The organism is Pseudomonas fluorescens (assembly GCF_001307155.1).
In the GTDB taxonomy this organism is placed as follows: Bacteria; Pseudomonadota; Gammaproteobacteria; order Pseudomonadales; family Pseudomonadaceae; genus Aquipseudomonas; species Aquipseudomonas helvetica.
The window spans coordinates 850,768-908,159 of record NZ_CP012830.1 but is presented as its reverse complement, the minus strand read 5'-3'; the positions used below and the strand labels follow the sequence as shown (position 1 = coordinate 908,159).

52 protein-coding genes (2 of these 52 only partly in view) are annotated in these 57,392 nt (G+C 58.8%); 25 read left to right on the top strand and 27 right to left on the bottom strand.

Annotated features, from left to right (window positions below; all coding sequences use genetic code 11):
- From AO353_RS04225 to AO353_RS04195, 7 genes are all read left to right on the top strand, one after another.
- Positions 1-1,165, top strand: partial view of a hybrid sensor histidine kinase/response regulator gene (locus AO353_RS04225; protein WP_054593823.1) — the 3' portion only. The gene continues 1,130 nt to the left of window position 1, outside the view; only the last 1,165 of its 2,295 coding nucleotides appear in the window; its start codon lies off the left edge, out of view; its stop codon occupies positions 1,163-1,165.
- Positions 1,162-2,172, top strand: coding sequence for a chemotaxis response regulator protein-glutamate methylesterase (locus AO353_RS04220; protein WP_054593822.1), 1,011 nt, complete (start codon positions 1,162-1,164; stop codon positions 2,170-2,172). The genes AO353_RS04225 and AO353_RS04220 overlap by 4 nt, the downstream gene beginning before the upstream one ends.
- A 42-nt stretch (positions 2,173-2,214) precedes the next feature.
- Positions 2,215-3,216 carry a response regulator gene (locus tag AO353_RS04215; RefSeq protein WP_054593821.1) on the top strand — a complete coding sequence of 334 codons (1,002 nt, stop codon included), beginning with the start codon at positions 2,215-2,217 and terminating at the stop codon, positions 3,214-3,216.
- Between the two features lie 106 nt (positions 3,217-3,322).
- Positions 3,323-4,418, top strand: a protein-coding gene (gene prfB, locus AO353_RS04210; protein ID WP_102667242.1) for a peptide chain release factor 2 whose coding sequence is annotated in 2 segments (ribosomal slippage) — positions 3,323-3,394 and positions 3,396-4,418 — 1,095 coding nt in all. Because the reading frame shifts where the segments join, the coding sequence is not laid out codon by codon here.
- Between the two features lie 110 nt (positions 4,419-4,528).
- Positions 4,529-6,031 carry a lysine--tRNA ligase gene (lysS, locus tag AO353_RS04205; protein ID WP_054593820.1) on the top strand — a complete coding sequence of 501 codons (1,503 nt, stop codon included), beginning with the start codon at positions 4,529-4,531 and terminating at the stop codon, positions 6,029-6,031.
- Between the two features lie 114 nt (positions 6,032-6,145).
- The gene (locus AO353_RS04200) at positions 6,146-6,850 is read left to right on the top strand and encodes a TetR/AcrR family transcriptional regulator (RefSeq protein ID WP_054598170.1); all 705 of its coding nucleotides are present in this window, start codon (positions 6,146-6,148) and stop codon (positions 6,848-6,850) included.
- Between the two features lie 42 nt (positions 6,851-6,892).
- Positions 6,893-8,170 (top strand): flavohemoglobin expression-modulating QEGLA motif protein, encoded by a 1,278-nt coding sequence (locus tag AO353_RS04195; RefSeq protein WP_054593819.1) that lies wholly within the window; start codon positions 6,893-6,895, stop codon positions 8,168-8,170.
- Positions 8,171-8,245: 75 nt separating this feature from the next.
- Here the strand turns inward: AO353_RS04195 and glpD are convergent, their stop codons facing one another.
- The 4 genes from glpD to AO353_RS04175 all read right to left on the bottom strand — a co-directional run bounded on the left by glpD (position 8,246) and on the right by AO353_RS04175 (position 13,406).
- On the bottom strand, positions 8,246-9,784 hold the full coding sequence (gene glpD / locus AO353_RS04190; RefSeq protein ID WP_054593818.1) for a glycerol-3-phosphate dehydrogenase: 1,539 nt from the start codon (positions 9,782-9,784) through the stop codon (positions 8,246-8,248).
- 336 nt (positions 9,785-10,120) lie between these two features.
- Positions 10,121-10,876 carry a DeoR/GlpR family transcriptional regulator gene (locus AO353_RS04185; RefSeq protein WP_054593817.1) on the bottom strand — a complete coding sequence of 252 codons (756 nt, stop codon included), beginning with the start codon at positions 10,874-10,876 and terminating at the stop codon, positions 10,121-10,123.
- A gap of 95 nt (positions 10,877-10,971) precedes the next feature.
- A complete protein-coding gene (gene glpK / locus AO353_RS04180) occupies positions 10,972-12,477 on the bottom strand; it encodes a glycerol kinase GlpK (RefSeq protein ID WP_054593816.1) in 1,506 nt (501 codons plus the stop codon).
- Positions 12,478-12,554: 77 nt separating this feature from the next.
- Positions 12,555-13,406, bottom strand: coding sequence for an MIP/aquaporin family protein (locus AO353_RS04175; RefSeq protein ID WP_054593815.1), 852 nt, complete (start codon positions 13,404-13,406; stop codon positions 12,555-12,557).
- A 369-nt stretch (positions 13,407-13,775) separates the two neighbouring features.
- Here AO353_RS04175 and ybaK point away from each other — a divergent pair, with 369 nt between their 5' ends.
- Both ybaK and AO353_RS04165 read left to right on the top strand, forming a co-directional pair.
- Complete coding sequence (gene ybaK / locus AO353_RS04170) at positions 13,776-14,246, top strand: Cys-tRNA(Pro) deacylase (RefSeq protein WP_054593814.1); 471 nt, start codon at positions 13,776-13,778, stop codon at positions 14,244-14,246.
- 241 nt (positions 14,247-14,487) lie between these two features.
- Positions 14,488-15,270 (top strand): PhzF family phenazine biosynthesis protein, encoded by a 783-nt coding sequence (locus AO353_RS04165; protein ID WP_054593813.1) that lies wholly within the window; start codon positions 14,488-14,490, stop codon positions 15,268-15,270.
- A gap of 168 nt (positions 15,271-15,438) precedes the next feature.
- On the opposite strand, the gene AO353_RS04160 is transcribed toward AO353_RS04165, so the two are convergent.
- Together AO353_RS04160 and argF are read right to left on the bottom strand one after the other, a co-directional pair.
- Positions 15,439-16,548, bottom strand: coding sequence for an ABC transporter ATP-binding protein (locus AO353_RS04160; protein WP_054593812.1), 1,110 nt, complete (start codon positions 16,546-16,548; stop codon positions 15,439-15,441).
- Positions 16,545-17,465 (bottom strand): ornithine carbamoyltransferase, encoded by a 921-nt coding sequence (argF, locus tag AO353_RS04155; protein WP_054593811.1) that lies wholly within the window; start codon positions 17,463-17,465, stop codon positions 16,545-16,547. Before argF ends, AO353_RS04160 begins: the two co-directional genes overlap by 4 nt.
- 415 nt (positions 17,466-17,880) lie before the next feature.
- On the opposite strand from argF, the gene AO353_RS04150 reads away from it, so the two are divergent.
- The 3 genes from AO353_RS04150 to grxD all read left to right on the top strand — a co-directional run bounded on the left by AO353_RS04150 (position 17,881) and on the right by grxD (position 20,841).
- Positions 17,881-18,171, top strand: coding sequence for a hypothetical protein (locus AO353_RS04150; RefSeq protein ID WP_054593810.1), 291 nt, complete (start codon positions 17,881-17,883; stop codon positions 18,169-18,171).
- A gap of 124 nt (positions 18,172-18,295) precedes the next feature.
- Positions 18,296-20,404, top strand: a complete 2,109-nt coding sequence (locus tag AO353_RS04145; RefSeq protein WP_054593809.1) for a molybdopterin oxidoreductase family protein — start codon at positions 18,296-18,298, stop codon at positions 20,402-20,404.
- A 95-nt stretch (positions 20,405-20,499) separates the two neighbouring features.
- Positions 20,500-20,841, top strand: a complete 342-nt coding sequence (grxD, locus tag AO353_RS04140; protein ID WP_019693361.1) for a Grx4 family monothiol glutaredoxin — start codon at positions 20,500-20,502, stop codon at positions 20,839-20,841.
- Positions 20,842-20,947: 106 nt separating this feature from the next.
- On the opposite strand, the gene bfr is transcribed toward grxD, so the two are convergent.
- A complete protein-coding gene (gene bfr / locus AO353_RS04135) occupies positions 20,948-21,421 on the bottom strand; it encodes a bacterioferritin (protein WP_054593808.1) in 474 nt (157 codons plus the stop codon).
- A gap of 199 nt (positions 21,422-21,620) precedes the next feature.
- A complete protein-coding gene (locus AO353_RS04130; protein WP_019693359.1) occupies positions 21,621-21,839 on the bottom strand; it encodes a bacterioferritin-associated ferredoxin in 219 nt (72 codons plus the stop codon).
- 315 nt (positions 21,840-22,154) lie between these two features.
- Here AO353_RS04130 and AO353_RS04125 point away from each other — a divergent pair, with 315 nt between their 5' ends.
- Positions 22,155-22,757 (top strand): peroxiredoxin, encoded by a 603-nt coding sequence (locus tag AO353_RS04125; RefSeq protein WP_019693358.1) that lies wholly within the window; start codon positions 22,155-22,157, stop codon positions 22,755-22,757.
- A 74-nt stretch (positions 22,758-22,831) separates the two neighbouring features.
- Here AO353_RS04125 and rnt read toward each other — a convergent pair whose 3' ends face one another.
- Both rnt and pyrC read right to left on the bottom strand, forming a co-directional pair.
- Complete coding sequence (gene rnt / locus AO353_RS04120; protein WP_054593807.1) at positions 22,832-23,506, bottom strand: ribonuclease T; 675 nt, start codon at positions 23,504-23,506, stop codon at positions 22,832-22,834.
- A complete protein-coding gene (pyrC, locus tag AO353_RS04115) occupies positions 23,503-24,549 on the bottom strand; it encodes a dihydroorotase (protein ID WP_054593806.1) in 1,047 nt (348 codons plus the stop codon). The genes rnt and pyrC overlap by 4 nt, the downstream gene beginning before the upstream one ends.
- Positions 24,550-24,705: 156 nt before the next feature.
- On the opposite strand from pyrC, the gene AO353_RS04110 reads away from it, so the two are divergent.
- Both AO353_RS04110 and AO353_RS04105 read left to right on the top strand, forming a co-directional pair.
- A complete protein-coding gene (locus AO353_RS04110) occupies positions 24,706-25,614 on the top strand; it encodes a flagellar protein MotY (protein ID WP_054593805.1) in 909 nt (302 codons plus the stop codon).
- Positions 25,615-25,743: 129 nt separating this feature from the next.
- Positions 25,744-26,961 carry an argininosuccinate synthase gene (locus tag AO353_RS04105; protein WP_019693354.1) on the top strand — a complete coding sequence of 406 codons (1,218 nt, stop codon included), beginning with the start codon at positions 25,744-25,746 and terminating at the stop codon, positions 26,959-26,961.
- Positions 26,962-27,121: 160 nt separating this feature from the next.
- Here AO353_RS04105 and AO353_RS04100 read toward each other — a convergent pair whose 3' ends face one another.
- Complete coding sequence (locus AO353_RS04100) at positions 27,122-27,814, bottom strand: hypothetical protein (protein WP_054593804.1); 693 nt, start codon at positions 27,812-27,814, stop codon at positions 27,122-27,124.
- Positions 27,815-28,296: 482 nt separating this feature from the next.
- On the opposite strand from AO353_RS04100, the gene AO353_RS04095 reads away from it, so the two are divergent.
- Complete coding sequence (locus tag AO353_RS04095) at positions 28,297-28,923, top strand: response regulator transcription factor (protein WP_054593803.1); 627 nt, start codon at positions 28,297-28,299, stop codon at positions 28,921-28,923.
- 189 nt (positions 28,924-29,112) lie between these two features.
- Here AO353_RS04095 and AO353_RS04090 read toward each other — a convergent pair whose 3' ends face one another.
- From AO353_RS04090 to metG, 8 genes are all read right to left on the bottom strand, one after another.
- Positions 29,113-29,292 carry a PA3496 family putative envelope integrity protein gene (locus AO353_RS04090; RefSeq protein ID WP_019693351.1) on the bottom strand — a complete coding sequence of 60 codons (180 nt, stop codon included), beginning with the start codon at positions 29,290-29,292 and terminating at the stop codon, positions 29,113-29,115.
- A gap of 107 nt (positions 29,293-29,399) precedes the next feature.
- Positions 29,400-30,038, bottom strand: coding sequence for an endonuclease III (gene nth, locus AO353_RS04085; protein ID WP_054593802.1), 639 nt, complete (start codon positions 30,036-30,038; stop codon positions 29,400-29,402).
- 25 nt (positions 30,039-30,063) lie between these two features.
- Positions 30,064-30,654, bottom strand: coding sequence for an Rnf-Nqr domain containing protein (locus tag AO353_RS04080; RefSeq protein WP_054593801.1), 591 nt, complete (start codon positions 30,652-30,654; stop codon positions 30,064-30,066).
- Complete coding sequence (locus AO353_RS04075; RefSeq protein ID WP_054593800.1) at positions 30,651-31,256, bottom strand: RnfABCDGE type electron transport complex subunit G; 606 nt, start codon at positions 31,254-31,256, stop codon at positions 30,651-30,653. The genes AO353_RS04080 and AO353_RS04075 overlap by 4 nt, the downstream gene beginning before the upstream one ends.
- Entirely contained in the window at positions 31,253-32,251 is a 999-nt protein-coding gene (locus AO353_RS04070; RefSeq protein WP_054593799.1) for an RnfABCDGE type electron transport complex subunit D, read from the bottom strand. The genes AO353_RS04075 and AO353_RS04070 overlap by 4 nt, the downstream gene beginning before the upstream one ends.
- Positions 32,238-33,452, bottom strand: coding sequence for an electron transport complex subunit RsxB (gene rsxB / locus AO353_RS04065; protein ID WP_054593798.1), 1,215 nt, complete (start codon positions 33,450-33,452; stop codon positions 32,238-32,240). The genes AO353_RS04070 and rsxB overlap by 14 nt, the downstream gene beginning before the upstream one ends.
- Complete coding sequence (locus tag AO353_RS04060; RefSeq protein WP_054593797.1) at positions 33,449-34,036, bottom strand: Rnf-Nqr domain containing protein; 588 nt, start codon at positions 34,034-34,036, stop codon at positions 33,449-33,451. Before AO353_RS04060 ends, rsxB begins: the two co-directional genes overlap by 4 nt.
- A 120-nt stretch (positions 34,037-34,156) precedes the next feature.
- Positions 34,157-36,208 (bottom strand): methionine--tRNA ligase, encoded by a 2,052-nt coding sequence (gene metG / locus AO353_RS04055; RefSeq protein ID WP_054593796.1) that lies wholly within the window; start codon positions 36,206-36,208, stop codon positions 34,157-34,159.
- 293 nt (positions 36,209-36,501) lie between these two features.
- On the opposite strand from metG, the gene apbC reads away from it, so the two are divergent.
- Positions 36,502-37,596, top strand: a complete 1,095-nt coding sequence (gene apbC, locus AO353_RS04050; protein ID WP_054593795.1) for an iron-sulfur cluster carrier protein ApbC — start codon at positions 36,502-36,504, stop codon at positions 37,594-37,596.
- A gap of 188 nt (positions 37,597-37,784) precedes the next feature.
- Here apbC and AO353_RS04045 read toward each other — a convergent pair whose 3' ends face one another.
- On the bottom strand, positions 37,785-38,543 hold the full coding sequence (locus AO353_RS04045) for an SDR family oxidoreductase (RefSeq protein ID WP_054593794.1): 759 nt from the start codon (positions 38,541-38,543) through the stop codon (positions 37,785-37,787).
- Positions 38,544-38,709: 166 nt separating this feature from the next.
- Here AO353_RS04045 and AO353_RS04040 point away from each other — a divergent pair, with 166 nt between their 5' ends.
- From AO353_RS04040 to AO353_RS04005, 8 genes are all read left to right on the top strand, one after another.
- Positions 38,710-39,441, top strand: a complete 732-nt coding sequence (locus tag AO353_RS04040; protein ID WP_054593793.1) for a HugZ family protein — start codon at positions 38,710-38,712, stop codon at positions 39,439-39,441.
- Between the two features lie 66 nt (positions 39,442-39,507).
- Positions 39,508-39,984, top strand: coding sequence for an FxsA family protein (locus tag AO353_RS04035; protein WP_054593792.1), 477 nt, complete (start codon positions 39,508-39,510; stop codon positions 39,982-39,984).
- A 246-nt stretch (positions 39,985-40,230) separates the two neighbouring features.
- Positions 40,231-40,524, top strand: a complete 294-nt coding sequence (locus AO353_RS04030; protein WP_008032125.1) for a co-chaperone GroES — start codon at positions 40,231-40,233, stop codon at positions 40,522-40,524.
- 49 nt (positions 40,525-40,573) lie between these two features.
- Positions 40,574-42,217 (top strand): chaperonin GroEL, encoded by a 1,644-nt coding sequence (groL, locus tag AO353_RS04025; protein WP_054593791.1) that lies wholly within the window; start codon positions 40,574-40,576, stop codon positions 42,215-42,217.
- Between the two features lie 217 nt (positions 42,218-42,434).
- Positions 42,435-43,118 (top strand): two-component system response regulator ColR, encoded by a 684-nt coding sequence (colR, locus tag AO353_RS04020; RefSeq protein WP_054593790.1) that lies wholly within the window; start codon positions 42,435-42,437, stop codon positions 43,116-43,118.
- Positions 43,108-44,388, top strand: coding sequence for a sensor histidine kinase (locus tag AO353_RS04015; RefSeq protein WP_054593789.1), 1,281 nt, complete (start codon positions 43,108-43,110; stop codon positions 44,386-44,388). Before colR ends, AO353_RS04015 begins: the two co-directional genes overlap by 11 nt.
- Positions 44,389-44,513: 125 nt before the next feature.
- Positions 44,514-45,227 (top strand): lipopolysaccharide kinase InaA family protein, encoded by a 714-nt coding sequence (locus tag AO353_RS04010; protein ID WP_054593788.1) that lies wholly within the window; start codon positions 44,514-44,516, stop codon positions 45,225-45,227.
- A 2-nt stretch (positions 45,228-45,229) separates the two neighbouring features.
- Positions 45,230-45,460: a hypothetical protein gene (locus AO353_RS04005; RefSeq protein WP_054593787.1), complete on the top strand. Its 231-nt coding sequence runs from the start codon at positions 45,230-45,232 to the stop codon at positions 45,458-45,460.
- A 100-nt stretch (positions 45,461-45,560) separates the two neighbouring features.
- Here the strand turns inward: AO353_RS04005 and AO353_RS04000 are convergent, their stop codons facing one another.
- The 7 genes from AO353_RS04000 to AO353_RS03970 form a co-directional block, all read right to left on the bottom strand.
- Positions 45,561-48,587, bottom strand: a complete 3,027-nt coding sequence (locus AO353_RS04000) for a multidrug efflux RND transporter permease subunit (protein ID WP_054593786.1) — start codon at positions 48,585-48,587, stop codon at positions 45,561-45,563.
- Positions 48,588-48,600: 13 nt separating this feature from the next.
- Positions 48,601-49,752 carry an efflux RND transporter periplasmic adaptor subunit gene (locus AO353_RS03995; protein ID WP_054593785.1) on the bottom strand — a complete coding sequence of 384 codons (1,152 nt, stop codon included), beginning with the start codon at positions 49,750-49,752 and terminating at the stop codon, positions 48,601-48,603.
- A gap of 301 nt (positions 49,753-50,053) precedes the next feature.
- A complete protein-coding gene (locus AO353_RS03990) occupies positions 50,054-51,151 on the bottom strand; it encodes a DUF1513 domain-containing protein (protein ID WP_054593784.1) in 1,098 nt (365 codons plus the stop codon).
- A 14-nt stretch (positions 51,152-51,165) separates the two neighbouring features.
- Positions 51,166-52,230 carry an imelysin family protein gene (locus AO353_RS03985; RefSeq protein WP_054593783.1) on the bottom strand — a complete coding sequence of 355 codons (1,065 nt, stop codon included), beginning with the start codon at positions 52,228-52,230 and terminating at the stop codon, positions 51,166-51,168.
- A 42-nt stretch (positions 52,231-52,272) separates the two neighbouring features.
- Positions 52,273-53,700 (bottom strand): di-heme oxidoredictase family protein, encoded by a 1,428-nt coding sequence (locus AO353_RS03980; RefSeq protein WP_054593782.1) that lies wholly within the window; start codon positions 53,698-53,700, stop codon positions 52,273-52,275.
- Positions 53,701-53,941: 241 nt separating this feature from the next.
- The gene (locus AO353_RS03975) at positions 53,942-55,285 is read right to left on the bottom strand and encodes an imelysin family protein (RefSeq protein WP_054593781.1); all 1,344 of its coding nucleotides are present in this window, start codon (positions 55,283-55,285) and stop codon (positions 53,942-53,944) included.
- 327 nt (positions 55,286-55,612) lie between these two features.
- Positions 55,613-57,392 carry the 3' portion of a putative bifunctional diguanylate cyclase/phosphodiesterase gene (locus AO353_RS03970; protein ID WP_054593780.1) on the bottom strand. Its footprint extends 272 nt past the window's final position, so the window shows 1,780 of its 2,052 coding nt (coding positions 273-2,052); its start codon lies beyond the right edge, outside the window — the gene reads right to left on this strand; its stop codon occupies positions 55,613-55,615.

Sequence of the window (57,392 nt, the reverse complement as noted above, 5' to 3'; positions counted from 1 at the left end):
GTCCAACCAGGCCGGGCTGCTGTTGCTGGAATTGAGCGACGATGGCCATGGCGTGGACCTGGAACAAGTGCGCGCCAGTATCGTCGAACGTCAATTGTCGCCGGCCGAGACCGCGGCGCAGTTGAGCGAAGAAGAGCTGCTGACGTTCCTCTTCCTGCCGGGCTTCAGCCTGCGCGACAAAGTTACCGAGGTGTCCGGGCGTGGCGTAGGCCTGGATGCGGTTCAGCACATGGTCCGCCAGTTACGCGGCGCTGTGGTGCTGGAACAGAAGGCCGGCGAGGGCAGTCGTTTCCAGCTTGAGGTGCCGTTGACGTTGTCGGTGGTGCGCAGTCTGGTGGTGGAAGTGGGCGAGGAGGCGTATGCCTTTCCACTGGCGCACATCGAGCGCATGTGCGATTTGGCGTCGGACGACATCGTCCAGGTGGAAGGTCGTCAGCACTTCTGGCACGAAGGTCGACACGTTGGCCTCGTTGCGGCCAGCCAGTTGCTCAACCGCCCGGCGAGTCAGAACAGCCCGGCGACCCTTAAAGTCGTGGTCATCCGTGACCGCGACACGGTGTACGGTGTGGCCGTCGAGCGTTTTATCGGCGAGCGCACGTTGGTGGTACTGCCGCTGGATGAGCGGCTGGGCAAGGTTCAGGACATTTCTGCCGGGGCCTTGCTCGATGACGGGTCGGTGGTGTTGATCGTCGACGTCGAAGACCTGCTCCGCTCGGTGGACAAACTGCTCAATACCGGTCGCCTGGAACGGATCGCCCGACACAGCCAACAGGCTGCCGTCGCTGCACGCAAACGTATTCTGGTGGTCGATGACTCACTGACGGTGCGTGAGTTGCAACGCAAGCTGTTGCTCAATCGGGGTTATGACGTGGCCGTTGCGGTTGACGGCATGGACGGCTGGAACGCGCTGCGTGCCGAGGATTTCGACCTGCTGATTACCGACATTGATATGCCGCGCATGGACGGGATCGAGCTGGTTTCATTGTTGCGCCGTGACAATCGGCTGCAATCGCTGCCGGTGATGGTGGTGTCCTACAAGGATCGTGAAGAAGACCGTCGTCGTGGGCTGGATGCTGGAGCCGACTACTATCTAGCCAAGGCCAGCTTTCATGACGATGCACTGCTCGATGCAGTGGTTGAGCTCATAGGAGGAGCGCGAGCATGAAGATCGCTATCGTCAACGATATGCCCATGGCCGTGGAGGCCCTGCGTCGAGCCTTGGCCTTCGAGCCGGCGCACGAGGTGGTCTGGGTCGCCCGTAATGGCGCCGAGGCGGTGCAACGTTGCGCCGAGTTCACCCCGGACCTGATCCTGATGGACCTGATCATGCCGGTCATGGATGGCGTCGAAGCAACACGCCGGATCATGGCCGAGACCCCGTGCGCTATTGTTATCGTCACGGTGGACCGACAGCAGAATGTCCATCGGGTGTTCGAGGCCATGGGCCACGGCGCGCTGGATGTGGTCGATACCCCGGCCCTCGGCGCGGGCGATCCGAAAGAAGCCGCAGCGCCGCTGCTGCGCAAGATCATGAATATCGGCTGGCTGATCGGCGAGCGCGGTAACCGTGTGCAATCGGCGCCGGCCCTTCCTCGTGTTCTCGGGCAACGCCAGAGCCTGGTGGCCATCGGTTCTTCTGCTGGCGGGCCGGCGGCGCTGGAAGTCTTGCTCAAGGCCCTGCCGCGCGATTTTGCGCCGGCCATCGTGCTGGTCCAGCACGTTGACCAGGTGTTCGCGGCCGGCATGGCTGAATGGCTCGGCAGCGCCAGCGGTCTGGACGTGCGCCTGGCTCAGGAAGGCGAGCCGCCGCAAAGCGGGACGGTGTTGCTGGCGGGCACCAATCACCACATTCGTTTATTGAAGAACGGTACGCTGGCCTACACCGCCGAGCCGGTCAACGAGATCTATCGACCCTCGATCGACGTTTTTTTTGAAAGCGTGGCCACTTATTGGAACGGAGATGCAGTCGGTGTGCTGCTGACCGGCATGGGGCGCGATGGCGCCCAGGGACTTAAATCGATGCGCCAGCAAGGCTACTTGACCATTGCTCAGGATCAGCGCAGCAGTGCGGTATATGGCATGCCGAAAGCGGCCGCCGCCATCGACGCCGCTGTAGAAATTCACCCGTTGGACAAGATAGCGCCACGATTGCTGGAGATCTTTGCAAAATGACTCATCATTGCAGCTGTACTTGCCTTATTCAGGTGCCCGCACATGGATGATTTACAGCTCGACGCCTTTAAAACCGATGAGAACGCCGCGATGGTGCTGCTGGTCGACGACCAGGCGATGATCGGCGAAGCCGTGCGCCGCGGGCTGGCGAACGAAGAGAACATCGACTTCCATTTCTGCGCCGATCCGCATCAGGCCATCGCCCAGGCGATTCGCATCAAGCCGACGGTGATCCTGCAGGACCTGGTCATGCCCGGTCTGGACGGCCTGTCGCTGGTGCGCGAATACCGCAACCACCCGGCGACCAAGGACATTCCGATCATTGTGCTGTCGACCAAGGAAGACCCGCTGATCAAGAGCGCGGCGTTTGCTGCGGGGGCCAACGATTACCTGGTCAAGCTGCCGGACAACATCGAACTGGTCGCGCGCATTCGTTATCACTCGCGCTCCTACATGACCCTGATCCAGCGCGATGCGGCCTATCGGGCGCTGCGGGTCAGTCAACAACAGTTGCTCGACACCAACCTGGTGCTGCAACGCCTGATGAACTCCGACGGCCTGACCGGGCTGTCTAACCGTCGCCATTTCGACGAATACCTTGAGTTGGAATGGCGTCGGGCCATGCGTGACCAGGCGCAACTGTCGCTGTTGATGATCGATGTCGACTATTTCAAGTTGTACAACGACAGCTTCGGCCATCTGGAAGGCGACGAAGCCCTGCGCAAAGTCGCCACGGCGATCCGCGATGCCAGCAGCCGGCCTTCCGATCTGCCGGCGCGTTATGGCGGTGAAGAGTTCGTCCTGGTATTGCCCAATACCTCGCCGGGCGGGGCACGCCTGGTCGCGGAAAAACTCCGGCAGACCGTGGCCGGAATGAACATCCCGCATGTTGTACCGGCCGAAGGTGCGAGCCTGACCATCAGCATCGGCCTCTCGACCATCACCCCGCAGCCGGGCAGTGATTACCGTCAATTGATCTCGGCGGCGGACAAGGGGTTGTACCTGGCGAAGAACAATGGACGCAATCAGGTCGGCATCGAATGAACCCGCACGTTCATTCGCCGTTAAAGCCGCCAGGCGGGCTGCCGTGACAGCGTGATTACGTTATACTCGCCGGCTTTCAAAAGTTCGCCAACGAGTGCTGCCCGCCATGGAAATCAACCCGATCCTTAACAGTATCAAGGACCTGTCCGAGCGCTCCGAAACTATTCGGGGGTATCTTTGACTACGATCAAAAGCATGAGCGTCTGACCGAAGTCAATCGCGAGCTTGAAGATCCGAATGTCTGGAACAACCCGTCGTACGCTCAGGAACTGGGCCGCGAGCGGTCCCTGCTGGCGCAGATCGTCGAAACCCTCGACCAGATGCACAGCGGCCTTGCCGACGCCAAAGACCTGCTGCTGATGTCCGCAGAGGAAGAAGACCAGGCTGCCGTCGATGACGTCGCTGCCGAAGTCGAGCGTCTGCGCGAGGCCCTGGAAAAACTCGAATTCCGTCGCATGTTCAGCGGTGAGATGGACGCCAACAACGCCTACCTGGATATCCAGGCCGGCTCCGGCGGTACCGAGGCCCAGGACTGGGCCAACATCCTGCTGCGCATGTACCTGCGCTGGGCGGACAAACGCGGTTTCGACGCGACCATCATGGAGCTCTCCGCCGGTGAAGTCGCCGGGATCAAGGGCGCAACCGTGCACATCAAGGGTGAATACGCCTTTGGCTGGCTGCGGACCGAGATCGGCGTACACCGTCTGGTGCGCAAGAGCCCGTACGACTCCGGTAACCGTCGCCATACCTCGTTCTCGGCCGTGTTCGTGTCGCCGGAAATCGATGACAACATCGAAATCGACATCAACCCGTCGGACCTGCGCATCGACACCTACCGTTCCTCGGGCGCCGGTGGTCAGCACGTAAACACCACCGACTCGGCCGTACGTATCACCCACGTACCGACCAACACCGTGGTCAGCTGCCAGAACGAACGTTCCCAGCACGCCAACAAAGACACCGCGATGAAAATGTTGCGGGCGCGCTTGTACGAGCAGGAAGTGCAGAAACGCAACGCTGCTTCCCAAGCCCTGGAAGACACCAAGTCGGACATCGGCTGGGGTCACCAGATTCGCTCGTATGTGCTCGACCAGTCGCGAATCAAGGATTTGCGTACTAACGTCGAACGCAGCGACTGCGACAAGGTGCTCGACGGCGACATCGACGAATATCTGGTGGCGAGCCTGAAACAAGGCTTGTAACGAATGCACTGCAGTGGTCACTGATTCAACGACCCTGTAGGAGCGAGGCTTGCCCGCGATCCCCAGCCGAAGGCTGGGGGCAACGAACCTGTGATGGAATTTTTAAAGACATGAGCGACCTAGAACTCGATCCGCAAGCCCTGCAACAGGAAGAAAACTCCCTGATCGCCCTGCGCAAGGAAAAGCTTGCTGCCGAGCGCGCCAAGGGCCAGGCCTTCCCGAATGACTTCCGCCGCGACGCCTACTGCGAAGACTTGCAGAAGCAGTACGCGGACAAGACTAAGGAAGAGCTGGCAGAGGCTGCGATCCCGGTCAAGGTTGCCGGTCGTCTCATGCTCAACCGTGGCTCGTTCATGGTGATCCAGGACATGTCCGGGCGCATTCAGGTTTACGTCAACCGTAAAACCCTGTCAGAAGAAACCCTGGCCGCCGTTAAAACCTGGGACCTGGGCGACATCATCGCCGCCGAAGGCACCCTGGCCCGTTCCGGCAAGGGCGACCTGTACGTTGAAATGACCAACGTACGTCTGCTGACCAAATCCCTGCGCCCGTTGCCGGACAAGCACCACGGCCTGTCCGACACCGAACAGCGCTATCGCCAGCGTTACGTTGACCTGATCGTCAACGAAGACGTGCGTCAGACCTTCCGCGTGCGTTCGCAAGTGATTGCGCACATTCGCAGCTTCCTGATGAAGCGCGACTTCCTGGAAGTCGAAACGCCGATGCTGCAAACCATCCCTGGCGGTGCGGCGGCCAAGCCGTTCGAGACTCACCACAATGCGCTGGATATGCAGATGTTCTTGCGTATCGCGCCGGAGCTGTACCTCAAGCGTCTGGTGGTAGGTGGTTTCGAGAAAGTGTTCGAGATCAACCGCAACTTCCGTAACGAAGGTGTTTCGACTCGTCACAATCCTGAATTCACCATGTTGGAGTTCTACCAGGCCCACGCCGACTACGAAGACAACATGGACCTGACCGAAGAACTGTTCCGTGAACTGGCGCAGTTGGTTCTGGGCAGCACCGACGTGCCGTACGGCGAGAAGGTGTTCCACTTCGGCGAGCCGTTCGTGCGTCTCTCGGTGTTCGACTCGATCCTCAAGTACAACCCCGAGCTGACCGCTGACGACCTGACTGACATCGACAAGGCTCGCACCATCGCCAAGAAGGCCGGCGCCAAAGTGCTGGGCTTCGAAGGTCTGGGCAAGCTGCAGGTAATGATTTTCGAAGAGCTGGTCGAGCACAAGCTGGAGCAGCCGCACTTCATCACCCAGTACCCGTTCGAAGTGTCGCCGCTGGCCCGCCGCAACGACGAGAACCCGAACGTCACCGACCGTTTCGAGCTGTTCATCGGTGGCCGCGAAATCGCCAACGCCTACTCCGAGTTGAACGACGCGGAAGACCAGGCCGAGCGCTTCATGGCTCAGGTGGCCGACAAGGACGCCGGTGACGACGAAGCCATGCACTACGATGCTGACTTCGTACGCGCGCTGGAGTACGGCATGCCGCCGACCGCCGGTGAAGGTATCGGTATTGACCGACTGGTGATGCTGCTGACCAACTCACCGTCGATTCGCGATGTGATCCTGTTCCCGCACATGCGGCCGCAAGCGTAAATGTTTCAATTAAAAAGCCGCCTATAACAGGCGGCTTTTTATTGCCTGTCTGGTACAAACGTATCAATTGGTTACTTTTGACGTTAGAGAGGAATATCTGTCGTGAATCGTGCATTGGCTCAAGAAGGAGCAGCTGGCATCGCCACTGCGGTTGCTGAAAGCGTTCAGTATCAGGGACGCAAAGCCAGCCGACAGGGAAGCGAGCAGCGTCGACAGGAAATTCTCGATGCAGCGATGCGCATCGTCGTACGCGACGGTGTTCGTGCGGTACGTCACCGTGCCGTGGCCGCCGAAGCGGGTGTGCCGTTGTCGGCGACCACTTACTATTTCAAGGATATCGATGACCTGCTCACCGATACCTTCGCTCAATACGTTGAACGTAGCGCCGCCTACATGGCCAGGTTGTGGGCCAATAACGAAGGCTTGTTGCGCGAGATGGTCATCAGCGGCGACGGCAGCCCCGAGTGCCGCTCACAGTTGGCTGACGATATCGCACGGCTGATGGCGGACTATGTTCACCGGCAATTGATCAACCGCCGCGAGCACCTGATGGCCGAGCAGGCCTTCCGCCAGGAAGCGTTGCTCAACCCGCGCCTGGCGCTGCTGGTGCGCTCGCATCAGCAAATTCTCTTGCAGGGCACTTGCCAGCTTTTCCAGGTATTGGGTTCGCGAGAGCCGCAGCAGGATGCCAAAGTGTTGACGGCGATTATCGGCCGGATGGAATATCAGGGCCTGCTCAATGACGCAGAGCCCGAGGCCGAACAAGAGATGCTCGGCATTCTGACGCGATATATGCACCTGGTGCTGGCGTCGGCCTGATCAAAACACGCAATACGCAACGGTTATCAACAGGAGCACCGGGTGGACGAATACCAGCAGACGATACGCACGTTGTCCGATCGCATAGTGCTGGCGCAGACGCCGATTCGGGTACTCGATGCGGTCAAGTGGGACGACAACATCCGCAAGGGTTTCCTCAAGGCCAAAGGCAAGGAAATGCCGGCGGTGGATCGCGACTACTACCTCAACCGGCCACTGTCCTTTGACTCCAGCAAAGTGAAGCTGGAATTCCAGAACATCGAGCGCGACATCACCCGTCAGCTCGGCCAGTTCAACCCGGTCGGGCAGATCATGCGTCGCATGTGCAAGGAATACCGCATGGTGGTGCGGATGCTCGAAGCGCGTGGCACCGAAGATTTCGGGTTGATCTCCCAGGAGCTTTACGGCGCGGCGTCCGATGCATTCCACGCCGGTGACCCGACCCTGGCCGACCTTGGCCTGATGATGTCCGACTACCTGAACAACATCGATGGCCGGGGCGACCTCAAGGACGAACCGAAGATCCTCACCGCCAAGGAAGCCGTGCACTTGCTGCAAACCCGTTTGAACAAGGTCTTTGGCGAAGCCGAGGAAACCATTCGGGTGTTCGAGTCCGACGGTATTGTCGCGGATGCGGCGGCTGGTGCCGACTACATCAAGATCCGCGCTGACGCGATGTTCAACGAACGTGACGTGCGCGCCCTGGAAGTCCATGAAGGGCTGGTGCATGTCGGCACCACGCTTAACGGTCTGAATCAGCCGATCTGCACTTTCCTTTCCAAAGGTCCACCGTCGTCGACCGTGACCCAGGAGGGGTTGGCGATCCTGATGGAAATCATCACCTTTGCGTCCTATCCGAGTCGCTTGCGCAAACTGACCAACCGTACCCGGGCGATTCACATGGCCGAGGAGGGCGCGGACTTCTTGCAGATCTTCGAGTTCTTCCGCGCTCAAGGCTTCGAGATGGCTGAAAGCTATAGCAATGCCAGCCGGGTTTTCCGTGGTTCGATACCCACTGGTCTGCCATTCACCAAGGACTTGTCCTACCTCAAGGGCTTTATCATGGTTTACAACTACATTCAGTTGGCCGTGCGTAAAGGCAAGCTTGAGCAGATCCCTTTGCTGTTTTGCGGCAAGACCACCCTGGAAGACATGCGCACCCTGCGTCAGTTGGTGGATGAGGGCCTGGTGGAACCACCCAAGTACCTGCCGGACCAGTTCCGTGACATGAACGCCTTGTCGGCCTGGATGTGTTTCTCCAACTTCCTCAATCACCTGAGCCTGGATCGGATCGAAGCGGATTACTCGAACATTTTGTAATGGCGTCGAAAGATCTTCTAAACAAAAGCCCCTGAATCGTGAGATTCAGGGGCTTTGGTTGAGCCGGATTACCGATCAGGCCGCTTCGATCTTGCTGCGGTTCTGCTCGAGCTTGTTCAGGTACAGCTGGACGTTCTCTTGCTCTGCCTGGGTGGTGAACAAACCCAGTTTGCTGCGACGCCAGAGAATGTCGTGAGCGCTGGTGGCCCATTCTTCGCTGCACAGGTAATCGACTTCGCGGGTGTAGAGACCGCCACCGAGGTGTTCGCCCATGTCCTTCAGGCTCTGTACACCTTCAAGCAGGCGCCAGGTACGGCTGCCATAGGTGGTGGCCCAGCGTCGGGCGATTTCCGTCGGCAACCAGTCGAACTTGTCGCGAATCAACGCGCTCAAGGCCTGTGGCGTGGTCATGTCTTCGCCGCCCGGCAGGGTCGCTTGCGCGGTCCAGCTCGGCTTCATGCCCTTGAAGTACGGTGCCAGCTGCGCCATGGCCGACTCGGCCAGTTTGCGGTAGGTGGTCAGTTTGCCACCGAACACCGACAGCAGCGGTGCTTCTTCTGCGCTGCCAGACAGCGCCAGGGTGTAATCGCGGGTCACGGCCGAAGGATTGTCGGATTCGTCGTTGCACAGCGGACGAACGCCGGAATAGGTGTGCAGGATGTCGCTGCGGCTGATTTGTTTCTTGAAGTGCGCGTTGACCACTTTCAGCAGGTAATCGGTCTCGCCTTCGGTGATGGTGACTTTCGCTGGATCGCCGGTGTACTCACGGTCCGTGGTACCAATCAGGGTGAATTGATTGAGGTATGGAATGGTGAACACGATGCGTTGGTCTTCGTTCTGCAGGATATGCGCGTGTTCGCCTTCGTACAGCTTCGGCACGATCAGGTGGCTGCCCTGAATCAGGCGGATGCCGTAAGGCGATTCCATCTTCAGGTCATCACGAATGAACTTGGCGACCCATGGACCGGCGGCATTCACCAGTGCTTTGGCGCGGATCGAGAACAGGCGGCCATCGGTGCGTTCCAGGTTCAACTCCCACAGGCCTTTGCTGCGACGGGCGCTGACACAGCGGGTCTGGGTGTGCACGTGGGCGCCTTTTTCGCGGGCAGCCATGGCATTGAGCACCACCAGACGGGCGTCGTCGACCCAGCAATCGGAGTATTCGAAGCCTTTGGTGATTTCGCTTTTCAGCGCACTGTCGGCCCCGAACTTCAGGCTTTTGGAGCCGGCGAGTTTTTCCCGCTTGCCAAGATGGTCATAAAGGAACAGGCCTGCACGGATCATCCACGCCGGGCGCAGGTGCGGACGGTGTGGCAACACGAAGCGCATTGGCTTGACGATGTGCGGGGCCTTGGCCAACAGCACTTCACGCTCGGCCAAGGCCTCGCGCACGAGGCGGAATTCGTAGTGTTCGAGGTAGCGCAGGCCGCCGTGGATCAGCTTGCTGCTGGCGGACGAGGTATGACTGGCCAGATCGTCCTTTTCGCAAAGGAACACCGAAAGACCGCGACCGGCGGCATCCGCTGCAATCCCCACACCGTTTATCCCACCACCAATGACGGCGATATCGTAGACCTCGGCAAGAGGGGGCATAGGTAAGGTTGAAGTGGGCATCGGCTGGCCTCGGGGTACTTTCTATATTTGAATTCGAACATTAATGTTCATTTGCGAAAATAGTAGCGCATAAATCCAGGCGCAACCAGTCGGCTTCGATTGAAAATTCTGATCGAAGAGAGGGGAAAGGAAAATTTTCGAACATTTAGAGGGCGTGCGTCGCTTTTGTGGCGAGGGAGCTTGCTCCCGCTGGGGCGCACAGCGGCCCTAAAGCCTGAATCTGCAATTTGTCAGGCGCATTGCATCAAGCAATTTACGGCTGCTGCGCCCGAGCACGGACCGGCCGGCGGGAGAAAGCTCCCTCGCCACGGGGGAGCTTGCTCTTGAGATAGGTGGTTAAACGACTTCCAGCCGAATCTTGTGCTGGCTCAGCAGTTGCGCCAATGCCGGAACCGGCGCGTGGTCGGTCACCAGGCAGTCGATCAGGCTGATCGGTCCCAGGCGGACCATGGCGTTGCGGCCGAACTTGCTGGAGTCTGCTGCCAGCAGGACTTGCCGGGCGTTGGCGATGATCGCCTGGGAGACCCGTACTTCCTGGTAGTCAAAGTCGAGCAGGCTGCCGTCTTCATCGATACCACTGATGCCGACCAGCGCAAAGTCGACCTTGAACTGGTTGATGAAGTCGACGCAGGCCTGACCGACTACGCCGCCATCACGGCGCACGTTGCCACCGGCCAGCAGGACTTCGAAGTCATCCTTGGCGCTGAGGATCGAGGCGACGTGCAGGTTATTGGTGATCACCTTGAGATGGCTGTGATTGAGCAGCGCCCGGGCAATGGATTCGGTGGTGGTACCGATATTGATGAACAGCGAGGCGTGATCGGGGATTTGTGCGGCGATGGCTTCGGCGATGCGTTGTTTCTCATCGCGCATCTGATCGGCACGCATGGCGTAGGCGGTGTTTTCGACACTTGAATCGTAAGCGGCGCCGCCGTGATAGCGGCGCAACAGATTCACTTCCGCCAATTGATTGATATCGCGGCGGATGGTTTGCGGTGTAACAACAAATAGCTGAGCCATTTCCTCGATGCTGACGTAGCCGCGTTCGCGGACCAGTTCGAGGATTTGCTGCTGACGGGGAGGCAGATTCATAGGGCTTCCTTTGGGCTGCCGTGCAAAATTTGCCCATGATGCCGTACGAATCACCTCCCTACCAGTTACATACCGATACGAATCCGCTACTTGGCTTATTCAGCGCCTTCGTGCGGTTCCCAGTCGCGGGTGCGGCTGACGGCTTTTTTCCAGCCGGCGTAGAGTTTTTCCTTCGCCGTTTCGTCCAGTTGCGGGTCGAACTCGCGCTCGATCACTGCCTTGCCGCGCAGTTCGTCCAGGCTGCCCCAGAAGCCGCAGGCCAGGCCGGCCAGGTAGGCGGCGCCCAGTGCAGTGGTTTCACGCATTTGCGGGCGCTCGACCTTGGTGCCGAGGATGTCCGCCTGGAATTGCATCAGGAAGTTGTTGGCGACCGCACCGCCGTCTACGCGCAGAGCCTTGAGTCGTTCGCCGGAGTCGTGTTGCATGGCGTCGAGTACGTCGCGGGTCTGGTAGGCAATCGACTCCAGTGCTGCACGAATGATGTGATCGACGCGTACGCCGCGAGTCAGGCCGAACAGTGCGCCACGGGCATACGGGTCCCAGTACGGAGCGCCGAGGCCGGTGAAGGCGGGTACCAGGTACACGCCGTTGCTGTCCTTGACCTTGTTGGCGAAGTATTCGGTGTCGTGAGCGTCGTTGATGATCTTCAGCTCGTCGCGCAGCCACTGAACGGTGGAGCCGCCGTTGAACACCGCGCCTTCCAGTGCGTAGGCCACTTCGCCGCGTGGGCCGCAGGCGATGGTGGTGAGCATGCCGTGCCGGGATTTAACCGCTTTGTCGCCGGTGTTCATCAGCAGGAAGCAGCCGGTGCCGTAGGTGTTTTTCGCCTGGCCCGGTTCAACGCACATCTGGCCGAATAGCGCGGCCTGTTGGTCACCGGCAATACCGCCGATGGCGATGCCGCTCTTGGTGTGGCCATAGATTTCCGATGACGACTTGACCTCCGGGAGCATCTCGCGCGGGATGTCCAGCACTTCGAGCATCTTCGCGTCCCACTCCAGGGTGTGGATGTTGAAGAGCATGGTGCGCGAGGCGTTGGTGTAGTCGGTGACGTGGGTCTTGCCGCCGGTAAATTTCCAGATCAGCCAGCTGTCGACGGTGCCGAACAGCAGCTCGCCTTTGCGTGCGCGTTCGCGGCTGCCTTCGACGTTGTCGAGGATCCATTTGAGTTTGGTGCCGGAGAAGTACGGGTCGGTGACCAGGCCAGTGGTTTCGCTGATGTACTGCTCAAAGCCGTCGCGCTTGAGTTGCTGGCAGATTTCGGTGCTGCGGCGGCACTGCCAGACGATTGCGTTGTAGATCGGCCGGCCAGTGGTCTTGTCCCAGACCACAGTGGTTTCACGCTGGTTGGTGATGCCGATGGCCGCTACCTGATCGTGATGCAGGCCGGCTTGCGCCAGGGCTTCAACCATCACGGCGCTTTGGGTCGCGAAGATTTCCATCGGGTCGTGTTCGACCCAGCCGGCCTGCGGGTAATGCTGGGCGAATTCACGTTGCGCAGTGCAGACCACGTTGGCGTCACGGTCGAAAATGATCGCCCGGGAGCTGGTCGTACCCTGATCGAGGGCAATGATGTAGTTCTTATTCTGAATGTCGGTCATGTCGATTGCCTTGGACGAAATAAAGGAGTGGGTTGGGGCGCGTGATCAATGGTGGGCAGGATCGCGCGCCGCCGCTTTCAGGAGATTCGTGCTTTGCCGTCAATGGCGGGTTCTGCATCCTTTGTAGCAGGTATGGCGATCGGTAGATGGCGGGCAATCAGCCCGCGATAGGCCGCAGCGCCGAGGCAGGCACCCAGGATCGGTGCAAAAATCGGAATCAGGAAGTACGGAATATCACGGCCGCCAGTGAAGGAAATTTCACCCCAGCCAGCGAAGAAAGTCATCAGCTTAGGACCGAAGTCTCGCGCGGGGTTCATCGCAAAACCGGTCAGCGGGCCCATCGAGCTACCAATAACGGCGATCAGCAAGCCGATCAACAGTGGCGCCAACGGGCCTTTAGGCAGGCCATTGTTGTCGTCGGTCAGGGACATGATCACGCCCATCAGGATCGCGGTGATGATCACCTCTACCAGAAACGCCTGGGCTGTCGACAGGGCAGGGTTCGGGAACGTGGAGAACACCGAGGCCAGTTCGAGGCTGGCTTGTGTGCCACGAACCATCTGGTGAGTTTGTTCGAAATCGAAGAACAGGTTGCTGTAAAGCGTGTAAACCAACAACGCTGCGCAGAAGGCACCAGCGACCTGGGAGAAGATGTAGAGCGGCAGTTTACGCTTCTCGAAATCAGCGAATATGCACAGTGCGATGCTGACGGCCGGGTTCAGGTGAGCGCCGGAAACACCTGCGGTCAGGTAGATCGCCATGCTGACGCCGATCCCCCAGATGATGCTGATTTCCCAAAGTCCAAAGCTGGCACCCGCGACTTTGAGCGCGGCAACACAGCCAGTACCAAAAAAAATCAATAAGGCAGTACCCAGGAACTCGGCCATGCATTGGCTCGAGAGCGATGGTTGTTGCGATGCAGTTGTCATTGAAAACCTCGTTTTTGTTGTTGTTGGGCGCTCTTCTCGAAATGGTCAGGGCGCGATTTTCACCGAGGCAGGATCCCCATCCTGGTCTCGGCCTACTGCCGGGTACTACGCAGAAACGTTTATGTATTATTCAGATTCGAAAAAATATAGACAAGAAATGCTGATGTCAAAGGTCGAAAGTGAACCATCGGTCATATTTAAACTATTGGTCAGCTGAATGATCATTTGGATGGGCTCGGGAGATGGCTGGATTTTGTCCTGCGTTTGCTTATTCCTGAGCGGGTAGGGGCCGGTAATAGAGCCTTTTGCTCGGTGATGGCCTAGAATCCAGCGCAGTATTTTTCTGCTATCGCCAGGCTTGGAGCTGCCATGACCCCCGCATTGGATCTGTTGAAAAAAGTTCGTGCCGAACATCGCGTGCACAGTTATGAACATGATCCGAAGGCTGCGTCCTACGGTCTGGAGGCAGCGGAAAAGCTCGGGCTGGATCCGGCGCAAGTGTTCAAGACGCTGTTGGCCGCGAGTGAGAAGGGGGAGTTGCTGGTGGCCGTCGTACCGGTCGTCGGAAGTCTGGACTTAAAAGCGCTGGCGCATGCCGCCGGGGTGAAGAAAGTCGAAATGGCTGATCCCGCCGCCGCGCAACGGGCCACCGGTTACTTGCTGGGGGGCATCAGCCCGTTAGGGCAGAAGAAGCGTTTGCGCACGTTCATCGATAACAGTGCGCAGCCTTTCGCGAGTATTTACGTCAGCGCTGGCCGGCGTGGCCTTGAGGTCGAGTTGGCAGCGACGGTGCTGGCCGAGCACACCCAAGCCAAATTCGCCGATATCGGCCGGGCCTGACCACCGCGCTGTATGGTGAAAATCGGCAGGTTCTGTCTCTGGTAGCCGGGTAATGGCCGTTGCATGCTCGCCTTCGCCTAGGCCCTGTACGAAAACTGCCTGCACGTCGACCAGGCTGCGTTAAAAACAGGCTCGGAATGCTCATTTAGGGGCCTAAACTCCGCTTCCTCGCCTGTTTTTGCCTTGCCTGATCGCCGTTCGGCGAGTTTTCGTACAGGCCCTAACAAGAAGGAGAACACTCATGCAGCTAGCGTTTCATCAGGTCGACGCGTTCAGTGACCAACCGTTCAGTGGCAATCCGGCAATGGTCTATCGGCTCGACGCCTGGCTCGCTGATGAGCTGATGCAAAAAATAGCCGCTGAACACAACCTTGCCGAAACTGCGTTTGTGGTGCGTGAGGCGCAAGGCTGGCGTATCCGCTGGTTCACGCCGACCACCGAAGTACCGTTGTGCGGCCATGCGACGCTGGCCAGTGCTTATGTGTTGTTCGAGGTCTATAAAGAACCGGTCGAGCGCCTGGACTTCATCAGTAAGTCCGGCCCCTTGAGTGTGCGTCGGGAAGGCGAGCGGCTGTGGCTGGACTTTCCGGCGATTGAACTGCGCGAAGTCGGCGTGACCCTCGATGTGCAGCGGGCGCTGGGCGTGCAGGCAATTGATGTGCTGGGTTCCAACGAATTGTTCGTGGTGCTGGAGTCGGAGCAGGCGGTGCTCGATTGCCAGCCGGACATGGCCGCGCTGGCGAAGCTGCCTTGGCCCGGCGCGATCGTGACTGCGCCGGGTTCGCGGCATGATTTCGTCTCGCGGTACTTCGCACCGGCCATCGGTATCAACGAAGACCCGGTCACCGGCTCGACTCATTGCAGTCTGATTCCGTACTGGGCGCAGCGTTTGGATAAATCGAGCCTGACGGCGTATCAGTGTTCGGCGCGGGGCGGGGCGTTGTTTTGCCGCCTGGAAGGGGGTCGGGTGAAGATCGGGGGACACGCGACGCTGGTGGCCAGCGGTATGCTGATGGTGGGTTAACTCATCAATCAGTGTGTGAGTGCGGGAGCCGGCTTTTGTGGGAGCTGGCTTGCCTGCGATGGCGTCAACTCGTTTCGGCACTAAACCGAGTCGCCTGCATCGCGGGCAAGCCCGGCTCCCACAAAAGCCAGCTCCCACAAAAGCCGCTTCCACATTAGTCCGTATTGTTCAATGCGCAGCGCTGTACCGACGAACCCCGGACTCTACCGCCGGAATCTGCGCTGCCGTGCTGCCTGAGGCCTGGAACAGCACCAGGTGTTCGGCGGCCACGCGAATGCCGACATCGGCGCCGACCAGGTGATCGGCATGGCTCGGGAAGATCGATTCCAGTTGGCTGCCGGTCGGCAACTGCAGGCGATACAACGTCGATGCACCCAGAAAGGTCTTGCCAACGATCCGTGCCTTCAGAGGGCTGTCGGGCGCGCAAACGATATCGTCGGGGCGCAGCAACACATCCACGGCGCCACCGGCAGGCCAGGTGTACGCGCGATTACCGCGCAGCACACCCAGTTCGGTCTGCACTGATTCCGGGGTCTGCAACTGACCGCGAATGAAATAACCCTGACCGATAAAACTCGCCACAAACGGTGTTTGCGGTTCGTGGTAGAGGTTGTAAGGCGTGTCCCACTGCTCCAGTCGACCCTCCTTGAACACGCCAACCTGATCGCTGACGGCAAAGGCTTCTTCCTGGTCGTGAGTCACCAGAATCGCACTGGTGCCGCGAGCCTTGAGGATGTCCCGGACTTCATGGCTGAGCTTGCGGCGTAATTCGCCATCGAGGTTGGAGAACGGTTCGTCGAGCAACAGCAGTTGCGGCTCCGGTGCCAACGCCCGGGCCAGTGCCACGCGCTGTTGCTGGCCGCCGGAAAGCTCGTGCGGGAAGCGCTTGCCGAGGTGCTTCAGGTTGACCAGTTCAAGCATCTCTTCGGTGACCCGATCCTTCTGTGGATGCTTGCGAATGCCAAAGGCGATGTTCTCGGCCACGCTCAGGTGCGGGAACAGCGCATAGTCCTGGAACACCATGCCGATTCGGCGTTTTTCCGGCGCGAGGGTGAAACCGGCGCTGGAGATGGTTTCACCGGCCAGCTGGATTTCCCCTTCGTGAATCGGTTCAAAGCCTGCAATCGCCCGCAGAGTGGTGGTCTTGCCGCAGCCGGACGAGCCGAGCAGGCAACCGATGTCACCGGCATTGAGGTGCAGGTTGAGGTTCTGGACGACCCGCTGGTCTTGATAGCCGCAGGCCAGATTACGCAGGTTCAGCAGTAATGAATGACTCATGCGTGGTGATATGAAGGCGGAACGAGAAACTCGAGCAGGGCTTTTTGCGCATGCAGACGGTTCTCGGCCTGATCCCAGGCAACCGAACGCGGGTCGTCGAGCAGATCGAGGCTGATTTCTTCACCTCGGTGCGCGGGCAGGCAGTGCATGAACAATACATCCGCGGCGGCCAGATCGAGCAGGGCACGATTAACCTGGAACGGTGCGAACAGCTTGAGGCGCTTGGCGGTTTCCTCTTCCTGGCCCATGGAGGTCCAGACGTCGGTGCTGACCAGATGAGCGCCGCGTACCGCTTCCCGAGGATCGCGGACGATAGTCACCCGATCACCGGCCTTGGCCACGAACTCAGGGTTTGGCTCATAGCCTTCAGGGCAGGCGATGCGCAACTGGAAGTCGAACTGGATGGCGGCTTCTATATAGCTGTTGCACATGTTGTTGCCGTCGCCGATCCAGGCCACGGTCTTGCCCTGGATCGAGCCGCGATGCTCAAGAAAGGTCTGCATGTCGGCCAGCAACTGGCACGGGTGCAGGTCATCGGACAGGCCGTTGATGACGGGCACGCGCGAGTTGGCGGCGAATTCGGTCAGGGTGCTGTGGGCGAAGGTACGGATCATCACCGCGTCGAGCATGCGCGACATGACGATGGCGCAGTCGCCGATCGGTTCGCCGCGACCCAGTTGGGTGTCACGGGGTGACAGGAAAATCGCCTGGCCGCCCAGCTGGATCATGCCGGCTTCAAACGACAGCCGGGTGCGCGTCGAGGATTTCTCGAAGATCATCCCGAGTACGCGATTTTTCAACGGCTCGAACAGTACGCCGCGGTTACGCAGGTCTTTGAGCTCAATGCCTCGACGGATCACGCTGACCAGCTCTTCGGGCGTGCAATCCATCAGGGAGAGAAAGTGCCTTGCGCTCATCATTGACTACCTTTTTGCAACAGACCGCAGATACTCAAAGCCTTGTTTAACTGAAAAACGGGCGAGACCTGCGGCGTAAGCCGCACGAGGCGACGAAATAGGGGAAGGCGCGATCTTATAATTAAATGTCGCGTCTTACCAATAGGGCTACGGTTTTTAGGGGATTTAAGAGAGCCTGCGGGATAACCGCAGTAGCGCTTTTGAAGCCTGTTTCCTGACAGTAGCAACCCCTTTGTACACTGCCCTCGCGCGCCTTGGCAATCAAGCGGGGCGGGCAAAGTACGGTCTCGGTCGGTTTCTGACCTGTCGGACAGGGTAGTTGCAGGCAGGATCCAGCCTGCCTCCGCTTGAAACATTTGCTAATGCAAAGTGCTGGGTTATAACTAAGTCACGAGTGACAGAGGAAGCCTATGGAATGGAATCGAAAGAACAGCAATTGTTAGAGCTGCTGGGCCTCACGGCACGCACCCTGACTCACCTGACCGCTTCCATGACCTCAATGTCCTTTGAGTTGATGCGCAGCGAGGATGAGGTGACCAAGGCTGCAGGTCGACGGATGATCGACCGCATGGCCACCGTCAGCGCCGGGCTCGACGAGCACTGGCGCCTGATTGGCGAACTCACGGGCGTGCACATTGCCCAGGAACAGATCGAAACCATCCAGGAAATCCAGCTTCAAGCGCCCTCCAGGCTTCCCCAAGGCTAATATCGGCGGGCCTGATGGGCCTCGATTCACAAGACGAACGTCGCTGGCGCAGCGCTCGGTCACAGCCCATAGTTTTGTTCCCGCAACCGGATGCCGGTTGTCTCGAATAAAACAGAGAATGGCCATGACCAAGACTCTTCATCACCGTGCCTGCCACCTGTGTGAAGCCATTTGCGGCTTGACCATCGAAACCACTGCAACCGAAGACGCTGGCGTGCAAATCACCTCGATCAAGGGTGATCCGCAGGACAGCTTCAGTCGCGGTCATATCTGCCCCAAGGCCGTGGCGCTGCAAGATATCCAGAACGATCCCGACCGCCTGCGACAGCCGATGCTGCGGGTCGGCAGCGAGTGGCAAGCGATCGCCTGGGACGAGGCATTTGCACTGGTGGCCGAACGCCTGTCGGCGATTCAGGAGCGCCATGGCCAGAACGCCGTCGCGGTTTATCAGGGCAATCCCAGCGTGCACAACTATGGGTTGATGACCCACAGCAATTACTTCCTTGGCTTGCTGAAAACCCGCAACCGTTTCTCTGCAACCTCGGTCGATCAGTTACCTCAGCATCTCACCAGCCATTTGATGTACGGCCATGGTTTGCTGTTGCCGATTCCTGACATCGATCACACCGATTTCATGCTGATCCTGGGCGGCAATCCGCTGGCCTCCAACGGCAGCATCATGACCGTGCCGGATGTCGAAAAGCGCTTGAAGGCGATTCGGGCCCGGGGCGGCAAAGTGGTGGTGGTCGATCCGCGTCGCAGCGAAACGGCAGCGATTGCCGATCAACATATATTTGTCCGTCCAGGCGGTGATGCGGCGCTGTTATTCGGGTTGCTCAATACCGTGTTCGCCGAAGGCTTGAGCCGCGACAGTCATTTGCCGGTAGACGGGCTGGAGGAGGTTCGTCAGGCCGTCGCATCCTTTAGTGCCGAGGCCATGAGCCCGCTGTGCGCCGTGCCGGCCGAGCAGATTCGTCAGTTGGCGCGAGACTTCGCCAGCGCGAAAACTGCCGTGTGTTATGGCCGTATGGGCGTTTCGACCCAGGCGTTCGGCACCTTGTGTCATTGGCTGGTGCAACTGCTAAATCTGGTTACCGGCAACCTGGATCGGGTCGGCGGCGCGCTGTGCACCGAGCCTGCGGTTGACCTGGTGGCGTCGACCTCGGGCGGGCATTTCAATCGCTGGCAAAGCCGCGTGTCTGGCCGTCCGGAATACGCCGGTGAGTTGCCGGTGTCGGCTCTGGCCGAAGAGATGCTCACTGAAGGTGAAGGGCAGGTGCGGGCGTTGATTACCGTGGCCGGTAACCCGGTGTTGTCTACACCCAATGGTCGACAACTGGAGCAGGCGCTGGACGGGCTGGAATTCATGCTCAGCATCGACCTGTATATCAACGAGACCACGCGTTATGCCGACTTGATTCTGCCGTCGACCTCGGCGCTGGAAAACGATCACTACGACACCACGTTCAATATGTTCGCGGTGCGCAACGTCAGCCGTTTCAACCGGGCAATCCTGCCCAAGCCCGACGGTGCGCTGCACGATTGGGAGATTTTCGTCGGCCTGGCCCAGGCCTTTGCGGCGAAAACCGGCAAAGAGCTGAAGCCGACGATGCCCCCGGCGAAGATGATCGACCTCGGTTTGCGAGCCGGGCGCTTTGGTGATGCATCGCCGCACAAACTGTCGGTGGTGACCTTGTTCGATCATCCTCACGGGGTCGATCTGGGCGCTCTTCAGGCAAACCTGGCGCCACGTCTGAAAACCGCCAACCAGCGCGTGCAGGCGGCGCCACCGGCGATCCTGGCTGATCTTGCGCGGTTTGCCGCATTGCAGGCACCGGTTGCCGATGAGCTATTGATGATCGGCCGCCGCCATGTGCGCAGCAATAACTCGTGGATGCATAACTACCACCGTCTGGTGAAAGGCAAACCGCGTCATCAGTTGCTGATGCACCCGGACGATCTTTCCAGTCGCGGGCTCAGCGATGGGCAGCGGGTACGGGTCAGTTCACGGGTCGGGGTGATCGAAGTCGAAGTACTGAGCAGTGTCGAGATGATGAAAGGCGTGGTCAGCCTGCCGCACGGTTGGGGCCATGCCCGGCCGGGCGTGCAGATGACCATTGCCATGGGCCAACCAGGCTCCAGCGCCAATGACCTGACCGATGAGCGCCAGCTCGATGAGTTGTCAGGAAACGCGGCGCTTAATGGTGTACCGGTGACCGTCGCGGCAGCGTAAGTGTCTGTCGGGGAGACCGAGCATGGCGCTCGGCTTTCCGTTACAATGCGTCACCGTGCCGACAACTGAGTCGGAAAGTTCAGCCGAGGTGCTTCATGGATATCATCGAAACTATTAAAGAGCAGATTGCTAACAACACCATTCTGCTTTACATGAAAGGCTCGCCGAATGCCCCACAGTGTGGCTTCTCCGCGAAAGCCGCTCAGGCCGTCATGGGCTGTGGTGAGAAGTTCGCTTACGTGGACATCCTGCAGAACCCGGAAATCCGTGCCAACCTGCCAAAGTACGCCAACTGGCCAACCTTCCCGCAATTGTGGGTTGCTGGTGAGCTGGTCGGTGGTAGCGACATCATGACTGAAATGGCCGCTGACGGTTCGTTGCAGGCCCTGATCAAAGACGCTGCGGCCAAAGCTGCTGCTGGCAAGACCGAAGCCTGATTTATAGGCAGCAGCGGCCGTCCGGCCGCTCCTGCTGGTAATAAAAAGCCCCGCCTCTCGTAAGAGGGCGGGGCTTTTTATTGAGTCGAGATTAGCGCTGTAGAAGTTATTCGTCGCCCATCTGCGATTGCAGATAGTTCTCAAGACCGACTTTATCGATCAGGCTCAGTTGAGTTTCCAGCCAGTCGATATGTTCTTCTTCGGATTCGAGAATATCTTCGAGCAGTTCACGGCTGCCGAAGTCCCCGACGGTTTCGCAATGAGCGATAGCCACTTTGAGGTCGGCATGGCCGGTACGCTCGATGCTCAGGTCGCACTCAAGCATTTCCTTGGTGTGCTCGCCGATGTGCAGCTTGCCCAGGTCCTGGACGTTTGGCAGGCCTTCGAGGAACAGGATGCGCTTGATCAGCTTGTCCGCGTGTTTCATCTCGTCGATGGATTCGTGGTACTCGTGCTTGCCGAGCTTGTTCAGGCCCCAATCTTCATACATGCGCGCATGCAGGAAATACTGATTGATTGCGACCAGCTCATTGCCAAGAATCTTGTTGAGGTGCTGGATAACCGTGATGTCGCCTTTCATGTGGGGTCCTGCCCTTTAATTACCCTATTAAGCGGCGAAGTTTGAGCCGGGCAGTTGTTAGTGTCAAACCTAAGTTATTGAATACTATATGAAAATTAATCGGAATAAGAATGTTTGTGTTCCGCATCCTAGCGCTAAGCGATTGAATTACAGGCATAAAAAAACCGGACGCTAAGTCCGGTTCTTTCAAATGTTCTATTTACGCTGCCGAAAATTCTACAGGGTAGGGGATCGCCGCCTGGCTTAATTGCAACTCGGCCAGGGTTTCGCGCACCACTTGTTTGGCAAGGCAGGCGCATTTTCCACATTGGCCGGCAACGCCGGTAGCTTGGCGTACCTCGCGGTAGCTGCAGCAACCTTCATAGATCGCATCGCGGATTTTTCCGTCGGTGACACCAGTGCAAAGGCAGACATACATAAATTGAGAACCGTCGTGGGTTATGGCTCGGTTGCGATGGATCTTAATGTTAACGAGAATGATTGTCAAAGTGGTTTCGGCACGCTTTGCGCCAGAACAGCGACAGCCTGACGAACGGCATAATGCGCCCGGGACAGTGTCATCAAGCCTGCGCCGAGGTTTTTGATGTCGTTGTAAAAAGCGCTAAGGACAGGCGAAAAACGCGGTGTATGATGTGCGGTCTTTGCGAAGGGCACTCGAGTCATGAACCTGTCGTTTATTGGCGACAGACTGGTTCGATGCCGTTCTTCACGCCACCACACCAGGAGATATCCAATGAGCGTACTCGTAGGCAAACAAGCCCCTGACTTCACCGTACCGGCCGTACTCGGCAATGGCGAAATCGTTGACAGCTTCACCCTGTCCTCGGCCATCAAAGGCAAATACGGCCTGGTGTTCTTCTACCCACTGGACTTCACCTTCGTCTGCCCGTCCGAGCTGATCGCTCTGGACCACCGCATGGCTGACTTCAAGGCACGCAACGTTGAAGTGATCGCTGTTTCGATCGACTCGCACTTCACTCACAACGCATGGCGCAACACCCCGATCAATGCCGGCGGCATCGGTCAGGTTCAGTACATCATGGCTGCTGACATGAAGCACGACATTGCCAAGGCCTACGACGTTGAGTCCGAAGGCGGCGTGGCTTTCCGTGGCGCATTCCTGATCGACGACAAGGGTGTTGTTCGCTCGCAGATCGTCAACGACCTGCCACTGGGCCGTAACATGGAAGAGCTGATTCGCCTGGTCGACGCCCTGCAATTCCACGAAGAGCACGGCGAAGTTTGCCCGGCCAACTGGAAAAAAGGCGACAAGGGCATGACTGCTTCGCCAGAAGGCGTTGCGGCTTACCTGACCGAGAACGCTGGCAAGCTGTAAGCCACGCGTCAGGCATAAAAAAACCGGCCGCTGAGGCCGGTTTTTTTATGGGCGGGATAAATCCTGCGACTGAATCAGTCGTTGAAATCTTCCCAGCCGCCCATTTGTTTCCAGCGATTGACGATGCCGCAGAACAGCTCGGCAGTCTTCTCGGTGTCGTAGCGAGCCGAGTGGGCCTCGCGACCGTCGAAGTCGATATCGGCAGCCTGGCACGCCTTGGCCAGGACCGTTTGACCATACGCCAGACCGGCCAGTGTCGCGGTGTCGAAGCTGGAGAACGGGTGAAACGGATTGCGCTTCATGTCCAGGCGCGCAACGGCGGCATTGAGGAAGCCCAGGTCAAAGCTGCTGTTATGGCCGACCAGGATCGCCCGTTTGCAGCCGTTGGCTTTCAGCGCCTTGCGTATGCCACGGAAGATGTCGGTCAGTGCCGCTTCTTCACTCACGGCCATGCGCAGTGGGTGATCGAGCTTGATCCCGGTGAACTCCAGCGCCGCGGCTTCGATGTTGGCGCCTTCGAACGGTTCTACACGGAAGAAATAGGTGTGATCGGGGTACACAAAACCTTTTTCGTCCATGCTGATGGTCGTGGCGGCAATTTCCAGCAAGGCGTCAGTGGCACAGTTGAAACCACCGGTTTCAACGTCGACGACAACGGGCAAGTATCCACGGAACCTGGCTGCCATCGGGTGACGTGAACCACCTCCGCCTGAACTTTCCTGTTCGTCGTCGAAATGGTCTTCACTCACGCGTGTTCCTCCAGCAGGCGCCAGCGCAGTTTTTCACCGGCGCGCAGCGGGATGACAGTCAGCTCGCCGAACGGCAGGCTGGTTGGGGCAGTCCATTCTTCGCGGACCAGGGTAATGCGGTCGGTGTTCGCCGGCAGGCCGTAGAAGCGCGGGCCGTTGAGGCTGGCGAAGGCTTCGAGCTTGTCCAGCGCATTACGCTGTTCAAAGGCTTCGGCGTACATCTCGATCGCGGCATAAGCGGTGTAGCAACCGGCACAGCCACACGCGGCTTCTTTGGCGTGTTGGGCGTGCGGAGCCGAGTCCGTGCCCAGGAAGAACTTCTCGCTGCCGCTGGTAGCGGCGTCAAGCAGGGCGACCTGATGCGTATTGCGCTTGAGAATCGGCAAGCAATAGAAGTGCGGACGAATCCCGCCCACCAGCATGTGGTTGCGGTTATACAGCAGGTGGTGAGCGGTGATGGTTGCGCCAACGTTGGCCGAAGCCTCGTTGACGAACTGCACGGCATCGCTGGTGGTGATGTGTTCGAACACCACTTTGAGCGTTGGGAAACGCTCCACGACCCGACGCATGTGCTCGTCGATGAAGATTTTTTCGCGGTCGAAGACATCGACGTCGCCGCGGGTGATTTCACCGTGAATCAACAAGGGCATCCCGACCTCGGCCATGGCCTCGATCGCGGGGAAGATCTTGTCGATGCTGGTAACACCGGAGTCCGAGTTGGTGGTCGCGCCAGCCGGATACAGCTTGGCGGCGTGAACGAAACCGCTGGCCTTGGCCTCGCGAATTTCATCGGGTGTAGTCCGGTCGGTCAGGTAGAGCACCATCAGCGGTTCGAAACGGCTGCCGGCCGGGCGCGCAGCGAGAATGCGCTGGCGATAGGCGTCGGCTTCAGCGGCGTTACGCACCGGTGGCACCAGGTTAGGCATGATGATCGCGCGACCAAAGGTGCGCGCGACATCCGCGACAGTATTGGGCAACACAGCACCATCGCGAAGATGAATATGCCAGTCGTCGGGACGCAGCAGGGTCAGGCGGTCGGACATTGGGGATTCCAGGCGGGTCAAACTCAAGGGAATGCTACCGGAAAAGACTCATCCAGGCACTCGCTATCAAGTTTTGCAGCAAGCTTCCGATATGACAAAGGTATGCCGTAATTATGTGTATCGGTCTTTTTGTTGTAGAAGCCAGTGGAGCCTCCCGTGCGCCAGCGTTATTTAGCCTTGCTCAGCGTGTTTGCCAGCCTTCCTGCGATGGCGCTCACTTTCCAGACGCGTCTGGAGAGCATCGAGTGGACGGTCGAAGGCGACAAGTTCGAATGTCGCCTGAGCCAGCCGATTACCGATTTCGGTTCGGGCGAGTTCGTGCGGCGCGCAGGCGAGCAGGCCACCTTTCGTCTGAAGGCCTACAACCCGATGATCAGCGGCGGCTCGGCGACGTTGCTGGCCGCCGCTGCGCCTTGGCAGCCGGGGCGCGGCGATATCAATCTGGGGGCGGTCAAGGTCGGCAGCGGTGATGTGCTGTTCAACAGCTCGCAGCTCCAGGCCGGACGCCTTATCGGCGGTTTGATGGACGGTCGCAGTCCGCTGATTCGCCATTATTCGCGCGATGGCGGTGTGTCGGAAGTCCGTTTGTTACCGGTCAGCTTCAGCAAGGCCTACGCCGATTATCAGGCGTGTGTCGCCAAGTTGCTGCCGATGAATTACGAGCAGGTTAAGCAGGCTGAGGTTGGTTTTCCGGGCGGTGGTATCGATCTGGACGCGCAGGCCAAGGCCAAGCTGCAGGTCATGCTGAACTTCATGAAGGCCGACCCGACGGTCAATCACATCGAACTCGACGGCCATTCCGATAACAGTGGCAATCGCCTGACCAACCGTGATCTGTCCCGGCGCAGGGCGTTGGCGGTGATGGACTTCTTCAAGGCCAATGGCATTCAGGAATCACAGATCACGATGCGTTTTCACGGCGAACGCTATCCGTTGGCCCCTAACACCAACACCGCCAATCGGGCCAGGAATCGCCGGGTCAACGTTCATCTTGAGCGCGTTGCACCCACCGATAAACCGGCTCCGCAAGTCAGCTCGGCAAGCAGTGCCGCGACGACCTCCTGAACCGGCTGAAATCGTCGCCCGCTCGACATAATCTGTCGCTTCGTCATCATAAGCTGTCGCGCCTCTGTAATTTATCCGCTCGCAGCGGTAGACTTCTCGGCTTTCCGTAGAACCCCGTGGAGTGATGGCATGGCGGACGTAAACAAGGTCGTTCTGGCGTATTCCGGCGGCCTGGACACTTCGGTGATCCTCAAGTGGCTGCAGGATACTTATAACTGTGAAGTGGTGACCTTTACCGCTGACCTGGGTCAGGGTGAAGAGGTCGAGCCGGCCCGCGCCAAGGCACAAGCCATGGGCGTAAAAGAAATCTACATCGACGATCTGCGCGAAGAATTCGTGCGTGATTTCGTTTTCCCGATGTTCCGTGCCAACACCGTTTACGAAGGCGAGTACCTGCTGGGTACTTCCATCGCTCGTCCGTTGATCGCCAAACGCCTGATCGAAATCGCCAACGAAACCGGCGCTGACGCCATTTCCCATGGCGCGACCGGCAAGGGCAACGACCAGGTTCGTTTTGAACTGGGTGCCTATGCACTCAAGCCTGGCGTGAAAGTGATCGCCCCTTGGCGCGAGTGGGACCTGCTGTCCCGCGAGAAGCTGATGGATTATGCGGCGAAGCACGCGATCCCGATCGAACGTCACGGCAAGAAAAAATCTCCGTACTCGATGGATGCCAACCTGCTGCACATTTCCTATGAAGGCGGCGTGCTGGAAGATACCTGGACCGAGCACGAAGAAGATATGTGGCGCTGGACCGTCTCCCCGGAGAACGCTCCCGACAAGCCGCAGTACCTGGAACTGACTTACCGCAACGGCGACATCGTTGCACTGGACGGCGTCGAAATGACTCCGGCTACGGTGCTGGCGACCCTGAACCGTATCGGTGGCGAGCACGGCATCGGCCGTCTGGACATCGTCGAGAACCGTTACGTCGGCATGAAGTCCCGTGGTTGCTACGAAACCCCAGGCGGCACCATCATGCTGCGTGCTCACCGGGCGATCGAGTCGATCACTCTGGACCGCGAAGTGGCTCACCTCAAAGACGAGCTGATGCCTAAATATGCCAGCCTGATCTACACCGGTTACTGGTGGAGCCCTGAGCGTCTGATGCTGCAACAGATGATCGATGCTTCCCAGGCGCATGTGAACGGTGTGGTTCGCCTGAAGCTGTACAAAGGCAACGTGATCGTCACCGGTCGCAAGTCTGACGAATCGTTGTTCGACGCCAACATTGCTACCTTCGAAGAAGATGGCGGCGCTTACAACCAGGCTGATGCAGCCGGCTTCATCAAGCTGAACGCTCTGCGTATGCGCATTGCCGCAAACAAAGGCCGCAAGCTGTTCTGATGTTGTTGGCATGATCAACGATTGTGGCCCCGTTTGTAACGGGGCCACAATGTGATCGAAGCATTCGTGTGTGGTTTGTCTCCTGAATCTGCGTCACCAGGTCCTGGTTGTTAACTTCCTGGATTGTCTGTACCCCCCTTCTGTTCTGTCTGTGTCTGTGTCAGTGCTGGCTGACGACGGTCACTGCCAAAGTACTCAAGTTATAACTCATGTAAAAAGACTCTTTGGGCTTCAGGAATCTTGCACCTGATTTTTTGAGTGCTCTTTCGTTAATCAAATGTTCCGACTCACCGCTTGTCAGGAAGACGATCACTTCACGGTCATGGTGTTTCCTTGAATAGAGCGCGTTCATCAAACTGCCGACATCTTTCTTTTTGCGAATCCATCGTGCATCAATGATCTGCATGCCATGTATCGACGCCGGTAAAGACACTGGCTGTTGGGTTGTAAGGTTCGTGATGAAGGTTATATAGGCGGGTGGAGCGGGCGTGCTCTGAAGCAGATAGTCGGGTTTATGTCCTTTGATTGAGTTGGGTTGATTCTCCTCTTCAGCGGGGTCGTTAAGAGCGGTGTTTCTGTTTTTTTCTGGTCGAGCAGCATCGTCGATGACTTTTACAAACTGTTTGCTCTTTTGAAAGTCAGAAGGTGCATACAGTGATTTGTAGTTAAAGTTGAGTGTGATAAAAAATAAAAAGAGCAGGTAAAAGGGGAAGCTGATCAGAAACCAGATGTACGTCTGGCGCTCCTCGTTGTCAAGAAAAGGCAGCGATACGGCTGCCGACGTTTCGGAGAGCGTCGCGAATATTGCAATGATGGTCATCGGGTTGGATATTTTTTTTTGAGTTTTTGTCATTTTGATTACTCGTTGAATAGTGATCTATAGTGAATTCCTTGTGGGTGAAAATGTTAAGTGGTTGTGGTGGTTCGGTATTGATTTATTGGTTTTTGTAAAGGGTTTGTGGGACGGTCGGCTTTGCAGTTTTATCACTATTTTTAACGGATCAATAGCCTTGTTTTAACGTGATTCATGTAAGCGGGTGAAAGCGGGTTGTTTTTTGATAATAGACGCATGTTTAATTAATGACCGGGATAGAGTGTGTATTGTCAGCTGGTTTCTTAGATGTCCACAGAAAAAATACCGGTGACCAGAGAGGGGGATGCCTCGAATAAACTTTAAGCGACATTGTTTTTTATGAAATCCTGTAGGGGGAATCCCTGTTGTTTGTAGGGATTGTCTCTCGGTGTAGGTGGTTGGGGTGGGCAGCATCCCAAGGTCGAAACGACTACGCTATTGTGCGGGCTCTAAAAATTCGAACAGCGAAATTGGACTTGCCCATGAATAAAGTGCTGATCGTGGATGATCACCCCGTCATTCGTCTTGCTGTACGTATGCTAATGGAGCGTCATGGCTACGAGGTCATTGCCGAAACGGACAATGGTGTCGATGCCTTGCAACTTGCCCGTGAACAGATGCCGGATATCGTGATACTGGATATCGGTATTCCGAAACTGGATGGCCTGGAAGTTATTGCGCGCTTGACCTCGACCACCATGCCTTTGAAAGTGCTGGTCTTGACGTCGCAGGCCCCCGGTCACTTTTCAATGCGTTGCATGCAGGCAGGGGCAGCCGGGTATGTCTGCAAACAGCAGGACCTCACCGAGTTGCTCAGTGCAATCAAGGCTGTATTGTCAGGGTATAGCTACTTTCCGAATCAGGCGTTGCACTCGGTTCGCTCAAGTTTGGGGAACGCGAGTGAAGCCGACATGGTGGATCGTCTGTCAGGAAGGGAGATGATGGTTTTACAACAGTTGGCCCGAGGAAAGACCAACAAGGAAATTGCCGATGGAATGTTCCTCAGCAACAAAACCGTGAGTACTTACAAAACGCGTCTGCTATTGAAGCTAAATGCCCGCTCGCTGGTAGACCTTATCGAGCTTGCGCAGCGTAATGGTCTGGTTTGAATCTCTCCGGGCGAGTAGTGCTTTGTGCATGGAAAGCGTCTGAAGGTAAGCGGAGTCTGATCGGATTTTGAGTCGCCGGATGGCTTGCCCTGATGTCTCCGCCGCGCCGGACTCATTGATGAATCAGAGAGCATTGCCCAGCGGTTGAGGGAGTGCTGAAAAGCCTCCATTTCGGGAGGCTTTCAGGTGTTAAAGGTCAAAGTCGTAATCGGCCAGTTGCTTTTGCAAGCGGCGCTCCTCCAGGAGATTATCGATGGTGCGACGTTTGCTCAGGTTGGTCTTTGCTACCTCTACCACAGGCTCGGCATCATCGGCCTCAACAGAGATGAAGTCGTCTTCTGTGTCCAGTTGTTCTTTGCCAGTGCTCATAAGGTTAACTCCAGGCTAAGAATGCCATTGGCGCTTCTTATATCGACATTCTCCCGGCGGGTAAAAAAGATTTTTTCAATCGGTAAATCAATAAATCTAATAGAACCTCAATCGTCGGAGGTCTTTTGCTTGTATTCGCACAGGTCTTCGATACGGCAGCTGCCACAACGGGGCTTGCGAGCCAGGCAAACGTAGCGTCCGTGGAGGATCAGCCAGTGATGGGAGTCGAGCAGATACTCCTTGGGAACAAACTTCATCAGTTTTTTTTCCACCTCGACGACATTCTTGCCTGGCGCTAACCCTGTGCGGTTGCTGACCCGGAAAATGTGCGTGTCGACGGCCATGGTCAGCTGACGAAAAGCCGTATTGAGCACCACGTTCGCGGTCTTTCTACCGACCCCGGGCAGCGCTTCCAGCTCCTCGCGGGTTTGCGGTACTTCACCGCCATGAAGCTCTACCAGCATTCGGCAGGTTTCTATGACGTTTTTTGCCTTGCTGTTGTACAGGCCTATGGTCTTGATGTACTCGGACAATCCTTCTACACCCAGCGCATACATCGCTGCCGGAGTATTGGCCACCGGAAACAGCTTGGCGGTGGCCTTATTGACGCCTACGTCCGTGGACTGCGCGGAAAGGATCACGGCGATCAGCAATTCGAAGGGCGACGAGTAGGCCAGTTCGGTTTTCGGTTCCGGATTGTCTTCGTGAAGCCGACGGAAAATTTCCAGGCGTTTTGCAGCATTCATGGGCAGAGCAGTTCCTTGAAGGCGGTCAGTGTGAGGTCGAGGCGCCAGGCCAGGCTTGTTTGGCGGCTATGAGCAGTCCCAGCAGGATAAATCCGCCGGGGGCGAGGATGGCCAGTCGTATGCCGCCATCAGCGGCAAACAGCCAGCCTTGCCCGCTGGAATCAATAATTCCGCTCAACCAGGACACATGGCTGGCGAATGACCCATTGCCAAGGGCTTCTCGCAACACGCCCAGTACAACCATCAGCCCAAAAAACAGGCTGGACAGGCGAGTCCGGTCGATCATGCTTGCCTGGGTAAAAAAGCCGCTGTACTCCAGCACAATGCACTGCAGGGCAATCAGTCCGGCATACATTCCCAGTTGCTGATGCAGTTCAAAGGCCCAGGCCTGTAATGCCAATGTTGCCAGGCTGGTCAATGTGGCGGCGAGTGCAATGCAGGTGATCAACTGCATGGACGGGACGATTCGCGGCCGCAATACACTCATCTTCAGGCCGTAAACACCAATGACCAGCAGCGATAACAGCGACAGACCCAAGGCTTTTACCAAGGAGTCACTGGCGCCGATCAACGGGGTCAATATCAGTGAGTTCTGCAGCATCGAGGACTGGTTCATTGTCCGCTCCCGATCAGTTGTGGCTGATGCTCGTCGAAATAGCGTAACGCATCATGGATCGCGCTGATCACCGCCCTGGAAGTGACGGTTGCGCCGATCAACTGGTCGAATTGCCCCTGATCTTTTTTCAGCGCCCAGCCACTGTCACCAGGGTCGTTGCGCGACTTGCCGAAAAAGCCCTGAAGCCAGGGATTGGGCTGGTCGGCGATTCTCCCGCCCAGCCCTGGTGTTTCCGATTGCTTGAGGGTTTTGACTCCCAGCAACTTGCCGTTGATGTCGATCACGATCAGCAGTTCGATCGCATTTTCGTAACCCGTCACCTGGCTGCGTAATATCACTGCACTGGGTTTTCCGCCTGCTGTGGCCAGGTAACCGCCCAGTAAGGTGCTGTTGCTCAGCGCGATATCCTTGAACGCGAGTGGCTGGTCCAAAGGCTGATTGTCGTAGCTGCCGACTGGCAGCATGTCGAACAGCTTGCGGCTTTCGATCAAGCGCTGTTCAGCCGATATCTGCGGCGCGGTGGCGTGTTGCAGGAAAAATGTAGCGCCTGCGCCCAATCCGGCCACGACCACCAGCATCAGCACACTGAAATTCCGCTTCATGGTGTACGAGGCTCTGGTTGTGCAGCAGCGAGGCGTTCCAGGGCCGGTACGCAGAGATTCATCAGCAGCACCGCAAAGGCCACCCCGTCGGGATAGCCGCCCCAGGTTCGAATCAGGTAGGTCAGCAGGCCGACGCCCGCGCCGAACATCAGGCGGGCTTTTGGACTTTTCGCTCCCGATACCGGTTCGGTCACGATAAAGAATGCCCCGAGCATGCTCGCACCCGTCAGCAAGTGAAAGAGCGGGGAGCCGTGGGAGTCCGAACCTGAGCCGTTCCAGCACAACAGGCTGATGACGAACAGACTGCCGAGCATGCCGACCGGCGCATGCCAGCTGAACACCCGCTGCTGTAACAGGAACGCGCCGCCGGCGAGGAAAGCCAGATTCACCCATTCGATACCTTTACCACCCATGTGGCCAAACGCCGGGTTGCCGGCGAAGAGTTCGTCCATGGTCAGGCTTTTGTTGATTCGCAGGCTATCCAGCGCCGTGGCCGTCACCCAGGCGTCGGGCTGCTCGGCACCGCTGAAATTGAAACCGAAAATCTGTTGCAGGCCGGCGAGCAGATTCATCCCGTGGGACGTCGGCCAGTGGGTCATCTGTCGCGGGAAACACACCAGTACCAGCGCAAAACCGAGCATGGCCGGATTGAACGGGTTTTTGCCAACGCCACCATAAAGGTGCTTGCCGAAAAACATCGCGAATGCCGCAGCGCTGACCGTCAACCACCATGGACAGTAAGGTGGTAACGCCAGTGCCAGCAAGGTGGCGCTGACCAACGCGCTGCCGTCGCTTAGCGCAGGCTTGAGCGGGTACTTGCGCAACCGCAACACCAGCGCTTCAACGGCTAACGCGCTGCCGCAGGCCAGCAGCAGATTGATCAGAACACCCCAGCCAGATAACCAGAACAACACCAGCATGCCCGGCACGGTGGCCAGTAACACCCGCTTCATCGCCTGTTGCAGGCGATCATCGACCGGTTCAAGGGGCGACATAGGCGTTTACCTGGCGCTCGGCTTCGCAGAGCCGTTCGCGGGCCTTGGCCAGGAGCTCCGCCGGTGTATCAGGGCCCCGCTCGAGCTTGCTGACATCGGCGCGGGCATAAGCCAGCTCGGTTTTCAGTTGCCGCAGTTGAGCGTCGATGGGACGTTTTTCGACGCGTACCAGGTCGGGTGCCGGTTTTTCGCTGGCTCCCTCGGCAGCGTGCAGCGCCTGCTCCGCTTGAGCGAGGGCCGCGCTGAGCGCTTCCAGTTGCTCGGCCGGTGCTTCGCTGGCCTGGGCTTTTTTCAGCTCGGCGCGACGCATCGCCAGCTGGATTTTCGCGCGTTTGAGTTCGGCATCGTTGGCCGGCGCCGTCGGTTGCACAGGTGCTGAGGGGACTGTGCTTTCGAGCTGCGTCAGAGCTTGCTCGGCGGCTTCGAATTGCTGCTGCAAAATGATCAGCTGCGACTGCTGTTCGAAGGTCGGAGGATGCCCAAAAGCTTTCAGCGATTTGTTCAGTTGCGCGCGGCTCATCGCCACATCGATCTTGGCCTTTTTCAGCGCGGCATCGGCGGCTGCGGCTTTTTGGGCCTGAACCCGGGCAATGGCGTCCTGCAGCGGGGTATTGCTGGCATCGCTGTGTTGAGCGGCTTTTTGCGCGCGGGCCAGTCGTTCGGCGTGCTTTTGCTCTTCCTCACGACGCAGGCGTGCATTGCGCTGTTCGAAGCGCTGCCTTGCGTGATCGCGTTTGGCGTTGCGTGCTTGCAGTTCTTCGGGCGTGAACGCCAGACCACCGATAATCGGCAGCACCTGGGTCGAGGGTAAAGGATGCATTTCGATGCAATCCACCGGGCAGGGTGCTACGCACAGATCGCAGCCGGTGCATTCGTCGATCAGCACCGTGTGCATCAGTTTTGCCGCGCCGACAATCGCGTCTATCGGGCAGGCCTGGATGCACTTGGTGCAGCCGATGCATTCGGCTTCACGGATAAATGCAATTTGCGCCGGTGCCGAGCCACGGCTGGTGTCCAGTTCCAACACCGGGATTTTCAGCAGTTCGGCCAACGCTGAAATGGTCTCGTTGCCGCCCGGCGGGCACTTGTTGATTGCCTCGCCATTGGCAATGCCTTCAGCGTAGGGCTTGCATCCGGGGTGGCCGCATTTGCCGCATTGGGTCTGCGGCAGGAGTGCGTCGATACGTTGAATCAGACTCATGTTTTGATCAGTCCGCTGAAGCCGAGAAATGCCACTGCGACCAGTCCGGCGCTGATCAGGTCGATCGGCAGGCCACGAAAGGGCAGGGGCACATCGTTATTGAGAATGCGCTGGCGCAGGTCGCTGAACAGACTCAGCACCAGCCAGAAACCCAGCCCGGCGCCAAGACATAGCGCTACGTGATAGCCAAAGCCTTTGTCACTCTGCATGCCGAACAGGCTCAGCCCCAGCACGCCAGCGTTGCCCAGCAACAACGGCCACAAGCCGTTGAACGGTAACTGCGGCAGGGCACGCGTCAGCAGATTCAGCAGCGGGGTAATCAGCAGTACGCTCAAGGGCAAAAACACAAACAGGTACAAGGACGTCAGCCCAAGCGGTATCAGCAACCAGTGATAGGCCGCGTAACCCGGAACGCCGCTGAGCAACATCAGGCAGGTGGTTGCAATGCCCAGGGCATGAACCTGACGACGTTCGATGGCAGGCTCACGCGTCGATTGCATCAACGGATCGACACCCAGCGGCCAGTGCACGATGAAGTTATTGATCAGGGCAGTGCTGATGAGCGTGAGCAGAATGTCGGTCATGGGCGTGCCGGGTTGAGCGAACGGGCCTGTGCATAAAGATTAGGCATTATCCGGCAAGCAGATATGAAAATCCCACCGCCGCGAGTCAACGCGACGGTGGGATCGGTTCAGTCAGGCAACTTACTTGATGCGCTGACCCGGCTTGGCGCCGCTGTCCGGGCTCAACAGGTAGATTTCTTCGCCGCCAGGGCCTGCCGCCATGACCATGCCTTCGGAGATCCCGAAACGCATTTTGCGTGGCTTGAGGTTGGCGATCATCATCGTCAGACGACCTTCAAGCTTGGCCGGGTCTGGATATGCGCTCTTGATGCCGGAGAACACGTTGCGTTGCTCGTCACCGATATCCAGGGTCAGGCGCAGCAGCTTGTCCGCGCCTTCCACGGCTTCGGCCTTGAGGATCAGCGCCACCCGCAGGTCAACTGCGGCAAAGGTATCGAACTCGATCTCTGGCGACAGCGGATCCTTGGCCAGTTCGCCATTCCCTTGTGGGGCGGCATCACCGGTGTCGGTCTGGCTGGCGGCCAGGTCTTCTTTCGAAGCGTCGGTCATGGCTTGCACCTTGACTGGGTCGATACGGGTCATCAGCGGTTTGAACTCGTTCAGTTGATGGTTGCTGAGCAGGGTCGCGTGATCGTTCCAGGTCAGCGGTGCGACGTTGAGGAACGCCTCGGCGTCGGCGGCGAGCAACGGCAGCACAGGCTTGAGGAAGATCACCAGTTGGCGGAACAGGTTGACGCCCAGGGCGCAGATCGCCTGGACTTCGTCTTGCTTGCCTTCCTGCTTGTTCAGCGACCATGGCGCCTTGTCGGCGATCCAGGCGTTGGCGCGGTCGGCCAGGCCCATGATTTCACGCATTGCACGGGCGAAGTCGCGAGCCTCGTAAGCCTCGGCGATGCTTGGCGCGGCGGCCAGGAACGCGTCGGTCAGTTCTGGCGCGGCATTACCGGCCACCAGCACGCCAGCGTTGCCTTTGTGAATGAAGCCGGCGCAGCGGCTGGCGATGTTGACGACTTTGCCGACCAGGTCGGAGTTGACCTTCTGTACGAAGTCTTCGAGGTTCAGGTCCAGGTCGTCGACACCACGGCCGAGCTTGGAGGCGTAGTAGTAACGCAGGTATTCCGGCGACAGGTGGTCCAGGTAGGTCCGGGCCTTGATGAAGGTGCCGCGGGATTTGGACATTTTCTGGCCATTGACGGTCAGGTAGCCGTGTACGTTGATACCGGTCGGCTTGCGGTAGCCCGCGCCTTCGAGCATGGCTGGCCAGAACAGCGCGTGGAAATTGACGATGTCCTTGCCGATGAAGTGGTACAGCTCGGCGGTAGAGTCCTTGGCCCAGTACGCGTCGAAATCCAGTTCAGGACGACGTGCGCAGAGGTTCTTGAAGCTCGCCATGTAGCCGATCGGCGCGTCCAGCCAGACATAGAAGTATTTGCCTGGCTCGTCCGGGATTTCGAAACCGAAGTACGGCGCATCGCGGGAGATGTCCCACTGTTGCAGGCCGACATCCAGCCATTCGGCGATCTTGTTCGCGACCGCGTCTTGCAGGGTGCCGCTGCGGGTCCATTCCTGCAGCATCTGCTGGAAGTCCGGCAGCTTGAAGAAGAAGTGTTGGGAATCCTTGAGCACCGGCGTGGCGCCCGAGATCGCCGACTTCGGATCTTTCAGGTCGGTCGGCGCGTAAGTGGCACCGCACTTTTCGCAGTTGTCGCCGTACTGGTCTTCAGTGCCGCACTTCGGGCAGGTGCCCTTGATGAAGCGGTCGGCCAGGAACATTTTCTTTTCCGGGTCGAAATACTGGGTGATCGAGCGCGTGGCGATGTGCCCGGCGTCACGCAGCTTCAGGTAGATCTGGCTCGACAGCTCACGGTTTTCTTCAGCGTGAGTGGAGTGGAAGTTGTCGAAGTCCACCAGGAACTCGGCAAAGTCGGCGCTGTGTTCAGCCTGGACGTTGGCGATCAGTTGTTCCGGGGTGATGCCTTCTTTTTCTGCGCGCAGCATGATGGCCGAACCGTGGGCGTCGTCCGCGCAGACATACGTGCATTGATTGCCGCGATGCTTCTGGAAGCGCACCCACATATCGGTCTGGATGTACTCAAGCATATGGCCAAGGTGGATTGAACCATTGGCATAGGGCAGGGCGCTGGTGACGAGGATCTTGCGTGGCTCGGACATGGGGCTCGGCTACTTGATGAAACGGAGGTCGGCCACTATAAAGCGCCGGCGCATATTTTTCACCCTTCAGGCCTGTTTCCGGATACATCGGCTGCGAATACCTGTGGCGAGGGAGCTTGCTCCCGCTGGGTGGCGAAGCCGCCCCTTATAAGGCGACGCCGAGCGGACAGCATCGCCGCGTCAATAAAATTACGGCTGCTGCGCACCCGAGCGGGAGCAAGCTCCCTCGCCACAAATGAGTGTCCGGCGTAGGATACCCGTCTGATTTTCCAGCCTTGTTATCGGAGTTGCCCATGAGCGCCGTCAATCGCGCAGCGGTGGAAGCCGTCCTTCGTCAGTACACCGACCCTTACCTGAACCAGGATCCGCTCAGCGCCGGTTGCCTGCGCAGCATCGACATCCAGGGTGACCGCGTCAGCGTTCAGCTGGAACTGGGCTACGCCGCCGGCCTGTTCAAGAGTGGCTGGGCGCAGATGCTGCAAATGGCTATCGAGGGCCTGGAGGGCGTGACCTCGGCCAAAGTCGAGATCAGCACCGTGATTGCCGCGCACAAGGCGCAGGCGCAGATTCCAGGCCTGGCCAACGTCAAGAACGTGGTCGCCGTGGCGTCCGGCAAGGGCGGCGTGGGCAAATCCACCACCGCCGCCAACCTCGCGTTGGCGCTGGCCCGTGAAGGCGCCAAGGTCGGGATCCTCGATGCCGATATCTACGGCCCGAGCCAGGGCATCATGTTCGGCATCCCGGAAGGCACCCGACCGAAGATCAAGGACCAGAAGTGGTTCGTGCCGATCGAGTCGCATGGCGTTGAAGTCATGTCCATGGCGTTTTTGACCGACGACAACACGCCGATGGTCTGGCGTGGCCCGATGGTCTCCGGCGCCTTGCTGCAACTGGTGACACAGACCGCCTGGAGCGATCTGGATTATCTGGTGATCGACATGCCGCCGGGTACCGGTGACATTCAGTTGACCCTGGCACAAAAAGTCCCGGTGGCGGGGGCGGTGATCGTCACCACGCCGCAGGATCTGGCATTGCTGGACGCCCGCAAAGGCGTGGAGATGTTCCGCAAGGTCAACATTCCAGTGCTAGGCGTGGTGGAAAACATGGCCGTGCACATCTGCTCCAACTGCGGTCATGCCGAGCACCTGTTCGGTGAAGGCGGCGGCGAGAAGCTGGCCAGTCAATATGGCGTCGAACTGCTGGCATCGCTGCCGTTGTCGATGTTGATCCGCGAGCAGGCTGACGGCGGTAAGCCAACGGTGATCGCCGAACCGGACAGCCAGATCGCCATGGTCTACCAGGAACTGGCCCGTCACGTCGGTGCGCGGATTGTCTTGCAGGAAGCCGCCACGCCAGCGATGCCGAATATCACCGTCAGTGACGATTGATTGGGTAAATGGAGGACCTGCTTTTGTGGCGAGGGGGCTTGCCCCCGTTGGGTGGCGAAGCCACCCCAATACTGGTCGGCGTTCTCTCCCTGTAAAAACGCGTCAACCGGTTTACGACTGCTTCGCAGCCGAACGGGGCGGTGCGGCGTTCCGACAAGCCCCCTCGCCACAGGGTTTTGTGCTGAACTTTAAATCCGCAAACCGCCATCCATTTCCAGGATCCGGCCGGTGTAGTAGTCGTTCTCGAAGATGTACGCCGCCGAATGGGCGATCTCTTCGGGCTTGCCCATGCGTTTGAGCGGAATCCCGGAGGTCATTTTCTCCAGGGCTTCAGGCTTCATGCTCAGGGTCATTTCGGTCTCGATGAAGCCCGGCGCAATACCGGCCACGCGAATGCCATGGCGCGCGAGTTCCTTGGCCCAGGTCACGGTGGCCGCAGCAACCCCGGCCTTGGCGGCGGAGTAGTTGGTCTGGCCGACGTTGCCGGCGCGGGAAATCGAGGAGATGTTGACGATCGCGCCGCCGGTCTTCAGCTCGATCATTTTCGCCGCCACTTCACGGGTGCAGAGGAACACGCCGGTCAGGTTGACGTCGATCACGGCCTGCCACTGGGCCAGGCTCATTTTGGTCATTTCGCCATCCTTGACCTTGATCAGCAGGCCATCGCGCAGAATCCCGGCGTTGTTGATCAGGCCGTGGATCGCGCCGAAGTCTTCGGCAACCTGGGCGACCATGTGCGTCACCTGTTCTTCATTGGCGACGTTGCACAGATAAGCGCGAGCTTCGACGCCGGCGGCTTTGCAGGCGGCGACGGCCTGGTCTAGCTTTTCCTGGTTGAGATCGACCAGTGCCAGTTTTGCGCCCTTGGCGGCGAAATACTCGGCCATCGAACGGCCTAAACCCTGGCAACCGCCGGTGATAATGATTACTTTGTCAGTGAGTTTCATTCGCATGCCCCAAATGGCAGGTCAGAGTGGTTTCCTTTTAGAGAGCCTCTCGATCTGCGCCTGATGTGGCCTGGCTGCACATGAGAACTGCCCCGATGGCGTTGCTGGAACTTTGTCCCAGGAGCCTGTCCGTTTTTTTGACGGATTCTATATAAGGAGTCATAAATTGAGCGTTGAAGCTGCCAAGCATGCCCGAGAATTGTTGCTCAAGGAATACCGCGGAGTGCTCTCGACGCACTCCAAGGCAATGCCCGGTTTCCCGTTCGGCTCAGTGGTTCCTTATTGCCTGGACGAGCAGGGCCGGCCGCTGATCCTGATCAGCCGGATCGCCCAGCACACCCACAATCTGCAAAAAGACCCCAAATGCTCATTGCTGGTGGGTGAGCGCGAGGCTGAAGACGTACAGGCCGTTGGTCGCCTGACCTACCTGGCCGAAGCGGAAAAAATTCAGGATCAGGCCGCCATCGATGCCGCCGCCGAGCGTTATTACCGCTATTTCCCGGATTCGCAGAATTATCACAAGGCGCATGATTTCGACTTCTGGGTACTCAAACCGATACGGCATCGTTACATCGGCGGTTTCGGTGCGATTCACTGGGTCGACCAATTGACCCTGGCCAACCCATTCGCCGGCAAGGCCGAAGCGAGCATGATCGAACACATGAACGCCGACCACGCCAAGGCCATCGCCCATTACGTCGAGCTGGCCGGCCTGCCGAAAACCGCACCCGCTCAGTTGGCGGGCATCGACGCCGAAGGCATGCACCTGCGCATTGGCCAGGGGCTGTACTGGTTACCGTTCCCGGAAGTGTGTAATACGCCGACACAAGTACGCGAAGCCTTGGTTTTATTGGCTCACGCCGAGCAATGGCCGAAAAATGCGACAGCCGACGCTTGAAATCACGAAACGGCGACGTCATCTACGTTCTACTTGCAAGGCATTCTTGCGTTGAGGAACCATTTGATGCGCCCTTTTTTGTTGCTCTTTCTGCTGTTCCCGGTGTTGGAGCTGTTCGTATTCGTCAAGGTCAGCGCGGCCATCGGGTTTTTCCCGGCACTGCTGCTGATTATTCTCGGCTCGATGTTCGGCGTGTTCGTGCTGCGCATCGCCGGCCTGGCTACCGCATTGCGTGCTCGTGAAAGCCTGAACCGCGGCGAGTTGCCTGCGCAGACCATGCTTGAAGGCCTGATGCTCGCCTTGGGCGGCGGTCTGTTGATCCTGCCAGGTTTCGTCAGCAGCGTGATCGGTCTGATCATGATCTTGCCGATCACCCGTCGGTTGCTGGCCAACGCGATGCGCAAGCGCGCCGAGGAGCAGGCAATTCGTCAGCGTGCCTTTGCCGATGATCTGCAACCGCGTGGCGGCCCGGCTCCGCGTCAACCGTTGGGCCGTGAACCGAACGTGATCGAGGGCGAGTTCGAGCACCGCGACTCCAAATAACTGTTTCATTGGCACGGCACCTTCAGGTGCCGTGTTCGTTTCTGTGGTCGGTGCCGTAAAAAATTTCACTGCCCAGCCCTTGTAATAAGCTTATGCGCCCTTATGTAACGGTCACCGCAAGGTTTCTGGTGAAGATCACCAGACAGACTTCCGCGGTTCGCTTGACGAGCCGCAACCGGCAACGCCGGAATTTAACCCGCCGGGATTACACCGGCCGCTGAAAACCACAATTAGGAGAGATCGACAATGAAGCTTCGTCCTCTGCATGACCGCGTCGTCATCCGTCGCAGCGAAGAAGAAAAGAAAACCGCTGGCGGTATCGTTCTGCCAGGTTCGGCTGCCGAAAAAGCCAACAGCGGTGAAGTCCTCGCTGTAGGTACCGGCCGCGTGCTGGACAACGGTGAAGTGCGTGCGCTGGCCGTGAAAGTGGGTGACAAGGTTGTTTTCGGCCCGTACTCCGGCAGCAACACTGTGAAAGTCGACGGTGAAGACCTGCTGGTAATGGCTGAGAACGAGATTCTCGCTGTTATCGAAGGCTGATTTGCGCTCAATTTCCCGCTACTACAAAAGTATTTAAGGAATATCGATCATGGCTGCTAAAGAAGTTAAATTCGGCGATTCCGCCCGTAAGAAAATGCTCGCCGGTGTCAACGTCCTGGCTGACGCAGTAAAAGCGACCCTGGGCCCTAAAGGCCGTAACGTGATCATCGAGAAGAGCTTCGGCGCTCCGACCATCACCAAGGACGGCGTTTCCGTAGCCAAAGAAATCGAACTGAAAGACCGTTTCGAAAACATGGGCGCGCAGCTGGTCAAAGACGTTGCCTCCCGTGCCAACGATGACGCAGGCGACGGCACCACCACCGCGACCGTTCTGGCTCAGTCGATCGTCAACGAAGGCCTGAAAGCCGTCGCTGCCGGCATGAACCCGATGGACCTGAAACGCGGTATCGACAAAGCGACCATCGCTATCGTCAAAGAGCTCAAAGCCCTGTCCAAGCCATGCGCTGACACCAAGGCAATCGCTCAGGTCGGCACCATCTCGGCCAACTCCGACAGCTCCATCGGCGACATCATTGCCGAAGCCATGGAAAAAGTCGGTAAAGAAGGCGTGATCACCGTTGAAGAAGGCTCGGGCCTGGAAAACGAACTGTCGGTTGTAGAAGGCATGCAGTTCGACCGTGGCTACCTGTCCCCGTACTTCGTCAACAAGCCAGAGACCATGACCGCCGAACTGGACGGTCCGCTGATCCTGCTGGTCGACAAAAAGATCTCGAACATCCGCGAAATGCTGCCAGTACTGGAAGCCGTTGCCAAAGCCGGCCGTCCTCTGCTGATCGTTGCCGAAGACGTTGAAGGCGAAGCCCTGGCGACTCTGGTTGTGAACAACATGCGCGGCATCGTTAAAGTGGCTGCCGTCAAAGCCCCGGGCTTCGGCGACCGTCGCAAGGCCATGCTGCAGGACATCGCTGTTCTGACTGGCGGTACCGTTATCTCCGAAGAGATCGGCCTGAGCCTGGAAAGCACCACCCTGGAACACCTGGGTAATGCCAAGCGCGTGATCCTGTCCAAAGAAAACACCACCATCATCGACGGTGCTGGCGTTGAGGCTGACATCCAGGCTCGCGTTGTGCAGATCCGTCAACAAGTGGCTGACACTTCGTCCGACTACGACCGTGAAAAACTGCAAGAGCGTCTGGCCAAGCTGTCCGGCGGCGTTGCAGTGATCAAGGTTGGCGCGGGTTCCGAAGTTGAAATGAAAGAGAAGAAAGCCCGCGTTGAAGACGCCCTGCACGCTACCCGTGCAGCCGTTGAAGAAGGCGTGGTACCTGGCGGTGGCGTGGCACTGGTTCGCGCTCTGCAAGCGATCTCCGAGCTGAAAGGCGACAACGATGACCAGAACGTCGGCATCCAGTTGCTGCGTCGCGCTGTTGAAGCGCCACTGCGCCAGATCGTTGCCAACTCCGGCGACGAGCCAAGCGTTGTAGTCGACAAGGTCAAGCAGGGCAAGGGTAACTATGGTTACAACGCTGCTACCGGCGAATACGGCGACATGATCGAAATGGGTATCCTGGACCCGGCTAAAGTGACTCGTTCGGCTCTGCAAGCGGCTTCGTCGATTGCCAGCCTGATGATCACCACCGAAGCCATGATCGCCGAGATCAAGGAAGACGCACCAGCTGGCGGCGGCATGCCAGACATGGGCGGTATGGGCGGCATGGGCGGCATGATGTAAGCCAGCCTTACCCTGTACGAAAAAACCCCGCTGGCGTAAGCCAGCGGGGTTTTTTATTTTCTGTGAAGATGATCGTTCCCACGCTCTGCGTGGGAATGCAGCCCGGGACGCTCTGCGTCCCTGACAGGGTTTGGATCAACAGATCTATCCCTGAGCCACTCTTGGCCTTAAGCTGCGCGGTCCAAGACGGCCGTAACTGTGTACGGAGCAAGTGCCCATGCGAATTCTATTGGTTGAAGACAACCGCGACATCCTCGCCAATCTGGCCGATTACCTGGGGCTTAAAGGCTATACCGTGGATTGCGCGCAGGACGGCTTGTCAGGCCTGCACCTGGCGGCCACCGAGCATTACGACCTGATCGTGCTCGACATCATGCTGCCCGGTATCGATGGTTACACCCTGTGCAAACGCCTGCGTGAAGATGCCCGGCGCGATACCCCGGTGATCATGCTGACCGCCCGTGACCAACTGGATGACCGGCTGCAGGGCTTCAAGTCCGGTGCCGATGATTACCTGGTCAAACCGTTTGCCCTGTCTGAACTGGCGGCGCGCATCGAGGCGGTCATGCGCCGTACCCAGGGTGGCGGTCGCCGAGCCCTGCAGGTTGGCGATCTGAGCTACGACCTCGACACGCTGGAAGTGACCCGCGAAGGTCGCCTGCTGAAACTCAACCCGGTAGGCCTCAAGCTGCTGGCGGTGTTGATGCAGAAAAGCCCGCACGTCTTGCGTCGCGAAATACTCGAAGAAGCCCTTTGGGGTGACGACTGTCCGGACAGCGACAGCCTGCGCAGTCACGTCCATCAGTTGCGTCAGGTGATCGACAAACCGTTCGCCAAACCCTTGCTGCAAACCGTGCACGGCGTCGGCTATCGCTTGGCCGAGGGGCGTGATGGAGTTTAAGCAGAGCCTTGCTCAGCGGATCATTATTGCCTTTGCCTTGATGAGTGCGTTGGTGGCGGGGGCATTCGCCATAGGCATCGTGGCGACCGTGCATCTGGTCGAAGAAAAGCTGATTTCAGCAGGCCTGGGTGGCGATTTACAGCGGTTGCTGTTGATGGACAGTATGGCCGACTGGAGTCATCGTCCCGAGCCCGATCAGTTGTTCTACTTCAGTGGCGGCCCTGGCGACTTTGACTTGCCCAGGGACCTGCGGCATCTGAATGCGGGCTTTCATGAAGTATTTCGCGAGCAACTGTCATACCACGCGCTCGTCGAGATCGTTGACGGCCGACGTTACGTCCTGCTGCAGGATCAAAGCGATTTCGAAGAGCGCGAGCGAGTGCTGTTTGCCGTGGTACTGGTGGGGTTTGTATTAAGTCTGGCATTGGCGGTGTTCCTCGGCTGGGTGCTCGCGCGCAAGGTCATGGCGCCGGTGGTCCGGCTGGCGCGCCAGGTGCGTCACCGCGATCAACTGCTCGGCCTGGCACCGCCCCTGGCGCCGGACTATGCCGCCGATGAAGTCGGTGAGCTGGCCGTCGCTTTCGACGCCACGCTGGGCCGATTGCGCCAGGCGCTGAGTCGCGAACGGCTGTTCACCAGCGACGTCAGTCACGAACTGCGCACCCCGTTGATGGTATTGGCCAGCTCCTGTGAGCTGTTGCTGGAGAACCCGGACCTCGATCAGCGCAGTCGCAACCAGGTCGAGCGGATCGCTCGTGCCTGTGAAGAGATGCGCGAACTGGTCCAGACCTTCCTGATGCTCGCCCGCGCCCAGCGCGAAGATGCCAGCATGTCGCCGCAACAGACCCTGGGGCAGGTGGCCGAGGACTTGCTCGGCCTGTGGCGCGAGCCGATCGAAGACAAGGGTCTCACGCTGTTTTATGAACCCGGCAACCCGACGGATACGCGCTATAACGCGACATTCCTGCACGCGGTCATGGGCAACCTGTTGCGTAATGCCTTGCACTACACCGACAGCGGGTTTATTCGCTTGACCATTCTGCCCTGCGGTTTTCTGGTCGAAGACAGCGGTGTCGGTATTCCCGAAGAGAAGCGTGAAGCGATGTTCGAGCCGTTTGTACGCGGTGGCGAGAAGCGTGGGGACGGGCTTGGGCTGGGCCTGTCGCTGGTGCAGAGAATTTGTGAAAACCAGGGCTGGAGCGTCAGTCTCAGCACCATGGAGCCCAACGGCTGCCGCTTTTATGTCGAGCTGGGCAAGCCGGACGCTTGATGCCACGGTCGCGACCACCGTAGAAGCGGAGTTCAAGCAGGCGGATTTTCGGGTTCAGGAACATTTGGACTGTATCCCGCTCTATGGCATGCGGCGCGTTTATATATTACGAAAGAGGTAGAAGGATGGCAGTTGAACAGGCATCGGAAATGGAAGTCGCTCCTGCAGACCGCTTCAATTATTTCTGGAATCAGCGCGGTGAATGGGTGGAAGAGCCCAACGTGCGGAGAGGCGGGGAAAGTGGCGTACAGCGGATTCGTGCCCCCCATGACCGGCTGCTCTATGCCAAGCGCCAGACAGGGCATATTTACCGTAGCTGGTTGCACCCGTTTGGTCGTCCGACGGTGTTACGTGAGCTTGATGCGCTGAACGGCCTCCGTTCGCTGAATGTTCGAGTGCCTGAGCTGGTGTTCTGTGGCGCCCAGCGTGATCCGGTGCATCAGTGGCGAGCGTTGTTGGTGACTGCCGCACTGGACGGCTTTGTCGAGATTGAAGACTGGTATGCCAGCGGTGGGCGCGAGCGCCATGGTGAGGCGTTGCATGAGCGGGTGCTGCAAGATCTGGCCGAGAACCTGGCGCGGATGCACAAGGGGCGCTGGCAGCATAGCTGCTTGTATATCAAGCATGTTTTTGTGCGCGTGACCGGTGAAGGTGACGCCGCCAGGGCCGAAGTGGCGTTACTCGATCTGGAGAAGTGCCGTCAGCGCCTGACTCGCCAGCAAGCGGCTTCGCATGACATGAAACAGCTGCGCCGCCACTCGTCGTGGGGCTCGGCGGATTGGGCGAAGCTCATCTATTTTTATAAGAAGGCGTTTGGCAGCTCTATCAAAGGTTTGTAGCGATGAAACTAGAAATTGCTAGGGGGCTATTTTTGGCAGGAGCCTTGGCAGTTGTTTCATTGGCGGTGGTCGGCCTGGAGCAGCCACGTACGCAAGTTCTCAGTGCAAAGAATGGCGGCGTGCATTGTCCGCTACCACGGACTACGAAGTCATCCACAGTGACCCACTCCGAAAATGATGAGTTGTTCTTGTTCATGCTTGGCATGACTCAGGGAATGAAACACCAGAGTTGAAACCTCTCGGCCCACATCAAAGGCCTCGCATGCGCGAGGCTTTTTGCTTTTGAGATGGCTCAACCGCCGTAACGCATAATCTCCTGCGCGGAGTCCGTATTTACGCTTTGTCGGGCTTGGCCAGCAGCGTGTAGATGCAGGGCAGCACGAACAGCGTGAACAGTGTCCCGATCGACATGCCCGTGGCGATCACCATCCCAATATCGTAGCGGCTGACGGCTCCCGCGCCAGTGGCGATGATCAACGGCACCATGCCGAAGACCATGGCGGCCGTGGTCATCAATACCGGACGCAGGCGAATGGCTGCCGCTTGCTCCACGGCTTCGCGGGGCGTCAGGCCCTTGTCCCTGCGCAACTGGTTGGCGAACTGGACGATCAGGATCCCGTGTTTGCTGATCAGTCCGATCAAGGTCACCAGCCCGACCTGGGTGTAGATGTTCATGCTCGACCAGCCCAGGAACAACGGGATCAGTGCACCGCAAATCGACAGTGGGACGGTCACCAGAATCACCAATGGATCGCGGAAACTTTCGAACTGCGCCGCCAGCACCAGGAAAATGATCGCCAGTGCCAAGGCAAAGGTCACCCACAAGGCGCTGCCTTCCTGAACGAACTGCCGCGAGGCGCCGCCGTAATCGAAAGCATAACCCGGTGGTGCTTCCTCCTTGGCGATCTGGCGCACGGTATCGATTGCCTCACCCATGCTGACCGTCGAAACGCCGGAAAGAATCGCTGAGTTGAGTTGCTGGAACTGATTCAGCTGTCGCGGTCGTGCGCGGTCACTGATGTTGATCAAGGTCGACAGGGGCAACAGTTCACCCTTGGTGTTTTTAACGTAGTAGCTGCTCAGCCACTCGGGATTGTCCCGGTAAGGCCGTTCGACCTGGGCGATGACCTTGTAACTGCGCCCCTCGATGGTGAAGCGGTTGATCTCGGCTTCTGCCAGCAACGTCGACAGTGTCACGCCCAGATCCTCCATCGAGACGCCCATTTGAGCGGCCTTGGCGCGGTCGATATCCACCACCACTTCGGGCTTGTCGAAGGCCAGGTCGATGTCGAGGAACGCGAACTTGCCGGACTCCAGGGCACGCTTCTTCACCCGATTGACCAGCTCCAGCAATGGCTCGTAGTCATTGGCGGTGTTGATCACAAACTGGAACGGCAAGCCTTCACCCGTGCCCGGAAGAGAGGGCAGGTTGAAGCCGAAGATTTGCAGGCCGGCGATGCTCGAAAGCTTTTGCTGCACCTCAGGCAGAATCTGCATCTGGGTTCGTTTGCGCTCATTCCAGGGTTTGAGCAGGAAACCGCCAATGCCTGACTGCACGCCGTTGAATCCGTTGATCTGGAAGGACGAGTAGTACTCGGGAAACACCTTGAATATCGCGAGGAATTCGTCGGTGTAGGTATTCAGGTAATCCAGGTTGGCCGTTTGCGGGGCGTTGGCCATCATGAAAATGACGCCCTGGTCTTCATCCGGTGCCAATTCCGACTTGGTGAACTTGAGCAGTACCGGGATCAGGCACAGCACGATCACGGCGAACACCAGCACCACCGGCCGGGTATTGAGCGTGCCGTGCAGGACACTTTGATAACGACGCTTGAGCCCTTCGAAAATCAGATCGAGGCGATGGGCCAAGCCGGACGGGTTTTCATCGTGACGCAAGAGCAGTGCGCACATCATCGGCGACAGAGTCAGGGCAACGATCCCGGAAATCACCACGGCGCCGGCCAGGGTCAGCGCGAACTCCTTGAACAGAGCACCGGTCAGGCCCGTCAGAAAACCGATGGGCGCATAGACCGCCGCCAGGGTGATGGTCATCGAGACCACCGGCATGGCGATTTCCCGGGCGCCTTCGAGGGCAGCGCTCAGCGGTGTTTTACCTTCTTCTATGTGTCGGTGAATGTTTTCGACCACGACGATGGCGTCGTCCACCACCAGGCCGATGGCCAGCACCATCGCCAGCAACGTCAGCAGGTTGATCGAGTAGCCCATCAGTTGCATGAAGAACATCACGCCGATCATCGACAGCGGAATGGTCACCACCGGGATCAATACCGAACGCAGCGCGCCAAGGAACAGGAACACCACGACAATCACGATCAGCACGGCTTCGAAGAGGGTTTTCACCACTTCGTTGATCGAGGCCTGAATGAACAACGTGGCGTCGTAGGCGATTTCAGCCTTGAGAGTGGGGGGCAACTGGGATTCCAGCTCCGGCATGAGCTTGCGCACTTCCTTGATCACGTCCAGCGGGTTGGCAGCTGGTGTGGCCTTGATCCCGATGTACACCGACGGCGTACCGCCAAAGGAGCTGACGGAGTTGTAGTTCTCGGCGCCCATTTCCACGCGCGCCACGTCGCTGAGCAGTACCCGGCTGTCGCCGTCGATTTTCAGCGGAATGGCGGCGAAGGCTTCGGCGCTCTTCAATTCGGTGTTGGCATTGATGCTGGTGACGACGTACTCACCTTTGACTTCACCGGCAGCGGACAGAAAGTTGTACTGGCGCACTGCGTTACCGACATCACTGGCGCTCAAGCCGAAACCGGCGAGTTTTACCGGGTCTAGCCAAAGGCGCATGGCAAACACCTGATTGCCAAGAATGGCGGCTTCAGCCATGCCGGGAAGGGTGGCGAGCTTGGGCTGGATCACCCGCGACAGGTAGTCGGTGATCTGCGGGTTGCTCAATTCCTTGCTGTAAAAACTCATGTACATCAGCGCCGAAGCACCTGCGGCCTCCTTGCTCAGTACCGGGTCTTCAGCATCTTTGGGCAGCTTGTTCTTGACCTCGTTGGCTTTGGCCAGCAGCTCGGTGAACAACCGGTCGCTGTTGGAGCCGATGCGTGCATAGATTGAAATCACCGAAAAGTTCTGGCGGCTGACCGACGTCATGTAGTCGATGCCTTCGGCACTGGCCAAGCTTTGCTGCAAGGGTTGGGTGATGTAGCCCTGAATGGTTTCGGCGTTGGCGCCGGGGTAGGCCGTGGTCACCGTGATCAGCGCGTTCTCCATTTGCGGATATTGGCGCAGCGGCAGTTTGCTCCAGGCCTGGAAACCCAACAGCACAATCAGCAGGCTGACCACGGTGGCGAGCACCGGGCGGCGAATGAACGGATCGGTAAAAGCCATGGGAATTCCTTGATCAGTTCGTGCGCGGTTGGCTGGTTGGCACGGCTGGCAGGTTCTTGTCGGGGCTGACGACAATGTGCGTGCCGTTGTCGAGTTTGATCTGGCCGGCACTGACCACTTGCTCGCCGTTCTGCAAGCCTTTGTTGATCGTCACCAGGCCTTCGCGACGCTCGCCGGTTTCGATGAAGCGCCGTTCGGCGATCAGGATCGGCTGGCCCTGGTCGTCTTTCTCGACGTTGCCGTTCGCGTCCTTCTTCTGGGCGACCACGTAGAGAGAGTTGCCATAGAGGGTGTAGGTGATCGCGCCTTCCGGTACGACGATTCTGGGTTGCGGGTCCGGCAACATGACCTGCAGGCTGGCGAACATGCCCGGCAGCAATGTGCCGTCCGGGTTGGCGAGAGTGGCACGTACCTGCACGTTGCGGGTGCTGCTTTCGACCTTGGGGTTGATCGCGCTGATGGCACCGGGGAAGTTCTGTGTCGGGTAGGCCGGGACCGTGACTTGAACCGCCTGGCCGAGGGCGATTTTCGGCACCATTTGTTCCGGCACGAAGAAGTCGACGTAAAGGCTACTCAAGTTCTGCAGGGTGGCGATGACCGTGCCGCTGGGCAGGAAGTCGCCGACGTCCACCTGACGAATGCCGATGGTGCCGCTGAAGGGCGCAACGATGTGTTTCTTCGCCAGCGCAGCCTTGAGCTGATTGACGGTGGCCTTGTTCTTGGCGAGCACCGCGGTGAGCCGGTCGAACTCGCCCTTGGAGATCGCCTGACTGCCGACCAGTTGGCTGCCGCGGCCGTAATCGAGTTGCGCCAGGCCCAGGTCGGCCTGGGCGGTTTCCAGCAGGGCGCTTTCAACGGCGCTGTCGAGTTGCACGAGCGGTTGGCCGGCCTTGACCTTCTGCCCGGATTCGAACTGCACGTCCTTGACCGTACCGGCAATCTCCAGGCTCAGGTTGACCCCTTGCAGCGCCTTGAGTGTGCCGACCGTGGGCAAGCGCGATTGCCAGGGCCGTTCGGTGGCCGTGGCCACGGCAACACTCACCGGTGGTCTTGGCACAGCGAAGGTCTGGATCATCTTGTAGATGGAGAAGGCCTTGTAGCCTCCCAGCATCAGGATGATCAACAGCACGACACCCAACATGATCAGCATGCGGCGACGCAGCATATTCCACTTCCTTGGAAAAAATCAGGCGAGACAGACCAGACATTACTCCGTGTATGCGGGTGATTCCAGATACTTGCCGGTGAGCTGTACCTGACGCGATCCGTAGCAGCTGGCGCAGCCTGCGTTCGAGCGCGAAGCGGTCGTAAATCCTGCCGCCACGGTTGAGCCTGACACACCGCGGCGCATGATTTTACGACTGCTGCGCCCGAGCGCGGACCGAGCCGAACGCAGGCTGCGCCAGCTGCTACAGGGGGTATCGGCCAGATTGAGAGTGGGAACGATCAATTTGGCAGCGCAGGTTTCAAACCAGATGCAGGTGGTTATCCCAAAGCCCTGCGGGGAGTTCGAGGGGCTTGGCCAGCAGCGGTGTCTGGCGACAATCATAGAAACGGCAACGCCCTTGCCCCGAGGTCACGACAAAGCCATCGGCCACTGCCCCGACACCGGCGCAGTCGGGCAGCGGTGCATCGAGGCGCACTTCGCCGCTGTCCAGGTCCCAGATGAAAAAACGGTTGCCGCGCGGTGCGGTGAGCGCCACCAGCCGCAAGTCACTGTGCACCGCGACGCTTGCGGTGTAGTGCCCCATGGCCTGCAACTGGTGCTCGGCGACCGGGAACGCGACGAAGGGCTGGCCGGGACGCTTGATCGCCAACAGCTCGGATGATTCATGGGCGGCGCCCATGAACTGCTGGCCGGTGACGATGGTGCCGTCGCTGGCGATCCCCATGTGACGCACGCTGTTCATCTGCTGGGCCAGGGTTTCCTTGCTCAGCAGGGTGCCATCGCGCTGCATCAGCACTAGGCTGGGTTGCATGGCGTCGAGGTTCATCTCGACCCGGCTCTCGGCTTCGGTACGAATCCCGCCGTTGGCCACCACCAGGGTTTCACCGTCGGGCATCCATGACACTTGATGCGGGCCGATGCCGTGGGTGGAAATCTCACCGCTGTGAATCAATCGCTGACCCTCGAAACGGTACACCCCGAGCAGGCCGCGACCCGGGTCGCTGGTGTCGTTTTCGGTGGCGTAGAGCCAGTCGCCGCTTTTATGAATAACCGCGTGACCGTAGAAGTGCCGGTTCGGTTGCGACACCACGGTTTGCAGCAGCGCACCGTCACGCAGATCGACCAGATAACTCTCGGTGCCCGGCCGCCGCGCGACGAACAGGGCCATTGGCAGAGCTGGGTGGTTGATGATGTCGTGGCAGCGTTGGCCGACTTCGGTGGCGAACACTCGAGTGCCATCCAGCCGATAGCCGACGGCGTAATGTTTGCCGTCGCTGTCGTCGCGCGCCGAAAGCAGCAAAGGACCGTGGTCCTTTTGCTTGAACAGCTTCCAGCCGCCCAGCGTCACGGCGCCCAGCAACAAACTGCCTAATGTCAGAGCCTGACGTCGCAGCATGGCGCTACCCCTCATCAGTCACCGTCGTTGGCGTTGAAGCCGAGTTGGATGCCCAGTGCCTTGGCCAGTTCACCTTCGTGCAGGCGATGGACGACGTTGAGGCTGTCGTAAAGGTCGTTGAGTTGCTGGCGACCGGCATCGTCGGTGAGCATTTCGGTCAGCGAGCGCTGGCTGCTTTCAAACAGTTTCAACGACGCGGCGTAGGCGGCATCGATCTTGTCCGCCAGCGGCTTTTGCTCGGCCGGCAACAGGCCACGCAGGCCCTTGTTGTCGACACCGACCCAGACCGTCCGGGCGGCAGCCAGGCTCGATTGCATGCTTTGCAGCGACGAATGACTGCGCCATGCATCGGCCTGGAACGGCTGTGGAATGCCCTTGGTCTGGCGCCCCATCGGCGTGCCGAGTTTTTTCTTCAGGGTATCCAGTGCCGTCACTTGAGCGCGGAGCAGATCGGCGATGGCTTCGTGAGAGTCGGCGTAACGCTGGTTCGGGAATTTGCTCATCTGGGCCAGCATGCCGTCGGTGCTGTTCCAGCTCGCGAGGATCTCTTCGGCCAGCTGTTTCTGACGTTCGCCGATGGCCGTCAGCAGTGGGCAGTAACGGGCTTTTTGCGCGGCGTCGGCCACGTTGGTTTTTTCGTCGAACAGAATGTACTCATAGGCCGAGAGGCCCTGCACGACGACGCTGGATTTGGCCAGCGCAGCGGCATCGATCTGCGGTTGCGCGGTGACCAGTTGCTCGACCTGACGGCCGACCAGGTTTTTCTTGTCCGGCCAGAACTGCACCTGCCAGGAGCGATTGCCTTCGGCCAGTGGGCCAACCAGCAGCGGTTGCAATTGTGCCCAGGCCTTTTGTGCATGGAGGAAATCGGCGCGAGCTGTTGCAAGGTCTGCCTTGCCTTCGCAGTAGGCCAGCGCACTGGCGGCCAATTGGCGGTCGGCTTCAACCCAGCGACTGTAGGTCGGCAGGATCACTTGCTTGGCGATGGCTGCCGAGGTGACGGCTTGAGGGTCCTGAGGCGAGCAGGCACCCAGGACGAGTGCGGCAAGGCTGGTGAACAACAGCTTGGGGCGGAACATGTCGGGCTCCCTTTTTATGGGCAAAAGCGTATGGGAAATGCGTCAAAGAGAATTCAAAAAGGCCAGCAACGCAGCGCGCTGCTCGGCATTGAACGCTAAAACCTGCTGCTGCGCCGCGCGTGCTTCACCGCCGTGCCAGAGCACGGCTTCGAGCAGGTTGCGAGCGCGGCCGTCATGCAGAAACTGCGTGTGGCCACTGACCGCTTGCGTCAGGCCAATGCCCCACAACGGCGGGGTGCGCCAGTCGCGGCCTGAGGCCTGGAATTCGCTACGGTTATCGGCCAGGCCTTCGCCCATGTCATGCAACAGCAGATCGCTGTAGGGGCGAATCACTTGATTGGCCAGTTCAGGTTCTGCGGCATTCGCGGCGGTGGTGAATTTCGGCGTGTGGCACGATTGGCAACCGGCCTGATAGAACAGGTTTTTACCGGCCAGGACTTGCGCTCCGTTGACGTCACGGCGGGCCGGGACGGCGAGGTTACGGCTATAGAACAGCACCAGGCGCAAGATGTTGTCGCTGACTTCCGGCTCGCCATCCGGGCCATTGCCGTTAGGCGCCTGCAGGCAGTCGGTCTGGGCCGGGGTGCAATCATCGAACGGTCTCAGACTGGTCGTAAGGCCCATATCACCGGAAAACGCGTGAACGTTTTGCTGATTGAGATTCGGTTGCCCGGCTTTCCAGCCAAAGCGCCCCAAAACGGTCTTTTGCTGCGCGTCATCCCACACCCGATTCGGACGTCCGGCGATGCCGTTTTTGGCTTTAGCCTGGGCGTCGGCGTTGGCCAGGATATCTGCGTCGGAGATGGCTTCGAGCAGTCCGAGGCCAATCATCGGCGGGGCGACCCGAGCGGAAAAAAGCGTGTCGGGATGCATCGGGCCGTAGCCCAGTTGGGTGATCAGCAGCCTGGGTTTACGCAGTTCGATTTCAGTGCCGTCGGTAAAGCGCACCGGGAGCGGATCATAGTCGACTCGAACCTTGCCTTCGGGGGCGACGCCGGGCACGGCCATGTCCTGGAGTTGCCCGCCGTAGACCGGCTCAGGCACCACGCCCATGTGCTCGATGAGCTTGGCATAGGCCGGCTCGTTGGGGATCGACAGACGCACCAGCATCGACACGGCATTATTGGAATCGGCCGTCGGCGGATGACCGCGACCGTCCTTGATATGGCAGTTCTGGCAGGCGTTGGTGTTGAACAGCGGACCGAGACCATCGCGGGCGGTGGTGGTCGAGGGGGCGATCACCCAAGGACTGCGGAAAAAACTGTTGCCGACGCTGAAGTCCAGCCGACGGGTCGGCGAGAGGTTGGCTGAAGGCAGGGAGAACGCATTCTGGTCGGTCTTTCTGACGGTCGCTGCGCCACCGGAGCGGGCTTCACCGGGTTCGGCCTTGGTAAAACGCGGGGCGTCATCGCAGGCACTCAGGCCCAGGGCCAGAAGCAGTGCAGACAAGCGAAGAGGCAGCGAGGGCATCGGCAATCCTGAAAGACGAGCCAAACAAGGGCGCAAAGTCTAACAGGGCCACGGAGTTTGAATAAGAGGAATTATCGTTTGCTCCCATTTGTAGGAGCAAAGCTTGCTCGCGATGCAGGCGCCTCGGTGCATCGGATTGACCGCGTTATCGTTCATCGCGGGCAAGCCTTGCTCCTACAGGGCAAGCAGCAGGTATAAAAAAGGCGACCCGAAGGTCGCCTTATTGGTCGGTCAGCGTTAATCAGAAATCGTGATCGGCGTTGTCCGGGTTCAGGTCGCTGATGCCCAGTTTGCCGGCAGCCAGTTCGATTGCACTGGTCTGCTTGACCAGTGCCGCAATGGCGTCACGCACGATCTGGTTGCCCGCGGTATTACCGGCAGCGATCAACTGGTCGTAGTGCTCACCCTTGTTGGCGTGATCAACCATGACCTGGATTTTGGCCTCGGTGGTGGCCAGGTCAGCCTTGAGCGCAGCATCGGCAGCCGGGTCGGCTTTGGCCACCAGCGACGACAGGCTGGCGCCGGTCATTTTGGTGCCGTCGGTGCGGGTGTATTCGCCCAGGTACACGTTACGAATGCCTTTGGCATCGTAGAAGTGCGAGTTGTGGGTGTTGTCGCTGAAGCAGTCCTGTTCGTCTTCCGGGGAGTTGGCTTCCAGGGAAACTTTCATGCGCTCGCCCGCCAGTTCGCCCAGCGAGAGGCTACCCATGCCGAAGAGCATTTTGCGCAAACCGCTTTCAGCCGGTTCTGCTTCCAGCTCGGCGCGGTAGTTGTCGGGCACGTTCGGCTTCCAGTTGCCGACCATTTCTTCCAGGTCGCTGACCAGCAACTGGGTCACGGCTTTCAGGTAAGCGCGACGACGATCGTTGTGGCCACCGGTAGCCCCGGCGCCTTCCAGGTAGTCCGACGCCGGACGGTTGCCGGCACCAGGGCCGGTGCCGTTCAGGTCCTGGCCCCAGAGCAGGAATTCGATGGCGTGGTAACCCGTCGCGACGTTCGCTTCGGAACCGCCCAGTTCGTTCAGGCTGGCGAGTTTTTCCGGCGTGATGTCGGTCACGTCGATCTTGTCTTCACCCACCTGGATGATCGGGTTGGCGATGATGTTGGCGTTGGCCCCCGGGTTACCCAATGCGTGCTCGTAGCTCTTGTCGACGTAGTCGATCAGGCCTTCGTCGAGCGGCCAGGCGTTAACCTGACCTTCCCAATCGTCAATGATGGTGTTGCCGAAGCGGAATACTTCACTCTGCAGGTAAGGCACGCGTGCAGCGACCCAGGCTGCGCGAGCGGCTTTCAGGGTCTCGGCATTCGGCTTGGCGAGGAAGGCGTCGATGGCCGTTTGCAGGGTTTTCGCAGTGGATTCGGCATCGCTGAAGACCGCAAAAACCATGTCGGCGTAGTGCGCGACAACGGCTTTGCCAGCGGCTTCATCGACTTTTCCGGTAGCGGCAGGCGCAGCAGGTGCCGAAGTGCTGGTGGCCGGAGTAGGCGCTTGAGGAGCAGCAGCCTTGTCTTTACCTTCGCCGCAACCGGCGAGGGAAATAGCGATGGCCAGCAAACTGGCGGTAGCCAGAGGCATACGAATCATGGCGAACATCCTGCTTCGGTAAATAATGGACAGGCGCGGGGGTGCGCAAAACTGCGACATAATGCAAATCTTTCGCATTATGTGTAAAGGGCCGCGGATGGAAATATGTCTTGTTTAGGAGGGCAGTAGCGCCTGCACATGACCTGCAATCACCTGCACATCACCTGTAGCAGCTGGCGCAGCCGGCGTTCGGCTGCGCAGCAGTCGTGAAATCAGGCAATGCGTTGTGTCAGGCTAATCGCGGCGTCAGGGTTTACGACTGCTGCGCCCGAGCGCGGACCGAGCCGAACGCAGCCTTCGGCAGCTGCTACGGGGCGGGTGTGAGCATCACAAGATCAACGCATTACTGCGTTGGGCCTGTTTCAGATAAGCGGCCAGCTCTCGCGCAGGCAGCGGTTTGCTGTAGAAATAGCCCTGACCTTCGTGGCAGCCTTCGGAGATGATGTAAGCCTCTTGTTCGACCGTTTCCACGCCCTCGGCGATCACCTGCATGCCAAGGCTTTTGCCGAGCTGGATGATCGCGCGAACGATAGTTGCATCGTCATCGTCGTCGAGCAGGTCCTGAACGAAGCTCTTGTCGATCTTGATCTTGTCCAGCGGCAGGCTTTTCAAATAACTCAGCGATGAGTAGCCGGTCCCGAAGTCGTCGATAGCGATCAAGGCCCCCGAACGGCGCAGGCTGAGCAGGTGTTGTGCGGCGGTGCTGATGTCTTCCATCAAGCCGGTCTCGGTGACTTCCAGCTCGAGGCTGCGCGGCGGCAGGCGATACATTTGCATCAGGTTGTTGATGACCCGCGGCAACTCGGCGTGGTGCAGTTGCACAGTGGACAGGTTGACCGCCATGCGCAGGTCGCTGAACCCCTGGTCGTGCCATTCACGCAGTTGTCGGCAGGCCTGGTCCAGCACCCATTCGCCGATGGCGATGATCGTGCCGTTCTGCTCGGCCAGCGGAATGAACAGATCCGGCGGCACCAGCCCATGTTCCGGGTGTTGCCAGCGAATCAGCGCCTCGACACCGACCACCCGCTGATCGCGGTAACTGATCTGCGGTTGATAAACCAGATAGAACTGATTGCGGGTGAGGGCATCGCGCAGGTCTTTTTCCAGTTCGCGGCGACGGCGCATTTCGCTGTCGACGCTGGCGATATAGAACTGATAGCGATTGCGCGAACGGGTCTTGGCCAGGGTCATGGTCTGTTCGGCTTTCTGCAACAGCTTCTCGGTGCTGTCGCCATCTTCCGGGAACAGGGTGATGCCGATGGTTGCGCGCAGGCGGATTTCCTGATGATCGAGGGCGAACGCCGCTTCCAGGTCATCGAGGATGCTTTGTGCCAGCTCGGCGGCTTCGTAGGGTTGCTCGATATCGGCCTGAACCAGCGCGAACTGATCGCCCCCCAGGCGGGCGAGCGCGCCGAGACGACCACTGTGGGCTCGCAGACGGTCGGCCAGGGCCAGCAGCAATTGGTCGCCGGTCTGGTAGCTGAACTGCTCGTTGATCCCTTTGAAATCATCCAGGCCCACACACAGCACGGCGACCCGGCGTTGCAGGCGACCGGCGTCTACCAGAATCTTGTCCAGTTGCTGCTGCAATTGCTGGCGATTCGGCAGGCCGGTGAGGAAATCGTATTGCGCCATGCGCAACAGGCTGTTTTCGGCTTCGTGGCGCAGGTGGGTATTACGTTCGATGGACTCAAGCAACTGGTTGGCGGTGTTGATCCAGATCCCCAGTTCGTTCTTTTCGTGGCCCTTGAGTTGCGGAATCTTGTGTTCGCTGGGACGGTCGGGATTGACGTTGGTCAGGTGTTCGATAATCCGCGACAACGGTTTGGTCAGCAGCCAGTGATAGACCAGATACAGCACCAGGCTCATGGCCATGGCCCGCAATACGCCGGAGATGAAGATGATCACCGAGCTGACAATAAAGCCCTGACCGTAGGTGGCGGTGTCGAGGGTGATGCTGAGGTCGCCGTAATACTCGCTATAGGGGCCGCGCCCCACCAGTTGCGTGGTGAACGTGCGTTCCTGGCCCAGAATAAGGTCGGTCAGCCAACGGCTGTGAGAATGCTGCAAGTCACGGGTTTTTTCCGCAAGCATGGCTTCATTGGGA

Excerpts from the sequence above, each read along its gene's own strand:
- AO353_RS04165 (WP_054593813.1), top strand. The coding sequence starts at position 14,488 with ATGCAGCTAGCGTTTCATCAGGTCGACGCGTTCAGTGACCAACCGTTC.
- glpK (WP_054593816.1), bottom strand. The coding sequence starts at position 12,477 with ATGACCGACATTCAGAATAAGAACTACATCATTGCCCTCGATCAGGGT.
- AO353_RS03990 (WP_054593784.1), bottom strand. The coding sequence starts at position 51,151 with ATGCTGCGACGTCAGGCTCTGACATTAGGCAGTTTGTTGCTGGGCGCC.
- AO353_RS04015 (WP_054593789.1), top strand. The coding sequence starts at position 43,108 with ATGGAGTTTAAGCAGAGCCTTGCTCAGCGGATCATTATTGCCTTTGCC.
- AO353_RS04060 (WP_054593797.1), bottom strand. The coding sequence starts at position 34,036 with ATGACCGACATTCTGCTCACGCTCATCAGCACTGCCCTGATCAATAAC.
- glpD (WP_054593818.1), bottom strand. The coding sequence starts at position 9,784 with ATGCCCACTTCAACCTTACCTATGCCCCCTCTTGCCGAGGTCTACGAT.
- argF (WP_054593811.1), bottom strand. The coding sequence starts at position 17,465 with ATGAGCGCAAGGCACTTTCTCTCCCTGATGGATTGCACGCCCGAAGAG.
- colR (WP_054593790.1), top strand. The coding sequence starts at position 42,435 with ATGCGAATTCTATTGGTTGAAGACAACCGCGACATCCTCGCCAATCTG.
- AO353_RS04160 (WP_054593812.1), bottom strand. The coding sequence starts at position 16,548 with ATGAGTCATTCATTACTGCTGAACCTGCGTAATCTGGCCTGCGGCTAT.
- AO353_RS04175 (WP_054593815.1), bottom strand. The coding sequence starts at position 13,406 with ATGACAACTGCATCGCAACAACCATCGCTCTCGAGCCAATGCATGGCC.
- AO353_RS04125 (WP_019693358.1), top strand. The coding sequence starts at position 22,155 with ATGAGCGTACTCGTAGGCAAACAAGCCCCTGACTTCACCGTACCGGCC.
- bfr (WP_054593808.1), bottom strand. The coding sequence starts at position 21,421 with ATGAAAGGCGACATCACGGTTATCCAGCACCTCAACAAGATTCTTGGC.
- AO353_RS04010 (WP_054593788.1), top strand. The coding sequence starts at position 44,514 with ATGGCAGTTGAACAGGCATCGGAAATGGAAGTCGCTCCTGCAGACCGC.
- AO353_RS04130 (WP_019693359.1), bottom strand. The coding sequence starts at position 21,839 with ATGTATGTCTGCCTTTGCACTGGTGTCACCGACGGAAAAATCCGCGAT.
- apbC (WP_054593795.1), top strand. The coding sequence starts at position 36,502 with ATGAGCGCCGTCAATCGCGCAGCGGTGGAAGCCGTCCTTCGTCAGTAC.
- AO353_RS04185 (WP_054593817.1), bottom strand. The coding sequence starts at position 10,876 with ATGAATCTGCCTCCCCGTCAGCAGCAAATCCTCGAACTGGTCCGCGAA.
- AO353_RS04095 (WP_054593803.1), top strand. The coding sequence starts at position 28,297 with ATGAATAAAGTGCTGATCGTGGATGATCACCCCGTCATTCGTCTTGCT.
- grxD (WP_019693361.1), top strand. The coding sequence starts at position 20,500 with ATGGATATCATCGAAACTATTAAAGAGCAGATTGCTAACAACACCATT.
- AO353_RS03995 (WP_054593785.1), bottom strand. The coding sequence starts at position 49,752 with ATGCTGCGTCGCCGCATGCTGATCATGTTGGGTGTCGTGCTGTTGATC.
- AO353_RS04150 (WP_054593810.1), top strand. The coding sequence starts at position 17,881 with ATGGAATCGAAAGAACAGCAATTGTTAGAGCTGCTGGGCCTCACGGCA.
- nth (WP_054593802.1), bottom strand. The coding sequence starts at position 30,038 with ATGAATGCTGCAAAACGCCTGGAAATTTTCCGTCGGCTTCACGAAGAC.
- AO353_RS04005 (WP_054593787.1), top strand. The coding sequence starts at position 45,230 with ATGAAACTAGAAATTGCTAGGGGGCTATTTTTGGCAGGAGCCTTGGCA.
- AO353_RS04145 (WP_054593809.1), top strand. The coding sequence starts at position 18,296 with ATGACCAAGACTCTTCATCACCGTGCCTGCCACCTGTGTGAAGCCATT.
- AO353_RS03985 (WP_054593783.1), bottom strand. The coding sequence starts at position 52,230 with ATGTTCCGCCCCAAGCTGTTGTTCACCAGCCTTGCCGCACTCGTCCTG.
- AO353_RS04075 (WP_054593800.1), bottom strand. The coding sequence starts at position 31,256 with ATGAAGCGGAATTTCAGTGTGCTGATGCTGGTGGTCGTGGCCGGATTG.
- AO353_RS04080 (WP_054593801.1), bottom strand. The coding sequence starts at position 30,654 with ATGAACCAGTCCTCGATGCTGCAGAACTCACTGATATTGACCCCGTTG.
- AO353_RS04105 (WP_019693354.1), top strand. The coding sequence starts at position 25,744 with ATGGCGGACGTAAACAAGGTCGTTCTGGCGTATTCCGGCGGCCTGGAC.
- AO353_RS04030 (WP_008032125.1), top strand. The coding sequence starts at position 40,231 with ATGAAGCTTCGTCCTCTGCATGACCGCGTCGTCATCCGTCGCAGCGAA.
- AO353_RS04045 (WP_054593794.1), bottom strand. The coding sequence starts at position 38,543 with ATGAAACTCACTGACAAAGTAATCATTATCACCGGCGGTTGCCAGGGT.
- AO353_RS04000 (WP_054593786.1), bottom strand. The coding sequence starts at position 48,587 with ATGGCTTTTACCGATCCGTTCATTCGCCGCCCGGTGCTCGCCACCGTG.
- AO353_RS04090 (WP_019693351.1), bottom strand. The coding sequence starts at position 29,292 with ATGAGCACTGGCAAAGAACAACTGGACACAGAAGACGACTTCATCTCT.
- AO353_RS03980 (WP_054593782.1), bottom strand. The coding sequence starts at position 53,700 with ATGCCCTCGCTGCCTCTTCGCTTGTCTGCACTGCTTCTGGCCCTGGGC.
- lysS (WP_054593820.1), top strand. The coding sequence starts at position 4,529 with ATGAGCGACCTAGAACTCGATCCGCAAGCCCTGCAACAGGAAGAAAAC.
- AO353_RS03975 (WP_054593781.1), bottom strand. The coding sequence starts at position 55,285 with ATGATTCGTATGCCTCTGGCTACCGCCAGTTTGCTGGCCATCGCTATT.
- AO353_RS04220 (WP_054593822.1), top strand. The coding sequence starts at position 1,162 with ATGAAGATCGCTATCGTCAACGATATGCCCATGGCCGTGGAGGCCCTG.
- rsxB (WP_054593798.1), bottom strand. The coding sequence starts at position 33,452 with ATGAGTCTGATTCAACGTATCGACGCACTCCTGCCGCAGACCCAATGC.
- metG (WP_054593796.1), bottom strand. The coding sequence starts at position 36,208 with ATGTCCGAGCCACGCAAGATCCTCGTCACCAGCGCCCTGCCCTATGCC.
- AO353_RS04070 (WP_054593799.1), bottom strand. The coding sequence starts at position 32,251 with ATGTCGCCCCTTGAACCGGTCGATGATCGCCTGCAACAGGCGATGAAG.
- groL (WP_054593791.1), top strand. The coding sequence starts at position 40,574 with ATGGCTGCTAAAGAAGTTAAATTCGGCGATTCCGCCCGTAAGAAAATG.
- pyrC (WP_054593806.1), bottom strand. The coding sequence starts at position 24,549 with ATGTCCGACCGCCTGACCCTGCTGCGTCCCGACGACTGGCATATTCAT.
- AO353_RS04035 (WP_054593792.1), top strand. The coding sequence starts at position 39,508 with ATGCGCCCTTTTTTGTTGCTCTTTCTGCTGTTCCCGGTGTTGGAGCTG.
- AO353_RS04100 (WP_054593804.1), bottom strand. The coding sequence starts at position 27,814 with ATGACAAAAACTCAAAAAAAAATATCCAACCCGATGACCATCATTGCA.
- AO353_RS04215 (WP_054593821.1), top strand. The coding sequence starts at position 2,215 with ATGGATGATTTACAGCTCGACGCCTTTAAAACCGATGAGAACGCCGCG.
- ybaK (WP_054593814.1), top strand. The coding sequence starts at position 13,776 with ATGACCCCCGCATTGGATCTGTTGAAAAAAGTTCGTGCCGAACATCGC.